The organism is Peribacillus simplex, assembly GCF_001542915.1.
Classification (GTDB): Bacteria; Bacillota; Bacilli; order Bacillales; family DSM-1321; genus Peribacillus; species Peribacillus simplex_B.
In genome coordinates this window covers 1-57,671 of sequence record NZ_LNNH01000019.1, presented here as the reverse complement: position 1 = coordinate 57,671, position 57,671 = coordinate 1, and the positions used below count along the sequence as shown (strand labels likewise).

Here is a 57,671-nt window from a genome sequence, read left to right as displayed (position 1 = left end):
AGCAGCGAAAATCTATAATAAATCATTTTCCAAGGATCCGGAATTCTATAAACTATACCGGACTCTTGAATCCTACAAAAAGACGATTGGCGATCAAACGGTCATCGTTCTCCCGTCGGATTCCCCCTATGCAAGCTTGTTAATGGGAAATACAAAATAACCGCATAGCCGTCATTTTTCTTTCCGCTTCTACTCATGGTAGAATAGAGGGAGAAAATGAACGGCTTTTTTTGCGATATAAATAGAAGCTGAAAATACATAAACCTGTTGGTCTGGAGGTAGACGGATATGGATAAAAAATTAGTACTCATAGATGGAAACAGCATTGCTTACCGTGCATTTTTTGCGCTTCCGCTCCTGAATAATGATAAAGGGGTGCATACGAATTCCGTTTACGGATTCACGATGATGCTCAACCGCATACTCGCAGAGGAAAAACCAACGCACATACTGGTAGCCTTTGATGCGGGCAAGACGACATTCAGACATGCGACATTCAAGGAATATAAGGGCGGACGCCAAAAAACGCCCCCGGAATTGTCCGAGCAATTCCCCTTCATTCGCGAGCTGCTCGATTGTTTTCAAATAAAAAGGTATGAGCTGGAGAATTATGAGGCAGATGATATCATCGGTACACTGTCGTTACAAGCAGAAAAAGACGGCTTCGAGGTCAAGGTCATTTCCGGTGATAAGGATTTGACGCAACTATCCTCCCCTAGTACGACGGTTTCGATCACGAAAAAGGGAATTACTGAAATCGAGGAATATACACCAAAGCATATACACGAAAAATACGGACTATCCCCATTGCAGATCATAGATTTAAAGGGGCTGATGGGAGACGCTTCCGACAATATCCCCGGGATACCGGGCGTTGGCGAGAAAACCGCACTTAAGCTCTTGCATCAATTTGAAACGGTAGAAAACCTTCTTCAGTCGATTGAAGAGGTAAGCGGACAAAAATTGAAAGAGAAGATAGAAGAACATAAAGATCTGGCCCTTTTAAGCAAGGAGCTTGCCACGATAACGAGGGAAGCGCCGATTGAAGTTTCCCTGAACGAGACCGAGTACAGCGGGATCGATCAGGATCGGGTCATTTCATTTTATAAAGAGCTGGGCTTTTCGACCTTGCTCGATAAATTGGATGTTGCGGAAACTGTCCCGCTTGAGCAGGAAAAGATCGAGGTCAAGACGGCGGAAATGACGGAAGGCATGTATGCGGATGAAAGTGCTCTATATGTGGAAATTCTAGAGGATAATTATCATCGTGCCGACATCATCGGGATTGCCATCAGTAATGAGCTTGGTCATTTCTATTTCCATGGTGATAGTGCTTTGAACTCCGCGGCATTCAAATCCTGGGCCGAGGATGAAACGAAAAAGAAAACGGTTTTCGATGCGAAACGAACTGTCGTGGCACTCCGCCATCGGGGAGTCGAAATAAAGGGCATCGATTTTGATGTATTTTTGGCCTCTTACATCCTGGATCCTGCGGAGTCAGTGGATGAAGTGGCGGAAATCACGAAAACCCAAGGCGCGATCCGTCTTGAAACCGATGACGTGTTCTATGGAAAAGGCGCAAAACGCATGATTCCTGGTGAAGCTGAATTAAGCGAGCATATTGCCAGAAAATCGAAGGCGATCCTTTCTTTGAAAGGACCGATGATTGATAGGCTTCATGATTTTGAGCAATTTCATTTATTGACGGACCTTGAGCTGCCATTATCGATCATCCTGGCAAACATGGAATGGCAAGGCATAAAGGTGGATATTGGCCGTCTGAAAAATATGGGGCAGGAATTGGCTGGACGCTTAAGAACGATCGAAGCGAGGATTTTTGATTTGGCTGGCGAAGCTTTCAATATCAATTCACCTAAACAGCTTGGAGCCATCCTTTTTGAAAAATTGGAGCTCCCGGTCATGAAGAAAACGAAAACAGGCTACTCCACTTCCGCTGATGTGCTGGAAAAACTGGAGAGCAAGCATGATATCGTGAAGGAAATATTGCTGTACCGCCAGCTTGGGAAGCTTCAATCCACATATATCGAAGGCTTGCTTAAAGTGGTCAATGGCAAATCGGATAAGGTGCACACCCGTTTCAACCAAGCCTTGACCCAGACAGGCCGCTTAAGCTCGACAGATCCCAACCTGCAAAATATTCCGATCAGGCTGGAAGAAGGAAGGAAAATCAGGCAGGCTTTCATTCCTTCCGAGAAGGATTGGATCATTTTCGCGGCTGACTATTCGCAAATCGAATTACGCGTGCTGGCACACATCGCCAATGACAGCGGACTTGTGGAAGCATTCCAGGCTGGGATGGACATCCATACAAGAACGGCGATGGATGTCTTCCATGTATCGGCGGAGGAAGTCACATCGAACATGAGACGCCAAGCCAAAGCGGTCAACTTCGGAATTGTTTATGGAATAAGCGATTACGGGTTATCACAAAGCCTGGGCATTACGAGAAAAGAAGCTGGGGAGTTCATCGAGAAGTATTTAAGAAGCTTTCCGGGTGTACAGGAATATATGGAAGAAAGCATCCATGAAGCCCGCCAAAAAGGATATAGCACCACCCTCATGCAAAGAAGGCGCTATATACCTGAGATTACGAGCAGGAACTTCAACATCAGGAGCTTTGCGGAACGTACGGCGATGAACACGCCGATCCAGGGAAGTGCCGCGGATATCATCAAGCTTGCGATGATCAACATGAACAAGCGCCTGATCAAGGAGGGGCTCAAGACGAGGATGCTCCTACAGGTGCATGATGAATTGATTTTTGAAGCTCCGCCGGAGGAGCTCGAAATCCTGAAGGTGATCGTTCCAGAGGAAATGGAAAATGCCATCGGATTGAACGTGCCTCTTAAAGTGGATTATGCCTTCGGGCCAACATGGTTTGATGCCAAATAAGAAAAGATAGGTGATAGTAATGCCAGAACTTCCAGAAGTGGAAACAGTCAGAAGAACGTTAGAGCAGCTTGTCCTTGGAAAAGAAATCAAGGAAGTGTCCGTCTTCTGGCCAAAAATCATTAAAGCACCCGAGCCGATCGAACAGTTTCAGCATGCCTTAAAGGGACAGACGATTCATCAAATCGGCAGGCGGGGCAAATTCCTGATTTTCACCTTGGATGAATATTCGATGGTTTCGCATTTAAGGATGGAAGGCAAATACGGGGTGCATCAAAAGGAAGAACCTTATGATAAGCATACACATGTGATTTTCACGTTCACCGACGACAGTGAGCTTCGCTACCGCGATGTTCGTAAATTCGGCACGATGCACCTGTTTGCCAAAGGCGAGGAATTGGAGCGGTTGCCTTTGCTGCATTTGGGGCCTGAACCGTTATCCGAGGATTTCACCGTCGAGGGACTTCGGGCTAAATTGGCCAGGACGAACAGGAAAATCAAGCCTGTGCTCCTTGACCAAACGGTTGTCGTGGGAATCGGGAATATATATGTGGACGAGTCGTTATTCCGTTCCGGCATCCATCCGGAGAGGATAGCCTCCTCACTCTCCTTGGAAGAAATCGAAAAACTGCATGCTGAAATCATTGCCACACTTGGTGAAGCTGTCGAAAAGGGAGGAAGCACGATTCGTTCATATGTCAATTCCCAAGGGCAAATCGGCATGTTTCAGTTGGAATTGAATGTCTACGGGCGAAAGGGCGAGGACTGCAAAACATGCGGCACACCGCTTGAAAAGCTGGTTGTAGCAGGGCGCGGCACACATATTTGCCCACGATGCCAGCCGTTAATTTAGCTCATGCATTTCACACACATCGGATGGGCTCCTTCCATATACTAGGGTAGCAACGAGTAAGGAAGGAGTAATATTCCGATGTGGCTACAAATTATCTTTCTTGCATTTGCAGTTAGTATCGACGGTTTTGGTGTAGGCATGACATTTGGTATGCGGAAAATGAAAATCCCGCTTAAGTCAATAGCGGTCATCTCATTTTGTTCTGCTTTAAGTTTAGGCATAGCGATGGTCATCGGGCAATTCATCAGTCAGCTCATATCCATAGATGCGGCTGAAAAAACGGGGGGCATCATTCTCATTTTCCTTGGTGCCTGGATGGTATACCAATATTTCAAGCCTGATAAAGATCAGAAGGATGATAGATATCACGAAAAGATCATCTTCAATTTTGAAATTAAATCACTTGGGGTCGTCATCAATATTTTACAAAAACCCTTGAATGCCGATTTTGATAAATCAGGTACGATCACCGGTGTCGAAGCGCTCGTATTGGGGTTTGCGTTATCATTGGATGCATTCGGGGCTGGTGTCGGCGCGGCCATGATCGGGATTTCCCCCATCATCCTCGCCGCCTGCATCGCCGTCATGAGTTCAATCTTCATATGGAGCGGGATTCAAAGCGGAAAATTACTTTCAAATAATAAAGTGGTTCAGCATTTGACCTTTCTTCCGGGTGTGCTCTTGATATTAATCGGATTATTCAAGTTATGAAATAGGATGTGAGAGGGGGAGCTTATGGGACAAATCATCGGAATCACCGGGGGCATCGCCAGCGGGAAAAGCAGTGTCAGCCTCTACTTACAGGAGCTCGGTTTCACGATCATAGATGCAGATCTGGCTTCCCGTGCTGTCGTTGAGCCTGGTGAAGAAGCCTTTCATCAAGTGGTTCGTGCATTTGGTGAAGATATTTTATTGGCGGATGGGACCATCGATCGTGCCAAGTTAGGATCGATAATCTTTCATGATCAGGAAAAAAGACTGCTGTTGAATAGCATCGTGCATCCAGCGGTAAGGAAGTGGATGCGCCTCAAAACGGAAGAGGCGCTTGCTGCAGGCAAAGAAACGGTATTCATGGACATTCCGCTTTTATTCGAAAGTAAGCTGACCTACATGGTCGAAAAAACGCTTTTGATCTATGCGGATGAACGGGTTCAATTGGAGCGCTTGATGAACAGGAACGGTCTATCGGAGGCGGAGGCCCTGGCCCGAATCCATTCACAGATGCCTTTAGCTGATAAGAAAGCTCTAGCGGATGCGATCATTGATAATAATGGAGAACTGAGGGAAACGAAGAAGCAAGTCAGGGCCATACTCAACGAGTGGCATGTCATATAGTTGTCATTAAAGGAAGGAACCAGTAGGTTTCTTCCTTTTGTGTTGAAAAAACAGGATTAATCCGCATTTTTATTAGCACAATTAATCTTAATTATGTTATACTAATTACATAAGAGGGGTAATAAGTATAACATTAATATTTTTCAGGAGGGTCCGAACAATGAATTCAAGAATAGCGATTAACGGATTTGGGAGAATCGGGAGAATGGTTTTCCGAAAGGCCATATTAGATGAGAGTTTGGACATTATTGCAATCAATGCAAGCTATCCTGCTGAAACGTTAGCCCATTTACTAAAGTATGATACGATACATGGTAAATTCGACGGAATCATTGTAGCGGAGGATGATTCACTTGTTGTGAATGGCCGCCGGGTACAACTTATCAATAACCGCGATCCAAAGCAATTGCCTTGGAAAGAGATGAACATAGATATCGTAATCGAAGCTACAGGCAAATTCAATGAACGTTCCAAAGCGGCTCTTCATTTGGAGGCAGGGGCAAAACGGGTGATCTTATCTGCACCGGGGAAAAATGAAGACGTTACCATTGTCATGGGCGTCAATGAGGAAGTGCTCGAAATCGACAAGCATTTTATCATATCCAATGCATCCTGTACGACTAATTGTCTTGGGCCTGTTGCAAAAGTGCTTGATGAGAAATTCGGCATAAATAACGGTTTGATGACGACGATCCATTCTTATACAAATGATCAAAATAATATCGATAACCCGCATAAAGACTTAAGACGCGCCCGTGCCGCTGCGGAAAGCATCATTCCTACGACGACAGGAGCTGCAAAAGCCATCTCCCTCGTGCTGCCTCAATTAAAAGGCAAGCTTCACGGAATGGCCATCCGCGTACCTACACCTAACGTGTCCTTGGTCGACCTTGTTGTGGACTTAAACCAAGATGTCACCATCGATGACGTGAACCAAGCATTCATCGATGCCTCGGAAAATGAACTGAAAGGGATTTTGGAGTTCACGACGGAACCACTGGTTTCCTGTGACTTCAAAACCAATCCGCATTCCGCCATCATCGATGGGCTGACAACGATGATGATTGGCGATAGGAAAGTGAAGGTCCTAGCTTGGTATGACAATGAATGGGGTTACTCCAACCGCGTAGTCGACCTGGTGAAATTGGTGGCATCCGAATTGAAAAAAACAGCGGAAGTTGAATTATCCGTAAAATGATCCTGCTCGGATATTATCGTGTACCTTTTGTGAAGGACCTATAAAATGGGCTAAGCAACTTGAAGGAGGTGCTGTCTGCAATTTGCAGGCGGCATCTTTTTTTAGGTTCCGCTGTCTTTCGATCATGGATGGAACGATCGAGGTACAGTTACTCCCGAGTTTATTCCTTGCATTGAATTTGAACCGGAGTTTTCATTCAGAGTGGGGAGGGGGGGCGATACTCCTGCGGCTACATAGTCAAGGGGAGATGCCGAAAGCGTAAACGCCGAAGATAGGGAGCGCCTGCGGTGTAATGGGACGTTCTTAAGCGATAGGTAATAGAGGTTTTACTTAACGTTACGGTCCCCATTAGTACTCTCCATGATCGACTTTTTTTGCCCTTTTTTTTCAACAGTTTCATGGATTTCCTAGCAGCTATGAGCAACAGCAATAAACGGGAGTGAAGGCAATCTGGCTTTCTTGAACTTCGATTTGGCCATTCGGAAAAGCAGTTTATCTTTCCAAAACTTCAAATTTGCAGTTGCAAAAAAAATTCAAACCATATATACTATGAATCGTGAACTTCTTCAAATGCGGTTTGCATGATGGCTACTTAAAGGGTTAGGACCTCTTTGGACTAACTTTCCCCCGTGGTAGTTATCAGAACTAATTTTAACTATTGTAAGGGGGAAGCTTAATATGGAAACAGCTTACACTATGGAAACAATGGGTAGACATGTCATTTCTGAACTTTGGGGTTGTGACTTTGAAAAACTGAACAATATCGATTTGATTGAAAAGATTTTTGTTGATGCTGCTTTGAAATCAGGTGCAGAGGTACGTGAAGTTGCCTTTCACAAGTTTGCTCCACAAGGAGTCAGCGGGGTTGTCATCATTTCTGAATCACATTTGACGATTCACAGTTTTCCAGAACACGGCTATGCGAGCATCGATGTCTATACATGCGGTAACTTGGATCCGAATATTGCAGCAGATTATATTGCAGAAGCTTTAAATGCGCAAACACGTGAAAATATCGAATTACCACGTGGATTAGGTCCGGTACAAATGAAAAAAACCAATATAAGTGCCCTATAAAAAACACGTATACACAGAGATGCCATGGGTGCATCTCTTTTTTAATTGCCATGATCCAGCCGTTTCTGACGGTGTGAAAAATAAAGGCAAGAAGTGGCTGCAGCCTTCAAGTTACACTTTTTACTTGTACTGGCCGTTCCTTTTAATATAAGATTGAGCTAGAAGATAATTTTACTTGGGGAACATTTAGATAGGGGAGTCCTACATAAAATACGGAGCTGATAATGATGAAATGCCCATCATGTCAATATAACGGAACAAGAGTGCTCGATTCCAGGCCTGTCGATGAAAGCAAATCGATTCGACGTCGCCGTGAATGCGAGGCATGCGGTTTTCGATTCACGACATTTGAAAAGGTGGAGGAAACACCGCTTATTGTAGTCAAAAAGGGCGGGACACGGGAAGAGTTCAGTCGTGATAAAATCCTGCGTGGCTTGATCAGGGCTTGCGAAAAACGGCCGGTTCCCTTGAAAGAGCTAGAGCAAATTACCAGTTATGTAGAGAAGGAACTACGCAACCAGGGCATATCGGAAGTGAAGAGCGACAATGTCGGCGAAATGGTGATGGACAAGCTGGCTGAAGTCGATGAGGTTGCCTATGTAAGGTTCGCATCCGTCTATCGGCAATTTAAAGATATCAATGTCTTTATCGATGAACTGAAGGATTTGATTAATAAAGAAAGAAAGCAGAGCTGAAGATTCACTTTGGCTCTTTTTTCACTACATCTTTTGAAAGGTTTGAATGGAGATGTCAATGCATTGGCAAGAATTGCTCCCAGCGGATTCATACTTGGTCTCATCTGCGGGGCTGCTTCATGATTATGATCGGAAAATACTGACCCGACTATATCAACCTCTTATTGGACCTATTTGCATTAGCCTATACATGACGCTGTGGAGTGAGCTGGAGGAAAACAGGCTATGGGCGGAAACCTCCTCTCATTATCAATTGATGAATACCATCGGACTGAAGTTAGGTGACATTTACGAAGCGCGTTTATTACTTGAGGGAATCGGTTTGCTGAATGTATATAAGCAAACGAAAAACGATTCGAAGGAATTCATCTATGAATTGAACCCGCCGCTGTCCCCGCAGCAGTTTTTCACGGACGGGATGCTGAATATCTACCTATACAAAAAAATCGGCAAAGCGCAATTCAATCGGTTAAAGCGATTCTTTTGTGATGATCAGATCCTGACAGATCAATATGACAGGGTGACAAAGTCTTTTGCGGAGGTCTTCTCATCGGATCATTTGGACTCTTTATATGTAACGGATGAAGCGAAAAATGAATGGAAACCGATGCCCGAACAGCGTTTCATCGACCGGGCGGAGGGGGTCGAGCCTTCGGGGTTCGATAGCCTATTTGATTTTGAGCTGTTATTTGCCGGGATGAAATCCTCGATCGTGCCCAAAAAGGCCTTTACGCCGAAAATTAAAAGCACGATTGCCAAACTTGCTTTTTTATATGGCATCGATCCGCTCGAAATGCAAAAACTAGTGATGGATGCCGTTTCATTGGATGATGAGATCGATGAGGAGAGTCTCCGAAAAGCGGCAAGGGATTGGTATCAAATCGAACGGCAGGCTGATATGCCATCCCTTGTCAATCGGGTGCAGCCGGTTCGTGAACGGACGCAAAAAGCGGAACCGAAAACGCAGGAACAAGAGCTGATCCGCCATTTGGAAACCATTTCACCACGCGAGCGCCTTATGCAATTGTCCGGCGGTGCGGAACCATCAAGCGGGGATTTGAAGGTGGTGGAAGGCGTGATGATCAATCAAAAGCTCAATCCGGGTGTCGTCAATGTCCTGATTGAATATGTCATGCTCAAAACGGATATGAAATTCACGAAGGGCTATGTGGAAAAGCTGGCTGGCCATTGGGCGCGGCTGAAGGTTTCCACCGTCATCGAGGCGATGGAGTTAGCCAAAAATGAACATCGGAAATATCAGGACTGGGCGCAAGGCAGCAGGAATGCGGCCAAAGGCGGACGGAAAAAGACGATTCGGGAAGAAGTGGTTCCGGAATGGCTGGAGAAAAAGGAAGAAGCTGTGCAGGAGCAGAAAGCCGATCAGCCTGAATTGGATGCCCAAAAACGTGATCTTCAGGAGAAATGGAAACAGTGGAAAGCAGGAGGTGAAATGAACGATGGAAAAGATTAATAGATCCCTTAACAAATTGGCGAATACGAACCAATTTCAACAGCGGTACGAAAAGCTGAAACAGGAGATTTTTGAAGACGAGCAGGTGCGATTATTCTTGAATGCCCACAGTTCGACTGTCACGGAGGAAATGATTGATAAAAACCTGGGAAAGCTTTATGAATTCACTTCACAAAGCAATAAGTGCGACAAATGTCCAAGCTTGGATGGATGCATCAATATGATGCATGGGTATTATCCGAAATTGGTCGTTCAAGGGAAGGCATTGAATCTGCATTATGAAGTCTGCCCGCGGAAGCTCGCGGAGGATGAAAAGCGGAAAAGGGAGAAGTTGATTCGCAGCCTATACGTGCCGAAGGATATTTTAAGGGCATCGATCGAGGATTTTACCCAAACGGATGATGACAACAAACGCTTGGATGTTTTAAGTAAAGCGATGTCGTTCATTATGGAGTATGAACCGGGAAAAAGGCAAAAGGGCTTATATATATATGGGAAGTTCGGCGTTGGCAAAACGTACTTGTTAGGTGCGATTGCCAATGAGCTTGCGGAAAGGCAAATTGCCTCCCTTATTGTTTATGTACCCGATTATTTAAGGGAACTTAAGGGGTCGATCGGTGATAATACGGTCAATGAGAAAATTGAGATGGTTAAAACGGCACCGGTCCTCATGCTGGATGATATTGGGGCCGAGTCGATGACGAGCTGGGGGCGCGATGAAGTCTTCGGCCCGATCTTGCAATTCAGGATGCTGGAAAACCTGCCCACGTTTTTCACTTCGAATTTTGATATGAATGGCCTGGAGAATCACCTGACCTTTTCACAGCGCGGTGAGAAGGAGGAAGTGAAGGCGGCCCGGGTCTTGGAAAGAATTCAATATTTAGCGGAGCCTGTAAGACTTGATGGAGTGAACCGCAGAAGATAAAGGAAAGTGATCTCTGATTAGAGGTCACTTTTTTCTTTAATACAGCCCCCATCCACTTCTAAACCTGTCCCCGCCTCCATATACTTGAAAAAAGGAGCAAGGGGGAAGGGGGGATGTCGTAGTGCAAATTTCGTTTCAAAATGATTTAGAGGCATTGAAATTGCTGGATTTCGTTTCTGTCCATCCATTAGGGGCAGAATTTCGACCATACATTCGATTTCTTCCGCAGCAAGGCATGCATGTGGACATGACAGAGTCTTCAGGTGAAAAGTGGCTGATCCTGCTTCGTGACTCATTCCATTCATTTTTATTGGAAGAAAAGACGCTATCCGTACTTGAGCAAATCATCGTCGGGAAGTTTTTCTATAGGGAGCGGGAAGAAATCGAAGCAATCATTGAAATTGCCTCATCCATCATTGAAGGGGAAAGGTCCGCGAAGGGGGATGCGGCATTCAGAACGGAGAAACGCTCGATCGAGCAGGGACTGCAAAGCATTTTGGAGGGGAGGGTATCTTTTTCATTCGATTCCTTCACGACCTTCCGATTGAAGTCATTCCAGCACACGTTGGAGAAGTATGTAGTCAAGGCGATTGATGAATATAAATTGGAACAGGACTATCAAAATTTCATCGCTACGCTCCGTGATTGCCTTTTTGGCCAAGAGCCGAAATTAACAAAGCTTCACCTCGTCAACCGTGATGGTTTTCATTTCTATGATCAAGGATTCACCAAGCTCGACCGCCCGAGAATCAATAGTTTAATCGATAGGAGACTGCTTGCCAAAAGTTCACTTTTTCTCGACACGGTGATACTGGCCCCGCTGTTATCGATCGCACCCGTTAACTTATACATCTATACGGATGACAAGGAAGAGGGGCTGATTCAAACGATCTCAAGGATTTTTGAAGAGCGGGCGACCGTTCTGCCACTTTCGTCATTTTCCCGTGCAAATGAATAACTTTCTTCGGAAAGAGAAAATTAACCTTGATTTTCCCCGTATAACAACTTATAATTTCCTACATACTATTAAAAAACAAAAGTTATGATGAGGACAAGGGTATTCTGATATTCGATTTGCAGAGAGGGAAGCCAACAGGCTGAAAGCTTCCTATTCGCATGGAACACTTACCACCTTTAAACTTCGGCTCGGAAAGCAGGCATTCTTGCGAATATGAGCTGACGGGAAGCTGCCGTTACCAAGTTACAAGTGCCGTTTTGCCTTGAAAAGCAAAATGGAACGAGGGTGGAACCGCGGGTTAATGATTACTATTACTAAGCTCGTCCCTGTATTTATACAGGGGCGGGCTTTTTGTGTTGGATTGGAATCAGCCGCCTGCAAGGAATTTGTCTGAACAATTAGAGGGAGTGAAACTGAATGTCTGAATTATTGAAAATATCTTTTCCTGACGGAGCGGTTAAGGAGTTTGCCAAAGGCACAACAACTGAAGAAATCGCGCAATCGATCAGTCCTGGCTTAAGGAAAAAATCCATTGCCGGAAAATTCAATGGGGAATTATATGACTTGAAACGTCCGCTTTTAGAGGACGGGACGATTGAAATCGTCACACAGGACGCACAGGATGCACTTGAAGTACTGCGTCACAGTACAGCTCATTTAATGGCCCAAGCCATCAAGCGCTTGTACAAACATGCTAAATTCGGTGTGGGACCAGTCATCGAGGGCGGTTTTTACTATGATATCGATTTAGAGGAATCATTGACTCCCGAAGATCTTCCATTGATTGAAAAAGAAATGAAGAAAATCGTTAATGAGAACTTGGAAATCTCCCGTATCGAGGTCAGTCGTGATGAAGCCATTTCCCGTTTTAAAGAAATTGGCGATGAGTATAAATTGGAGCTGATCGATGCGATTCCTGCCGATCAGCAAGTAACGCTCTATGAGCAAGGGGAATTCTTTGACCTTTGCCGCGGAATTCACGTTCCATCAACTGGGAAGATCAAGGAATTCAAGCTTTTGAGCATCGCTGGTGCTTATTGGAGAGGCGATAGCAAAAACAAAATGCTTCAGCGTATATACGGAACGGCGTTCTATAAGAAAGAAGAACTGGCCGAGCATCTGCGCTTCCTCGAAGAAGCCAAGGAACGGGATCACCGGAAAATCGGCAAGGAACTGGACTTGTTCATGAGCTCACAAAAAGTCGGGCAAGGGCTGCCGATGTGGCTGCCGAAAGGCGCGACCATTCGCCGGACGATCGAAAGGTATATCGTCGATAAGGAAGAACGTCTGGGTTATGACCATGTCTACACACCTGTAATGGGAAGCGTGGACCTATATAAAACATCCGGACACTGGGATCATTACCAGGACGGCATGTTCCCGGTCATGGAGATGGAAAACGAACAGCTCGTTTTACGTCCGATGAACTGCCCGCATCACATGATGGTATATAAAAACAGTATCCACAGTTACCGCGAACTGCCGATCCGGATCGCCGAGCTTGGCTTGATGCACCGCTATGAAATGTCAGGTGCGCTTTCCGGCCTTCAGCGTGTACGCGGGATGACATTGAATGATGCGCACATATTCGTCCGTCCCGATCAAATCAAAGAAGAGTTCAAGCGTGTTGTCAACCTTGTCCTCGAAGTATATAAAGATTTCGATATCAAGGATTATTCATTCCGTTTGTCTTATCGCGATCCGCAAGATACAGAAAAGTATTTTGATGATGATGCGATGTGGGAAAAAGCGCAGGGCATGTTAAAAGATGCCATGGACGAACTTGGATTGGATTATTTCGAAGCGGAAGGTGAAGCGGCATTCTACGGTCCTAAGCTTGATGTTCAAGTGCGTACTGCCTTAGGAAAGGACGAAACGCTTTCCACTGTTCAGCTCGATTTCTTGCTTCCTGAGCGTTTTGATCTTAACTATGTCGGGGAAGATGGCAAGCAGCACCGTCCGGTCGTCATCCACCGCGGTGTCGTTTCGACAATGGAACGCTTCGTCGCATACTTGATCGAAGAATATAAGGGAGCATTCCCGACTTGGCTGGCACCTATCCAGGCACAAGTGATTCCGGTCTCTCCTGAAGTGCATTTGGATTATGCGAAAGAAGTGCAGGAAAAACTTAAGGCGCAAGGCATTCGCGTCGATCTGGATACACGTGACGAGAAAATCGGTTACAAGATCCGTGAAGCGCAAATGCAAAAAATCCCTTACATGCTGGTTGTTGGCGACAATGAGGCCAAAGAAGGCAGTGTGAATGTGCGTAAATACGGTGAACAAAAATCGGAAACGATCGCTTTTGAAGATTTCGTTGCATCCATTAAAGCGGAAGCAAGCCGCTAATGGCAAAAGAGGGGCACATAAGTTGTGTCCCTCTTTTCATTCAGTCATGATAAAATGAGACCACCACAACATTGAAAAGGAGGGTCAGAATGAAGAAGAAATTCTCATATCTATTCGGGCCAACATTTCTTGCCATCATCATTTTATTGGTGTTGGACGATTACCGCCAGTATGCGATTGTCCCGGTCCTGCTTTTTTGGATCATCCTCTTTTCCTGGGACTCGATCGAGAAAAAGAAGAAAGCAAAAGAAAACTCGTAACATTTGACTAACTCGTTATCAAGCAAAGGGGGAGCGGCGGCAAATGGAAATCAGAAAGGCTTCGGGGAAAGATGCGGAGGAGTTGGCAGCTTTGTTCAATCATGTTGAAGATTCAGGGTTTATGCTGTTCAACCCCGGTGAAAGAAAAGCGACGAACATCCAAATGGAAAAACAAATCGAGCAAATCGAAAAAAATCCCCATTCCGTATTCCTTGTTGCTGCAAGCGGCCATGATTTGCATGGTTATTTACTGTTAGTCGGGAACGGGCTCGAAAGAACGAGGCATTCAGCCAAGATCGTCATCGGCATTAAGGAAGGTGAGCGGGGGAAAGGCATCGGGTCGAGGCTATTCCAGGAAATGGAGGAGTTTGCCCGCCTAAACGGAATCCGGCGCCTTGAATTGTCCGTCATCGCAAATAATGTTCATGCCCTCTCGCTGTATGCTAAGATGGAGTTCGAACAAGAAGGCGTAAAGCGTGAATCGCTGTTTTTTGATGGAATGTATCATGATGAATATGTTTTGTCCAAATTACTTTGAAAAAACGTATTGTCAAATAACAGAATGTCTGATAATATTAATTTTGTTGTGAAAAACGAATAAAATTAGCATTTGACAAGTCATCAGTGTTTATGATATATTTCTAAAGTGAATTGAATACGTGTTTGAGGAAAAGAAGAAGCACCCGCTTCTCACCTGGTTGACGCAAGCAATGCAGTTAACAGGTCATGATTTGATTATTTGGATCTTTCTGAATGAGTCTATCAGTGTGGGTGCAGCATGCATCCACACTTTTTTATTATGATTATATCCTGTAAGCGAGTTGTGAGCGTGACCGAATTGATTCAAATATTCGTATTCGCCAATATCTTTGGAGGTGGCTAACTATTAGTAAAGACGCGATGGTAAACGAGGGCATCCGAGCCCGTGAAGTTCGTCTTATTGACCAAAACGGAGAACAACTTGGAATTAAAACGAAATTCGAAGCATTGGAAATTGCCGCTCGTGTAAATCTTGATCTAGTTTTAGTTGCTGCAAATGCAAAGCCTCCGGTAGCCCGGATCATGGACTACGGAAAACACCGCTTCGAGCAGCAAAAGAAAGACAAGGAAGCACGTAAGAATCAAAAAGTCATCAGTCTGAAAGAGGTTCGCTTGAGCCCGACGATTGAAGAACATGATTTCAATACGAAGCTTCGCAACGGTATTAAATTCCTTGAAAAAGGCGATAAAGTAAAAGCTTCTATCCGATTCAAAGGACGTGCCATTACGCATAAGGAAATTGGTCAACGTGTACTCGTTCGTTTTTCTGAAGCATGTAAAGAAGTGGCTACAATCGAGCAACATCCAAAAATGGATGGACGCAGCATGTTCATCATCTTAGCACCAAAAGCTGAAAAGTAATTGTAAAGTAATTTGTAATGAGGAGGAATACCTTATGCCTAAAATGAAAACTCACCGCGGGTCTGCTAAACGTTTCAAAAAGACTGGATCCGGCAAACTTAAGCGTTCTAACGCTTACACAAGCCATTTATTTGCTAACAAATCTACTAAGCAAAAGCGTAAGCTTCGCAAAGCTAGCCTTGTAAGCAAAGGTGACTTCAAACGTATTCGTCATATGTTAGACAACATTAAATAAGTTCGATTTATCGAGTTAAATAGGAGGGAAATAACATGCCACGTGTAAAAGGCGGTACTGTTACTCGCAAACGTCGTAAAAAGGTAATAAAATTAGCTAAAGGTTACTATGGCGCGAAACATATTCTTTTCAAAGTAGCTAACCAACAAGTAATGAAGTCAGGAAACTATGCTTTCCGTGACCGTCGTCAAAAGAAACGTGATTTCCGCAAACTTTGGATCACTCGTATCAACGCAGCTGCACGCATCAACGGTCTTTCTTACAGCCGTTTAATGCATGGTCTAAAGCTTGCTGGTATCGAAGTGAACCGCAAAATGCTTGCTGATCTTGCTGTTGCTGACGAACAAGCTTTTGCTCAATTAGCAACTGCTGCTAAACAACAATTAGACAAATAAGTCTGACTGATATCAGCCACTCTCTTTTCTAGAGGGTGGCTTTTTACATAGAAAAGGAGGAAATCGGGATGCAGGGAGTATGGATCATCGTGGCGTATATGGTCATCACAAACATCATCGGATTTGCGATAATGGGAATCGACAAAAGGAAAGCGCGTGCCCGCGAATACCGGATCAGTGAAAAGACACTATGGTTTTGGGCGTTCATCGGCGGAGGGACAGGATCATTTTTGGGGATGAGGCATTTTCGCCATAAGACGAAGCATGCTGCATTCAAATGGGGCCTGCCCCTGTTGATGGTCATCCAGATAGGCTTAATCATCAAGATATTTATTCAATAGTCATATGAAGCCCATTTAATGTATATGCTTGAAGGAAGCAGCAAAGAGTAGCTGGAGGGAGAACATGAATGATAAACTGACACTTGTGATGAGCTACGTTCAATCCGGCAGTGTGTTCGCACCATTGATTTTTATCACGTTTCATTTGTTACGGCAATTTTTATTCATTCCCGTCATTGTCGTCTGCATATCAGGCGGGGTGTTATTCGGGGCAGCTTTCGGAACCATTTATTCGATAATCGGCTTGACGTTATCGAGCATGGTCTTTTATTTCGTGATAGGCAAATTTCCAAAAACCAAGGATAAGCTTCTGCGGCTTAAGAATAAGCTATTCGGAAACCGGAAGCTGAACAGCCGGCAGATTGCCGTGCTGCGGCTCATCCCGTTCATCCATTTCTATTTATTGTCGCTATGCTTATTGGAATCGAATAAAGGGTTGAAAAATTATTTTTACCTATCCTTCATGACTAATATCCCCGTTGCCTTCGTCTACACGGTATTTGGCCACTATATTGCAGATTTCAGCCCGACGCTGATCGTCATCATTTTATTATCCCTAACCGTCTTGCTCTATTTATTGAGGGAGAAGCAAACCGTCGTTCCCTGGAAGGAATTCTTCCGATCACATGAATAGATGAAGAGCCTTGAGTGCATTTCCCTCAAGGCTCTTCATGCGTGCCTGTCATTCTTTTTTCAAAAATTCCTTAACCGGACTTTTCCAATCGATAACCGCATCGGGATATTGTCTTTTTATCGCTGTCTCGATTTTCAAGAAGTCATTTCTCTTCAAGCCTTTCAATCCGGCGACCGTTTTAGGCCATATGAAGATCGATATGATCTCGAAGGAGCGTTCCGTCGTTCCTAAATACTTTTCCCCTTCAAACATGACCCCGTTATACGTCAACAAAAAATTCTTGCGGATATTGGCTGTATCGTCGAGAAGAAAATACTTTTTCTGTTCATGTGCCAGCTCTAATTTTCTTTTCGGGTTCGATAGGTATTTGATGACTGTGTATATGAAGAAGATGATAAGAGCCAAAAGAACGAACCGCATGATCAATACCATGGAGCTACCTCCCTAAACAGAGTGATTCCCTTCATTTACGTATGGGTTTTTAATAAGTTTCATTTATTTGTTATAATTTAATGGATGATGACAGAAAGTAGTGATGAAAATGAACATAGGAAGATTATTGGACATGCAGGCGGGTTTGGATGAACATATTCAAGCGAAGCATGATTTGGGTGCTGAAAACTTGATTGAACGGAAGGTTCTCGCCCTTCTGGTGGAGCTTGGGGAGCTGGCCAATGAAACGAGATGCTTTAAATTCTGGAGCCTTAAAGGTCCTGCCGAGAAAGAGACGATATTGGCTGAATACGTGGATGGCATTCATTTCATTCTGTCTCTCGGAATCGAACTTGGTTTCGTACCGGAAATCGGATTGGACACCAAAAAGCACGAGGCCGATCTGACGGCTCAATTCATTGCGATTTATGGCCATATCAGTGAATTCCGTACAAAATTGACCGAATCATCGTATCAAAAGGTATTTGCGGAGTATCTATCTTTAGGGGAAATGCTCGGATTTTCCGCAGCGGATGTGGAACAGGCATACGTGAGCAAGAATGAAGTGAACTATGAACGCCAAAAGCAAGGCTACTGATTGTTTATGCAATCGATTTTTTGTATAATTATCCTTGTGATGTAAGGAATAGGGAGGTAAAAGGATGGCTCAATTGGATGAAACGTTACGAATGCTGCGGGACTTAACGGATGCCAAAGGCATTGCAGGCAATGAAAGTGAAGTAAGAAACGTGATGGCTGAATACATAACACCTTATGCCGATGAAATTTCCAGTGATGGGTTGGGAAGCCTGATTGCCATGAAGACGGGTGACGCAAACGGTCCGAAGATCGTGGTCACTGGCCATATGGACGAAGTCGGCTTCATGATCACCCAAATCGATGAAAAAGGATTTTTGCGCTTTCAGCCTGTAGGAGGCTGGTGGTCGCAGGTGATGCTTGCCCAACGCGTGACGATCGTGACGGGTAAAGGCGATGTAACCGGCATCATCGGTTCCAAACCGCCGCATATCCTGTCAGCCGAAGCGAGGAAAAAGCCAATCGATATTAAGGATATGTTCATTGATATAGGGGCATCAAGCAAGGAAGAAGTTAAAGAATGGGGCGTCAAGCCAGGGGACATGGTCGTGCCATATTTCGAGTTCACGGTCATGAATAATGAGAAGATGCTGCTTGCCAAAGCTTGGGATAATCGCATTGGCTGTGCCATCGCCATAGATGTGCTGAAGCAGCTGAAGGATAGCGAACATCCCAATGTCGTCTACGGGATCGGTGCGGTGCAGGAAGAAGTGGGACTGCGCGGCTCGAAAACATCGACATTCAAGATCCAGCCGGATATCGGTTTTGCCGTCGATGTCGGTATTGCAGGTGATACACCGGGGATATCCGATAAAGAAGCGATGAGTAAAATGGGGGACGGCCCGCAAATCGTCATATATGATGCATCGATGGTGGCACATAAGGGGTTGCGCGATTTCGTCACCGACACGGCCGATGAAATGAATATTCCTTATCAATATGAATCGATTCCAGGCGGTGGGACAGATGCCGGCTCCATCCACTTGACGGCGAATGGAGTGCCTGCATTGGCGATCACGATTGCAACCCGCTACATTCATTCGCATGCAGCCATGCTGCACCGGGACGATTACGAGAATGCGGTCAAACTCATTGTCGAAGTGATCAAACGCTTGGACCGTGAAGCCGTAGATCGAATCATTTACGAATAAAATCGGGAAAAATAGTAAGGGAGTGGACGTGAAAAAAGTCCACTCCCTTTTCTATTACTAACATCTATTTATCTTCGATGACGATATAGACCGCCTTGATGGGCCCGTGGACGCCAACGACAAGATCCATTTCGATATCGGCCGAATTGCTCGGTCCCGTTATGAAATTAATGCAGGAAGGAACGACTTCACCACGGGCGACTTTTGAACGGATGGCCGCTGCAGCTTGGGTCATTCGCGCAATGATCGTGCTTTTCGGGATGATCGAAATATGGCAGGAGGGAAGGAAGCTGATGGATCGGCCATGATCCTTGCTGCTGAACAAGACAACGGTCGCTGATTCTGCCAGCGTCATTTCACTGAATGTGATTCCGATGTTTGCACGCTCGGCTTTTTCGATGTTTTTTCTGCCTGCGTGATGGTCCCATACAAACGTGTCTTTTTCCAATAATAATTCATCCAATTCATACTCTGAAAATCGATCGTCGTTCGGGATGATCAAGGGGCCGTTACCAAGCTGCTCGATCACCTGATTCAACCGATGCTTCACTTGCGTTGTATCAGTCAGGTGAAAATCGGTATGGACCCGTTTGCATTGTTCCTGCAATTCCTCGACAAGATCATTTGGTGTCGCATGTTTCAAAACCTCCCTTTGAGGGGCGTTCTTCCAAACGGGCGGTGAAATCCCTTCGGTTATAAGAGGCCTTCCTAGGTTTTTGGCAATATTGGCTAAGAACGTCCCTTCATTATGGATGGTCCCCTTCATGATGGGTTTCCCCCCTTCTCACGATGTTTGAACCAGTCCCGAAAGCTCTCTTTACCTGGCGCAGGAAACTCACGGCTTTCCGTCCAATTTTTCAGCGGCCCCGGCCCTTTTGAGATGCTGTCTCCCGTTTTGAAAGGAGACATGGCAGAAGGGACCATTTTGGAACCGAACTTATAAAGCATGGGGGAAGCTGCCCCGATCCCGAATGCCTTCATCGCCATCTTTTCTGAAAATGGAGCCATTTTTTCCTTTTCCACTATGACTTCACGATGCTTTCTTAGTAGATCGTGAAGCGGAATCTTGACCGGACAGGCATCTGTGCAGGCTGCACAGAGAGTCGACGCATATGGAAGCTCCTTGAAATCATCATATCCTCCGAGCAAGGGGGATAGCACGGCCCCGATTGGCCCCGGATAAATGGATCCGTATGAATGGCCGCCAACCTGGCGATAAACCGGGCATACATTAATGCAGGCAGCACAGCGGATGCATTGCAGGACGGATTGAAACTCGGTTCCTAATATGGAGGAACGTCCGTTATCGACGATCACCAGATGGAATTCCTCGGGGCCGTCGACATCGCCTTCATCCCGCGGGCCGGTGAGAGCAGTGATGTAGCTGGTCAATCGTTGACCGACGGCGCTTCTTGTCAATAGACTGACAAGGACCTCGAATTCATCGAAAGTGGGGACAAGCCGTTCCATTCCCATCACGGTAATTTGCGTTTTGGGAAGGGCAGTGACCAAATCGGCATTCCCTTCATTGGTCACCAAACCAATTGAACCGGTTTCCGCTATTGCAAAATTACAGCCCGTAATCCCCACATCGGCGCTTAGGAAATCCTTTCGGAGGATGCCTCGGACATGGGCGGTTAGTTCTTCCGGTTTTTCGGTTTGGGTATAGGCAAGCTTCTCTATGAAAACATCCCTAATTTGTTCTTTGTTTTTATGAAGGGCAGGTGCGACGATATGGGAAGGGGGATCATGATCATCCACCTGTAATATGTATTCGCCAAGATCCGTTTCCACGACATCGAGGCCAATCGCTTCAAGGGAAGCATTCAAATTGATCTCTTCGGTGACCATCGATTTGGATTTCACGATTTTCTTGGCCTTCTTATCCACAATCACATCCTTGATGTAACCGCTTGCTTCTTCAGCCGTCTCCGCGAAAAAAACGTGACCGCCCCGTTTCGAAACATTTGCTGCAAGCTGGTGCAAATAGAAGTCAAGGTTGGCGAGGACATGCTGCCGGATTTCTTGCCCAAGGGAACGCCAATCCTCCCAATTGCCCAATTCATCAACCGCCGTCAGCCTCCGTCCATGCAATCGTTCTTGGGCACTCGATACGGCCATGCGCATAAAATCATTATGTATTCCTTCATCCACCCGTTCTTTAAACGTGGCCGAGCTCGTTTTCATTGCCATCGTTTTTCCCTCCTTGCTTTCTTTATTTACTATTCAGCACTTCCGCAATATGAAGCACCCGAATCGGTTCCCCTTTCCTTTGGATGCGTCCGCCGATATTCATCAAGCATCCTGCATCGCCGCCTATTAAAAAATCGGCCCCGGTGTCTTGAATATTGCACACCTTCTCCTCCACCATTTGACCGGAAATATCGCCCATCTTAACCGAAAACGTGCCGCCGAATCCGCAGCAGTTTTGGGCATCCGGAAGAGGGGTCATCTCAAGGCCATTTACATGGCTTAATAAAATCGCAGGGGCCTCCTTCACGTTAAGCAGCCTTGTCATATGGCATGAAGTATGATAAGTCGCCCTTCCCTTGAAGGTTGCCCCGACATCGGTGACCTTCAAGACATCGACGATGAACTGGGTCAATTCATAGGTTTTCGCCGCTAAAGAGACAGCTTTCTTTTCCCATTCAACATCGCCTTGAAAAAGAACCGGATATTCCTTGAACATCGCCGCACAGGAGCCGGAAGGAGTGACGATGTATTCAGCGTCTGCGAAGGTTTTGATCATTTTTTTCATCGCTTCCTTCGAATCCTTTGTATACCCGCTATTATATGCCGGCTGTCCGCAGCATATCTGGGATTCCGGGAAGTCGATCTCACAGCCCAATCTCTCTAGCAGCTCCACCGTCGCTTTACCGACATTGGCATGAAACAGATCAACTAAGCATGTCGCAAAGAGAGTCACTTTCAATTTGTACTCCTCCTTTAACAAATAGGTTAACAGGTCATCTGATGACTGAAAAATAGAAAAAGGAAATGGTGAATACCAATTTCCAATGTTTTTACATGAAGCAATCATTTTCAAAATAATATATCAATTTTATCTCCGTTTGTATAGAGTATTTTTGAAAATTCAGGAAAAATCAGTGATTCCCTTGTTGATTTTTTTTGATGACCCCATCCAGTGATTCCTCGACACTTTGCAGATGAAACAGCATGGCATCACGGGCTCCGGCTTCATCTTGGTCAACGATGGCCTCATAAATCCGCGCATGTTGCTGATAGAGCTGATTAAGCGACATTTCCTCGGAATATAAGGCATACCTGCGGATATCCCGCATCTTTTCCGTCATTAATTCTGAAACGTGGTTCATCAAGGAAATCAGCAACTCATTTTGTGAAGCGTTTGCGACGGCAACATGAAAAGCGATATCGGCTTTATCACTCAATTCTTCATCGTCGGAGACATTTTTCATATGGGAAAGCCTTTTCTTCAGTTCGGTAAGGTTATCATTCGTTCGTTTCTTCGCAGCAACTTCTGCCGTACCGGATTCGAGGATTTTTCGAACCTCGAGCAAATGCTTGATATTATCTTGATCCATCAAAAGCGCAGCAGTCAAGGGATGATTCATGATGGCTGGGTCGAAGGTTTTCACGAATGTGCCTTCCCCTTGCTTGATTTCGATGAGGCCCATTGAGCTTAATGCACTTAGTGCCTCACGGATGGCCGGGCGCCCGACTTGGAAATTTTCCGCAAGCTGCTGGATGGAATCCAATTGTTCACCTGGCTTCAGGGTACCAGACCGAATCATTTCATAAAGTTCATCGCTGACGACTTCATAAATTTTTTTCGGCTTTATTTTTTTGTATACCAAGTTAGTAGCACCTCTATTTTCTATGAGTTTCTCTAGTTAATAGTATATAACACAAATGTTCTTTCACCCTCATTGAAGGTTGGAAAATCCAATGAAAAATAAAAAAATCTTGATTTTATATTTTTAATCATTTAATTTTAATGGATACTCATCAAGTCATCAGATGACTTTGGGTTTTTTGGTTTGTAAGGGTTTTCATCTAGAGGTTGATTTCAGAATTTTTTAAAAAAATTATCGTAAATGGAGTCGAAATGAATGACCTGGACACAAAACTTTACCCCGATCACTGATCATTTAATTTTATCTTCTCTTGTTGCACTCATCCCCATCCTTTACTTTTTCTGGGCTCTTGCCATCAGAAGGATGAAGGGCTACTTGGCTGGATTAACGACGTTACTTGTAGCTCTTGCGGTGGCTGTATGGGTCTATGGAATGCCTGCAGGAAAGGCGTTGATGTCCGCTTCACAAGGAGCGGTCTACGGACTGCTGCCAATCGGATGGATCATCATCACCTCCGTATTTTTGTACAAAATGACGGTGAAAAGCGGCCAATTCAATATTATTCGGTCTTCGGTCCTTTCACTTACCGAAGACCTGCGCCTGCAAGCATTATTGGTGGCCTTTTCCTTCGGGGCCTTTTTGGAAGGCGCCGCTGGATTTGGCGCGCCTGTGGCAATTTCGGCCGCCCTTTTAGTCGGACTCGGGTTTAACCCGCTATATGCCGCCGGTATTTGCTTGATCGCAAACACTGCGCCGGTTGCTTTCGGCGCCGTTGGCATACCGATCATCGCGATGGAAGGGCCAACTGGCATTGCGGCGATGGAGATATCGAAAATGGTCGGCCGTCAGCTGCCATTCCTTTCGGCTTTCATCCCGCTTTACCTGATTTTGATCATGGCTGGATGGAAAAGATCGCTGGAGGTCTTGCCGGCCATTTTGGTTTCCGGCTCTTCCTTTGCCATCACCCAGTATGTAAGCTCGAATTTCCTCGGTCCTGAGCTGCCGGATATCCTTTCTGCGTTAGTGTCACTCTTTGCCTTAGCGATCTTTCTTAAATTCTGGAAGCCTAAAACGATCTTTCGCTTTGCATCCGAGGAAACGGCTGCATCTGCCGAACCGCTGAATGAGTCGTCCGAGAAAGAACCAGTGTACACGAAAGGGCAGATCGTCCATGCGTGGTCGCCATTCTTGCTATTGACACTTTTCATAACCATTTGGGGGATAAGCCCGGTAAAACTGGCGCTGACTGGCCATTATGAAGGCGATAACTTTCTGCTGGGGGGAATCAATGAACTTGGAAAACTAGTAACCTTCCAAGTGGAAGTGCCGGGGCTGCATAATGCAATTATCGGAGGCAACGGCCAGCCGATAGCCGCTTTCTTTAAATTGGAGCTGATTGGTGCGGCGGGAACGGCGATTTTACTGGCTGCCCTCGTTACGAAGTTCCTGGTCCATATGCCGGTAAAAGATTTTTTCACCACCTTTGCCGAAGCGATGGGCGAGTTGGCGAAACCGATCTTGATGATTTCTTCCGTTGTCGCCTTTGCCTACGTTACGAATGCCTCGGGCATGTCGACAACTTTAGGGATGACCCTTGCGAAATCGGGGGATTTGTTTCCGTTCTTCGCACCGGTTCTTGGCTGGCTAGGTGTGTTCATAACCGGCTCGGATACATCAGCCAATCTCTTGTTTGGCAGTCTTCAGAAGGTGACGGCGCTTAAGGTGGGAATGGAACCGGTCCTGGCGCTTGCAGCGAACTCTTCCGGAGGGGTGACGGGGAAGATGATTTCACCTCAATCGATCGCGATTGCTTGTGCCGCCGTTGGACTGGCCGGCAGGGAATCGGAGTTATTGAGATTCACGATCAAACATAGTTTATTCTTATTGCTGCTCGTTTGCATGATTACCTTCTTGCAAAATGGCGTCCTTTCCTGGATGATACCATAAGGAGAATGGCCTTATGCAGGAGAGACTCAAAAATACGCCAAGACCAATGGGGAAGGGGGAAGGACCATGCAATTGTCAGCCGTTGCTGAGAAATTGGTGCATGAGGTCCGGAAATTGATCGATGAGGAAATCATCATCATCGATCATGCAGGCACGATCATTGCAAGCACCGATGACAGCCGGATCGGCTCCTATCATGAAGGGGCGATACATGCTTTTAAAAACCGCGAGAAACTGATCATAAATAAACAGGATGAACGAAATTGGAAAGGGGTGAAGGCGGGAATCAACCTGCCGATTTTCTTTAATCAGGAAGCCGTTTGCGTGATTGGGATCACTGGGGAACCCAATCTTGTTTCCCCATATGCAGAACTATTAAAAAAGATGACGGAATTGTTCATTCAGGAAAGCTATCACCTCGAACAGGAGGAATCCCGATCACGCCTGATGGAATTCTTCGTCTTTGAATGGCATCAGCTGGAAACATTCAATGAGCCATTCCTTCAGAAGGCAAAGATGCTTGGCATCGATGTTCATGTGGACAGGGTCATCATCCTTGGTGAATTCAAGACTGAAAAAGTCATCGAACCTCATGTATGGAGGGGGCTTCAGATTTACGTAAGGCAGCAGCATCCATCGGACATCGTCGTCCGATGGGGCCGGAATCAGTTCGTCCTTCTCTCAGCAGCCGATTTTTTTGGATCAAAAGATCAACAATTAATGAAATTACGTAAACTGCAAAGAAAGCTCGAAGATAGCACCGGTTATAAAATGTGTGCAGGGGTTAGCCCGAGTATGTCTGGCTCCGCCTTCAGAAAGGCTTTTTATAAAGCGGAACGCTCGTTGAAGATTGCGTTTCCAGCAGCGGGAATCGTCTTTGATGAGGATTTGAAACTTGAAGTCCTGCTTGATGAGGTCACCCGGGAAACAAGACAGGAATATGTAACCCGGACGATAGAGGATTTGCTTCCCAATGAGGAGTTGCTTAAAACCCTTTCCATGTATTTTGCCTGTGATCTGTCCATGAAGGACACATCTGCAGCCCTTCATATACATATCAATACACTCCATTATAGACTCAAGCGGATCGAAGACATGACCGAATTGAATCCAAGGAACCTAGCAGATTTGGTCACACTCTATCTAGCGTTGAAGGTATTGGATAAACATACAAATTATTTGTAAATGAAACGTGAAATTCTGTGTTTTCATACATAGAAGTTGGCGTTGTTTTTTCCTTATACTTAAATCATATCGAAGCTATCAAATAGGATTGTAAATATGAGGGGGAAATACATACATGATAACGGAGCAGATCAAGCAGTTACTCCTTGGCATCGTTGGAGCGGAAAACTACGATGATTCAAAGGTGGAGTGCCTGGTTCATTCATATGATGCGACACCAGGGTATCAAGCGATGCCTGATGCGGTCATTAAACCTGGCTGTACAGCTGAAGTGTCAGACATCGTCAAGGTATGCAACGCGTACAAGATTCCCATCATTCCACGCGGATCCGGAACGAATTTGAGCGGCGGCACCTGTCCGATGGAGGGCGGGCTTGTTCTATTATTCAATCGAATGAATGCTTTGCTGGAAATAGATGAGGAAAACTTAACCGCGACGGTGCAGCCCGGTCTCATCACATTGGACTTGATTTCAGCGGTTGAGGCGAAGGGGTTATTTTATCCGCCCGATCCAAGTTCGATGAAAATCTCCACGATCGGAGGCAACATTAATGAAAACTCCGGTGGCTTGCGGGGGTTGAAATATGGAGTCACGCGCGATTATGTCATCGGGCTTGAGGTGGTCCTTCCGAATGGGGATATCATTCACACAGGAGGCAAGCTTGCGAAGGATGTAGCGGGGTACGATTTAACGAAGCTGATGGTCGGTTCCGAGGGGACGCTAGGAATCGTTACGGAAGCGATCTTAAAACTGATTCCCACCCCGGAAACGACAAAGACGATGCTGGCCTTGTATCAAGACTTGGATGCCGCAGCCCAGTCCGTGGCAAAAATCATTTCGAATAAAATCATTCCGGTCACCCTTGAATTTCTTGACCGGCCGACATTGGCCGTCGTTGAGGATTTTGCAAAGATCGGGTTGCCGACCGATGTGGAAGCGGTTCTTTTGATTGAACAGGATGGTCCTTTAGAAGTGGTGGAACGTGATATGAAAAGGATGGCTGATATCTGTCTCGAGGAAAAGGCGGTTTCCGTGGAAATTGCCGAGACGGAGGCTGATGCAGCTGCGCTGAAAACGGCAAGACGTACAGCGCTCTCTGCACTGGCACGTCTGAAGCCGACGACCATTTTGGAAGACGCCACCGTTCCCCGTTCGGAAATTGCCAAGATGGTTCGAGCGATCAATGAAATCGCAAAGCAGCATGACGTGAACATTTGTACTTTCGGTCATGCCGGGGATGGGAACCTTCACCCTACCTGCATTACGGACGCTCGTGATCATGATGAAATGGAGCGTGTGGAGCTCGCATTTGCTGACATTTTTGCTGCGGCCATCGATCTTGGCGGGACGATCACCGGTGAACATGGAGTGGGTGCGATGAAGGCGCCTTACCTTGAATGGAAGCTAAAGAAGGAAGGGGTTGCCGCCATGAGGGCGATAAAGCAAGCATTCGATCCCCATGACATCATGAATCCCGGAAAAGTCTTTGCCAAGGAAAGCAGGAAAAGAGTGGTGGTTTCGTCATGACGACCGTTCAGGAAAGAGAAGCGATTGCCAATCAATTCGCGGAAAGAATGAATGAAGATGAATTGCTGAATTGCATGCGATGTGGTTTTTGCCTGCCCCATTGTCCAACATACATCGAATCCGGATCAAAGGAATCCCATTCGCCGAGGGGGAGAATTGCCCTGATGAAAGCGGTGACGGATGGGTTGATAGAGCCCGATGAAGATGTGGAACGCTCTTTAAGTCTATGCCTGGGCTGCAGGGCTTGTGAGCCCGTTTGCCCTTCCGGTGTGAAATATGGACATCTTCTGGAAGAAGCAAGAGATATCATCCATCAAAATAAGCAGCATAGCTTTCCTGTGAAAACGATCCGCAAGGCCGTTTTCAGCGGATTATTCCCACATCAGGAGCGAATGCAGAACATGACGAGCTTACTTGGCTTTTATCAGAGATCCGGCCTGCAATATATCGCCCGTAAAACAGGGGTACTCAGCATGCTGCCCGATAATTTGGCGACCATGGAAAAGGTGCTGCCAAAGGTCCCGACAAAATCGGAAATGAAAAAAAGGCCAACCGGTCTGCCTTCGATTGGCCCAGTCCTTAAAAAGGTGGCCTTCTTTTCCGGCTGCTTGATGGATACGATGTTTCTGGAAACGAACAAGGCAACACTAAAGCTCCTTCAGGTCGCCGGATGTGAAATCGTGATTCCAAAATCCCAAGCTTGCTGTGGGGCGCTCCATGGGCACAGTGGCGAAAAAGAAGGAGCTAAGCAGCTGGCCAAGCGTAATATTGAAGCGTTTGAGGCGGACGGGGTGGATTATATCATTACGAATGCCGGTGGTTGTGGAGCTTTTCTCATTGATTATGACCATTTGCTCCAAGAAGACCCAGTTTGGCATGAACGGGCAATGGCCTTCAAAGGTAAGTTGAAGGACATTAGCGAAATTCTGGTCGATTTACGCTTTCATGAAAAAACTCGCCTGAAATTGCCAGCTCAAACCATCACATTCCAGGATTCCTGTCACTTACGAAATGTGATGAATACATCCATTGCTCCACGTATTCTACTTCAAGCGATAGAAGGAATCGATTTCAGGGAAATGAAGGATGCTGATCGCTGCTGCGGCTCTGCCGGAATCTATAATATTGTGGAATCAGAGATGTCCATGAAAATCCTTGACTCGAAAATGGAGCACACCAAATCGACGCAGGCGGATATTGTTGTGACGGCGAACCCTGGCTGTTTGTTGCAAATGCAGCTCGGAATCGAACGCGAAAAGATGGGGGATTGCACGAAAGCGGTACATATTGCCGACCTACTCTTGGAAGCTGCGGCATTATAATAGAAGAAAACGGCAGGAAAATTGAACGCCGACGCTAGGCTGCAACTGTTCGGATGGTATTATATGTCTAAACATTACGTTTTAAATAATGAGCAAACCATTGAAAAACCTGGTTTTCCGTGAAATGATCGTTCTATTCTGAGAACAAATCGTCATGTTTTAACATAAATGAAATGTGGATTCCTCGTTTACTTAGGTGACAAGCGGGTACAAATTATATATGAGCTACCATATAGCACAACAAACCCTAAGGAGGAATGTACAATGAATAAAACAGTTTATGGAGTATATGAATCGAATGCAGAAGTGATCCAAGCGATTAATGCACTCAAGGCCAAGGGCTTTGAAGGGGACGATATCACGGTTGTAGCTGATAAGGAAGAAACATTGGATTTTACCCATCACCAACGTGAAACGGATGTTCATACAATGACGAATGTTTCTAACGACGAATCTTTCATGGACAAGGTGGCCCGCTTCTTCATGCCGGACGATACAGCTGACCTATCAACAAGATTGGCGAATGCAGGCCTTTCCAATAGTGACGCAGCTGAGCATGTCTTTGATGTGGAAAACGGAAAGGTTCTCGTCCTAGTTGAAGAAGGGGAAGGACATCTTGGAACGGCAAAAGATCAATTCACGACCGCAAGAACGGACACGGCTGGAACAAGGCTGGATGCGAACACCACGCCCCCTCTTTATAACAATGCCGAAAAAACCGATGCCTTAAATAAGGAAGATGTATATGGAATGAACGGACAAGGTCGTGAATTGCCGGAAGATGAACAGACGCTCAAGCTTCGTGAAGAGCAGCTGAATATCGATAAAGAAAGAGTTCAGACCGGTGAAGTTGTCATCAATAAAGAAGTGAAAGAACAACATAAAACGATCAATGTCCCTGTTGAGCATGAAGAGGTGACTGTCGAGCATCGATCCGTTTCAGGACGTGAAGCGAATCTCGAACCTGGCAGCAGCATTCAAGATGGGGAAACGATACGTATTCCTGTCGTCGAGGAAAAATTGGAAGTATCAAAAAAACCAATCGTAACAGACGAAATCGTCATCAAGAAACATGCTGTTCAAGAAACCGAACAGGTTAAAGATACCCTGAAAAAGGAAGAAATTCAGCTTGATAGTACAGATGACTCGATCGTAAATGAAAAAAACGCAGCTGAACGAAGAGGCGACCGCTTCTAAGTGTAAAAAAATAAGCTGCAGCATGAAAAAAGGGCTTCGGAATGTTCCCCATTCCGAAGCCCTTTTTCATTTAACTTGATCACAGCATTACTTGATGAATCGCAAGAGTATGCGAAACCAGCCATTGTTTAAAAAGCAGCCCTTGGGGTATACCTACAAATAAGAAACGTTTCAGAAAATAAGGAGGAAGAGATGCATGGTTAAAGCATTATATGGTGTGTACGATACTAAAACAGAAGTATATCAGGCTATACAATCCTTAAAGGAAACAAGAAGACAAGGGGAAATAACCGTAATCGCCAATAAAAAGGAAGATTTCGATTTTGGCAATGAAGGAAGAAATCCGGATGTGGACGTCGTAACGAATGCCAATGAAGATTCCTTCTTGGATAAGATGAAGCATTTTTTCCTGAACGAAGGCTCTCGGGACATTAGGAACAGGCTGGGTGAATTGGGGCTTGCCGATAGCGAAGCGACCGCTTATATAAACGAGGTGGAGTCAGGGAAATTCTTGATCCTTACAGATGACCAGGCAGCCGCTTCCAAAGACATGCATGATGACGAATCCCTTATAGAAGATCCGCTAAAAACAGGAGTGGTGAACAACCCGGACCCGAATCTTTTTCCTGAGACGACTGCCAATGCCTATCAAACAAGGGAAGTTGAGGCACAGCCAGGGAGAAGCACAGAACTGCACGGAAATTCTTCCGATATTTTTGAAAATCAACAAGAGCTGGACACGAAGCGGTCTCAAGAAAGGGAAATCAGGGCTAATTCCACTGAAAAATTTAAACAACAGGAGAAAATGGACCATGAAGGCACATTGACTAGCGACCCCCATGCCGACGCATTTTCAGCCGATGCCCAAAAAGAACGGAATGCAGAAAGATCTGTAAACCGTGATGTTAAAGAGGAAGAAGATCCGTTGGAGGACGATTACATCAAAAATAGAATCAATACCGATCATCTGTAAAGGCGCAAACTAACAGCCGGCCAAAGGCTGTTAGTTTTTGAATTTGAATGGAAACTCCTTTAGGAAAGGAGTTTTTCGGCCAGGTACTAGCATTTCCCATTGCATTATTTGCTTGTTTATTGATAAAGCGACAAGGTATAATTACAGAGGAATTCTATTTCAAGTGAAGTAACAAGGAGGAAGAAAACATGGACAAAAACGTTTATGGTGTTTTTGACTCTAATCCGGAATTACTTGCTGCAATTCATGATTTACAAGCAAAAGGCGTGACCGGCATACAAATGACAGTCGCAGCTGATATAAAAAATGATGTGCAGCTCGGAAACGACCATACGGATATATTGATCATCGCCAATCAGGATAAGGATACTTTTTTAGAGAAAATCATCCATTTCTTCACAGAAGAAGGTTCAGGGGATTTGCGTACCTTTTTCACGAAATACGGGTACTCCGTAACCGAGACGAATGAGATCCTCGAAGAAGTGAAAGCAAAAAAATACATTCTGCTTCTTGATGAAGAAGTATCTGTTGCAGAAATGATGGCTGACCCAGATAAAGTGGTGCCGATGACGAAGTAAGCGAATCAAAAAAATAACAGCCTCCGAGGGCTGTTATTTTTTTAATCCTGATTCAAGGGCATTAATCATTTCCTGTTTTTCTTGATCAGATGAATTTTGCCAGATGACCTCGAATAAGACTCCCAAGCCAGGCAGCATTTTTTCCTCGCCGTTTTGTATCGCATCGACAATCGTGTCTTCCAGCTGCTCCTGCGAATTTCCAGATACATTTTGGATGATCGCATTACGTAGGTTTAAATTCACAATTATTCCTCCTCTAACACATAATGACTGACATTAATAGCATTTCACAAACGGGCATGCAATATGTATGCGATTTGCGTTATAATAGGAAAATCAGTGTGAAGTCAAAGGAGCGTTTACCCTTGAAATATATCGAATCCGTAAAAAACCCGCAAGTCAAGCAATGGAAGAAGCTATTGACGAAAAAAGAGCGCGATAAGACAGGCAAATATTTAGTCGAGGGCTTCCACCTTGTTGAAGAAGCCTTAAAAGAAGAAATCGTCATGGAAGTCATCGTAAATGAAGAAACGGAAATGCCCGCCCATTTTAAATTGGAAGGCACGGAAGTCATTTATGTGAAACATGATATTATGAAAGCAATATGCGACACCGAGGCCCCGCAAGGAATTGCTGCGGTGTGTGAACAAAAAGTAATGAGCATGGAGTCCATCAATCCGGATAAACTATTATTGATTGATGCTGTTCAGGATCCGGGGAATATAGGTACGATGATCAGGACAGCGGATGCAGCTGGTATGGATGCAGTCATCGTTGGCGAAGGATGCGCAGATTTATATAACCCGAAGGTGGTCCGTTCGACACAGGGAAGTCTATTCCGTATGCCTGTCATCAAAGCAAACCTATCCGAGGTCATCGAAGAGCTGAAACAGAAGGGGACGCCGGTTTATGGCACAGCTTTGGAAGGCGCTTCACCATATGAAGAAGTCGAAAAAACATCCCGATTCGCCCTGCTTGTCGGAAATGAAGGCCAAGGTGTTTCGAAGGAATTATTGGCAAAAACGACTCAAAATCTCTATATTCCCATTTATGGAAAAAGCGAATCGCTTAATGTAGGGATCGCAGCCGGGATTTTAATGTATCATTTGCGAAAATGAATTTGAAACGGCCGCCGAATTATAATATAATGAAACAGAATTTTATAATGCAAATAACGATGACAAAGAGTAGTACCTTAAGATATCCATATACAGGGAAAAAATGCCTTGACTGAAAGCATTTTTATGGCGCTGCTTAAGCGAATTCACCTTTCGAGTTGGCATTGGGAAGACACATCGTCCGAAAAATGTTCCGGTGAAAAGCCGTTATTTTGATGAAGTGAGTGCAGGAGTTTATTTGTCCTTGCACTAATAAGGGTGGTACCGCGATACATAAACCTCGTCCCTTTAGGGATAGGGGTTTTTTTGTGTTCATTTTTACAAAAGGAAAATAAAGGAGGAAAACATGATGCAGGAACGATTACTAGAACTGCAGGAAGAAGCGTTGCAAAAAGTAACCGCCGCTTCCGAACTTAAGGAACTGAATGAAGTCCGGGTTGCTTATTTAGGGAAAAAAGGCCCGATCACTGAGGTATTGCGTGGCATGGGGAAGCTGTCAGCAGAGGAACGCCCGAAAATCGGGGCGCTTGCCAATGACGTCCGTGAGGCAATCGCTTCAAAAATCGAGGAAAAACAAAAGGCTCTTGAAACGGCAGCTGTCAATGCTAAGCTAGCAACGGAAACGATTGACGTGACATTGCCAGGACGTCCCGTAAACAAGGGGAACCATCATCCGTTAACACGTGTTGTGGAAGAAATTGAAGATTTATTCATCGGAATGGGATACACCGTTGCGGAAGGTCCGGAAGTCGAAAGCGATTACTACAACTTCGAGGCACTTAACCTGCCAAAAAGCCATCCGGCACGTGATATGCAGGACTCCTTCTACATCACGGAGGAAATCCTGATGCGGACGCACACTTCACCTGTTCAAGCAAGGACGATGAAAAAACATAAAGGTCAAGGCCCTGTTAAAATCATTTGCCCGGGGAAAGTATATCGCCGCGATAACGATGATGCGACACACTCCCATCAATTCCAGCAAATCGAGGGCTTGGTCATCGATGAGAACATCAGCATGAGCGATCTAAAAGGAACGCTTGACGTATTTGCCAAAAAAGTATTCGGGCAGGACCGTGAAATCCGTCTTCGTCCAAGTTTCTTCCCATTCACGGAGCCATCCGTCGAAGTGGATATTTCCTGTAAAATCTGCGGTGGTAAAGGGTGCAGCGTATGTAAAAAAACAGGCTGGATCGAAGTGCTTGGTGCCGGGATCGTTCATCCGAACGTCCTTGAAATGGCTGGGTTCGATTCCAAAAAATACTCTGGGTTCGCATTTGGAATGGGCGTGGAACGGATCGCGATGCTGAAGTACGGTGTGGACGATATTCGCCATTTCTATACGAATGATGTTCGATTCTTAAAGCAATTCAACCATCACGAAGCATAAATTTTATTTTTATAAAGGAGGACCTACCATGTTTGTCTCATATAAATGGTTACAAGATTATGTTGACCTTTCAGGCATCAATGCGACGGAGCTTGCTGACAAAATCACGAAAAGCGGCATTGAGGTTGAAGGGGTGGAAAAGAAAAGTGAAGGGCTAAAAGGTGTCGTCATCGGCCACGTCATTGAACGTGAACAGCATCCAAATGCCGATAAATTGAATAAGTGCCAAGTTGATATCGGGGCAGAACATCCCGTTCAGATCATCTGTGGGGCACCGAATGTCGATAAAGGCCAAAAAGTCGCAGTCGCCACTGTTGGCGCAGTCCTTCCAGGTAATTTCAAAATCAAGAAAGCGAAGCTGCGCGGAGAAGAATCCCACGGGATGATTTGCTCCCTACAAGAATTGGGGTTTGAATCCAAGCTCGTTTCCAAGGATTATGCTACAGGCATCTTCGTCTTCCCCAATGATGTGGAAGTAGGGAAAGATGCATTGGAGGAGCTTGGTTTAAGTGATGAAGTGCTGGAACTCGGGCTGACTCCAAACCGTTCGGATGCTTTAAGCATGCTCGGTGTAGCCTACGAAGTGGGGGCTATCCTCGGCCGGGAAGTGAAATGGCCGGTCATCGAGAAAGAAGAAGCAGCTGAAAAAGCGACGGATTACATCAGTGTCAAAGTGGAAGCGAAAGAAGATAACCCGGTATACATCGCTAAAATCATCAAAGATGTAAAAATTGGTCCTTCACCGCTTTGGATGCAAACACGACTAATGTCGGCAGGTATCCGGCCGCATAATAATGTCGTCGATATCACGAATTACATCTTACTTGAATACGGCCAGCCGCTGCATGCCTTTGATTATGACCGTTTCGGTTCAAAAGAAATCGTCATCCGCAGGGCGAAGGATGCTGAAAAAATCGTAACGCTGGATGAAGCCGAACGCACATTGTCACCGAATCATTTAGTGATCACAAACGGCAGCGAGCCTGTTGCGATAGCTGGTGTGATGGGCGGAGCCGATTCTGAGGTGAAAAACGATACGACGAACATCATCCTTGAAAGTGCCTATTTCGCAGGTACGGTCGTTCGTAAAGCTTCAAAAGATCACGGCTTGCGCAGTGAAGCGAGTGCACGTTTTGAAAAAGGCGTCGATCCGGCCCGTGTACGTGAAGCTGGGGAACGTGCGGCACAATTGATTGCCCAATATGCTGGCGGAACAGTCCTGCAAGGAACGGCAGAAGTGGATGAATTGACAATGGAACCTGCAGTCATCAGCATCACCCTTGAAAAAATCAACAAGCTTCTTGGAACAGACATGACCGTAACCGAAGTGGAATCCATCTTCAACCGCCTGCAATTCGGCGTGGAACTTGACAATGAAACGTTCACGATCACTGTACCGACACGCCGTGGGGACATTACGATTGAAGCTGACTTGGTCGAAGAAGCGGCACGTTTATATGGATATGATAACATTCCGACTACACTGCCGATCGGTTCTGCTACCCCTGGCCATTTGACGGACTATCAAATGAAACGGCGGAAGGCACGCCGTACACTTGAAGGAGCAGGCCTTTATCAAGCGGTGACCTATTCACTGACAAGCGAGGAAAAAGCAGCGCAATTCGCATTGGAAGCAAGAGAATCGATTCGATTAGCCATGCCGATAAGCGAAGAAAGAAGCCAGCTGCGTTTAAGCATCGTGCCTCAATTGCTTGAAGTCGTAAAATATAACAATGCCCGCCAACTTGATTCACTGGCTCTATATGAAATCGGATCAGTATTCTTTAAACGGGATGACCACGAGCTACCAGATGAAAAAGAACATATCGCCGGAGCCATCACAGGCCTATGGGAAGCACATCCATGGCAAGGCGAAAAGAAACCGGTCGACTTCTTTGTAGCCAAAGGCGTGATCGAAGCATTATTCGATACACTTGGGTTAACGGATCAAATCAGTTACCGCCAAGCACAAATCAATGACATGCATCCAGGGCGGACAGCGGAAGTCCTGTTGAATGGTGATGTGATCGGCTTTATCGGCCAAGTGCACCCTACTGTCCAAAAAGACTTGGATATAAAAGAAACATATATTTTCGAACTTTCCTTAAAGGCGTTGGCAGAAGCCGAAGTGGCGCCAATTGCCTACGAAACCATTCCGCGCTTCCCATCGACAACACGCGATATTGCGCTCGTTGTCGATCAAGCAACAAAAGCCGGAGACATTCAAAACATTATTGAAGAAGCCGGAGGCAAGCTACTCAAGGAAGTAACCATCTTCGACTTATACGAGGGTGAAAGAATGGAGCAAGGCAAGAAATCCATTGCCTACTCACTGAAATACTTCGATCCGGAACGTACACTAACCGACGAAGACATTACAAAAGCACATGAAAAAGTACTAGAAGCCGTAAAAGAAAAAGCCGGCGCAGAACTAAGAGGATAAAACAAAAAGACAGCTCCCTGAAACGCGGGAAGCTGTCTTTTTATGAACTCCCGAGTAAAGTGCCCAAACTCCCGAGTAAAGCACCCAAACTGGCGGGTAAACTGCAAAAAAAAGCGGCTGTTCCCGGAAGAACGGCCGCTTCACCTTTATTTATGGTATTTTTGTTGGTATAACCGCTTTGCTTTTTCGGTATTGGCGAAGTGGGTTTTCGTGAATTCGTGCAAGGAGTCCATTCCTTTTTCATGGATCAATCGTGCGGCGGCTTCGTCCACGGCAAATCCGGCTCCTTTCGGGATTTTGAATCCGGCTTTTTCACTTAGCAAATCAAAGCGTTTGACGAAGGCGTATCGTGCCAGGATGGATGCGGCGGCTACGCCAAGGTGGATGCCTTCCGCTTTTGTGCATAAATAAGTGGCGTTTGCCTGAAACCGTTCTTGGCCCTTCAAATAATTAAAAAATACATCAGGTTGGGCGAATTGGTCGATAAGGACAGCTTCCGCTTGCTCCGGCTGAATTTTTTGCATCAGAAGCTTGATCGCTTGGTTATGGAGGAGGGCCTTCATTTTTCCTTGTGACATCCCTTGAGCCTGCAGCGTATTATATTTGGGGTTATCGCAAGTAAGCAGGCTGAATGGCACGACATTCTTGATCTGTTTGGCAATTTCGATGATCTGAGGATCTTTCAGATTTTTCGAATCCTGAACACCAAGCTCCCTCAATAGGGGAAGCTGCTCCTTTTTCGCATAAACGGCTACGACCGTAATCGGGCCGAAATAGTCTCCTGTCCCAACTTCATCGGAACCTATCACGGACATCGTTCCGATATGGGCAGGCGGTGAATACCGGTGGACATTGACCGAAGAGGTGGATGCCGTTTTTTTCTTTGGCGCGGCGGCTGTAGCGGCCTGCTGCCATTTACCGGCTTCCAGTTCGGCATTCTTACCTTGGAAAAGGACCTTTCCGGATTTATAGGCGGTCACCGTGCATAGCGGCGGCTTGGCGGAAAAGATGCTCCCTGGCGGCTGTTTGGTGGCTAAGGATGAAGAATAATGAACTTGCATCGCTTTTATTTGGGCGGGATTGATGAGTAAAACAACATGGGACATAATCGGTAAACTCCTAACTTCATATTATTATTTAGGCAAGCTGCTTCTTAGTTCGTTTTCATTTGACAAATTATTGCAGTTTTTATACAAGAAATGACGTGGTACTCTCTTTCATGACGAAAAACTTCATGATATGATAGAATTAGGATTGTTTAGATTGGGGGCATCATTTTGTCAGACGATAAACGAAATAAAACAACAGTTGATATATACGGACAACCATATACAATCGTCGGAACAGAAAGCGCAAGCCATATGCGCCTGGTCGCTTCGATGGTTGACGAAAAAATGAGAGAAATCAGTATGAAAAACCCATACTTGGATACAAGCAAGCTAGCGGTACTAACGGCCGTAAATACCATCCACGAATATATTAAGTTAAAAGATGAACTAGACCAGCTTCAACTGGAATTAAAGAGAGAGAAGGACTGAGTACATGCTTGATTTAGCAATTCTGGCCATTCTTTTAATCGGTTTATTAATCGGTTTAAAGCGTGGCTTCATTTTACAGACTGTTCATATGACAGGGTTCATAGTGGCCTTTATCGTCGCATATGTGTTTTATGGAGATCTTGCTCCCAATCTGAAATTGTGGATCCCGTTTCCGACGATGAGTGATTCCTCGGCGCTTACTATGTTTTTTGAAACAGTCGGGCTCGAAACGGCGTATTACAATGCGATTGCCTTTGCCATCATTTTCTTTGCGGCCAAGATCCTTTGGCAAATGCTTGGTTCGATGCTCAATTTCATTACCCACCTACCGATATTGAAACAGCTGAATCGCTGGGGTGGCGGGATATTGGGCTTTATCGAAATCTATCTTATCATGTTTATTATATTATATATAGCTGCCATGCTGCCAATGGATTCGATCCAGAAGCCATTAGCGGGATCTTTTCTGGCAGAATCGATCGTGAAACATACACCGTTCCTTTCCGAACAAGTGAAAGAACTTTGGTTCCAAAAACCAGATCAATCATAATGACAGTTACCGAGGGCCTGCCTCCCTTTCTCAAAGTCCTGGATTTTGAATGGGGGAGGCCCCTTTTCTGTAATAGCGTGATCTTGCCTTGAATCATGGCAAGGAGCGGCCTGCTTGTACTTTACCTTCAAGAAAGGTATCTTTAAGAAAGAAAACAACGGATACCCTATTAATTTTTCGGCGGTGAAATAAATGACGATCAACAAAAAAGATATCATTAAACTATTGGAAAAAATCGCAATATACATGGAATTGAAAGGTGAGAATCCCTTCAAGGTTTCGGCTTTCCGCAAGGCGGCAGGAGCGTTGGAAACGGATGACCGGAGTCTTGCGGCCATCGAGGACTTCACGGCTTTAAATGGAATCGGGAAAGGTACGGCATCGGTCATCGAGGAGTATATCAATGAGGGGAAATCGACCGTGCTTGAAGAGCTTCAGGAGCAGGTGCCAAAAGGATTGATACCTCTGCTTCAACTTCAAGGGTTGGGCGGGAAGAAAATTGCCAAACTTCATAAAGAGCTGCATGTCAATGATGTGAATGATCTAAAAACCGCCTGTGAAGAAGGCAGGGTTGCGGCCTTGGCCGGTTTTGGAAAAAAAACGGAGGAAAAGATCCTGGCAGCGATTGCCGAGGCAGGTTCAAGGCCTGATCGGCTTCCGCTTGCCTTCATGAGGCCAATTGCAGCTGATATTGAAACGGCTCTAGCCAACATGGAGCATATCGTTCGGTCATCGAGGGCTGGCAGCATCCGCCGCATGAGGGAAACGATCAAGGACCTCGATTTCATCATCTCGACAGATCATCCCGAAGAAGTGAAGAATCAGCTTCTTGCTATATCAGGGATCAAGCATGTGATAGCGGCAGGTGATACAAAAGTATCGGTCGTGCTTGATTATGAATATGATATTTCTGTCGATTTCAGGATCGTGAAGGATAAGGAATTCATCACGACACTGCATCATTTTACAGGTTCGAAGGATCATAATGTGCGGATGCGCCAGCTTGCTAAAGAACGAGGCGAAAAAATCAGCGAATATGGTGTGGAAGTGGCGGAAACTGGAGAGATCTTGACGTTCGAAACAGAAGAACAATTTTATCATCACTTTGATTTGCCATACATCCCACCGGAATTGCGTGAAGACGGAACCGAAGTGGAGCAATATGATGCAAGTGAACCGCTCATTTCTTTAGAGGCCATACAAGGTGACCTCCATATGCATACCACTTGGAGTGATGGGGCTTATACGATAGAAGAAATGATTGAAGCGTGCCGTGCAAAAGGCTATCGATATATGGCCATAACCGATCATTCGCAATATTTGAAAGTGGCGAACGGACTGACCGTAGAACGGGTCCGCGAACAAAAAAAGATCATTCAAGAGTTAAATGAAAAATACGATGATTTTACCGTGCTTTCAGGGATTGAAATGGATATTCTCCCTGATGGGACGCTTGATTATGACGATGACCTGCTTGCGGAGCTGGATTTGGTAATCGCATCGATCCATTCCAGTTTTTCACAGCCGCGAGAAACGATCATGGAGCGCTTGAAAACGGCCCTTAACAATCCACATGTCGATATCATCGCCCATCCAACGGGAAGGATCATCGGGAAACGGACCGGATATGATGTCGATATGGATATGCTGATCGAGCTGGCACGTGATACGAATACGGCCTTGGAGCTGAATGCGAATCCGAACCGCCTGGATTTGGCGCCTCCCCACCTGCGCAAGGCACAGGAAGCGGGCGTTACGATCGTAATCAATACCGATGCACACAGCATCGATATGCTGGAGCATATGCCAGTAGGAGTTTCATCGGCCAAAAAAGGCTGGGTCAAAGAATCTACGGTCCTGAATGCAAAGGATCCGGATGGATTATTAGCGTTTTTGAAGAGAAATGATTAACTATTTTGCCCATAAATAAGGAGGAGCTTTAACTCCATGCATAATAAAGCTTTAAAGACATTGGAATTTCATAAAATCAAAGAACAATTAATCTCTCATGCTTCTTCTTCAATAGGAAAAGAGAAGGCTGAGCAACTGATGCCTTCAACCGACTTTGAAGAGGTGACGAGGTGGCAGGACGAAACGGATGAGTCTGCCAAAATCATCCGGTTGAAAGGCAACTTGCCATTGGGCGGGATTTTTGATATCCGGCCACATGCCAAAAGGGCCCAGATTGGCGGCATGCTTTCACCGATGGAACTGATGGAGCTCGCCAGTACGATTCGTGCCGGCAGGATCCTGACTCGTTTCTTCGAAGAATTGGCCGAGCAGGAAATAGATGTCCCGCTTTTAGCCGAATATATCGATTCGATTCACCCGTTGATTGATCTGCAGCAGGAAATTACGTTTGCAATCAGTGAACATGGCGAAGTGATGGATTCTGCGAGCGATAAGCTCCGCGCCTTAAGAAACCAGATCCGCACGAACGAAAGTCGTGTCCGTGAGAAGCTGGAAAGCATGATTCGTTCCTCGAACGCAACAAAAATGTTATCGGATGCCATCATCACGATCCGGAATGACCGTTTTGTCATCCCGGTTAAACAGGAATACCGCAGTGTGTATGGCGGGATCATCCATGATCAATCATCATCTGGGCAGACTTTGTTCATTGAGCCGCAAGCAATCGTGCAATTGAATAATGTCCTTCAAGAAACAAGAGTGAATGAAACGCAGGAAATCGAGCGGATATTGGTGGAATTATCGGAGAAAGTCGGTGGGTACACGCCTGAATTGCTTCATAATGTCAAGGTGCTGGCACATATCGACTTCCTTGTTGCCAAGGCGAAATATGCCAAAGCGATAAAGGGATCGAAGCCGAATCTTAATAATGAAGGACGCGTGAAATTATTCAAGGCGAAGCATCCGCTCATTCCAAGTGATGCCGTCGTCGCCAATGACATTTTCCTTGGTGATGATTTCACGACGATCGTCATTACCGGCCCGAATACAGGGGGAAAAACGGTAACCTTGAAAACGATTGGCCTTTGTACGTTAATGGCCCAATCCGGGCTGCAAATCCCTGCGCTCGATGGCTCTGAAACGGCTGTGTTTTCCTCCGTTTATGCCGATATTGGCGATGAACAGTCGATTGAACAAAGCCTGAGTACGTTCTCGTCCCATATGGTCAATATCGTCGACATCCTAAAAAAAGTCGATTACGACAGCCTTGTCTTATTCGATGAGCTTGGTGCGGGAACCGACCCTCAGGAGGGAGCCGCTTTAGCGATATCGATTTTGGATGAGGTATATAAGCGCGGAGCACGTGTGATGGCAACGACACATTATCCGGAATTAAAAGCATACGGATATGATCGGGAAGGCGTCATCAATGCAAGCGTTGAATTCGATGTGGAAACGTTAAGCCCCACTTATAAACTCTTGATCGGTGTACCGGGACGAAGTAATGCTTTTGAAATTTCCAAGCGTCTAGGCTTGGATGAAAGCGTGATAAGCAATGCCCGCAGTCATATCGGCGAGGATACGAATAAAGTTGAAAATATGATAGCTTCCCTTGAAGATAGCCGCAAGAAGGCGGAAGAGGAGGAGCTGGAAGCCAAGAACCACCTGGAACAGGCGGAAATCCTTCATAAAGATTTGCAAAAGCAAATGGGTGAATATGAAGAAGAACGCGATGCGCTTGCTGAAAAGGCAGCAAAAGAGGCGGCCGCAATCGTTGAACAGGCAAAAAAAGAAGCCGAAGCGATCATCGCGGATTTACGTAAATTGCGGCTTGAAAAAAATGCCGATGTGAAAGAGCATGAACTGATCGATGCGAAAAAACGACTTGAAGAAGCAACGCCAAAACTGAAGAAAACTTCGAAAGTGGCAAGGCCTTTGGAGAAAAGCCTGAAACCGGGAGATGAAGTAAAGGTTGTAAGCTTCGGCCAAAAGGGTCATCTGATCGAAAAGGTTTCCGGTAATGAGTGGCAAGTTCAGATCGGCATCATGAAAATGAAGGTGAAGGAGTCCGACCTGGAATTCATCAAGGCTACAAAAGTGAAGGAAACCAAGCCCCTCACCACGATAAAAGGGCGGGATTACCACGTTAGCGTGGAACTTGATTTACGTGGGGAACGCTTTGAAAATGCCATCTCGAGAGTTGAAAAGTATGTGGATGATGCGCTATTGGCCGGATATTCTAGTGTCTCGATCATTCATGGTAAAGGGACGGGGGCTCTCCGGTCCGGAGTCCAGGAATACTTGAAAAATCACCGCGCTGTCAAAAGGATCCGGTTCGGCGAAGCTGGAGAAGGCGGAACGGGCATTACGGTGGTGGAATTTAAATAAAGGGTGGTCAGGCCGGCTCTCTGCCTAGCCGGTTGGCCAGTTACCATTTTGGGAGTTGGACCATGGAGAATATGTGGGAAAATGAATATGTATATATAGCTGCTCGTTACAGTGTCGTAATTTTGTGCATGATTGTTTTTTTAGCCATTTTTGAACTTGTCACAAAGTACAAGAACTGGGAGGAAATCAAACAGGGAAACCTATCCGTGGCGTTGGCAACAGGCGGCAAAATATTTGGGATCGCCTATGTATTCCAGCAGTCCATCCTCCATCAGAACTCGCTCCTTACCATGATTGGCTGGGGTGTGTACGGATTTGTCCTTTTGCTGATCGGTTATTTCATTTTTGAATTTATGACACCTGGATTTAAAATAGATGAAGAAATACAAAAAGATAACCGGGCAGTTGGATTCCTATCGATGATCATTTCCATCGCTTTATCTTTAGTCATCGGTGCCGGAATTTCTTGATGTCCATCATGAGAGGGAGAAAACTGTGGAGAAACTTGCAAAAGTCCTGATTGTTTGTTGCGGAATCTTTTTTCTGCTTGGAATCGTTTATATGTTATTCTTCACTTGAAAGAAGCGGCCATATGCGTCGCTTTTTATTTTGCAGTCCAATAGAATGAGGAATTTCAAGTTTAGCACTTAAATGGCCACAGTTTTGGAGGATTTGTAATTAGACCGTTCCATTTCACTGCAGGCGCTCTCATATCCAGAGGCGGTCCTTGAGCCACCTTGGCTTTCAGCCTGCGGGTCTCAAGTGGACGCGCAATTCCCGCAGGAGTGTCGCCGCTTTCCGTTTCATGCCACTTTGATTGAAAACGGATGTGGAATCTTGATTGCCCTCAGTTTGGGGTGGTTTCTAAGTTCTGTGGCTTATTGAATGCGCTTTAGATTCTGCCATCGGCCTTTATGCTTATATTTCCTGATTTCAGCAATTGTAAGAAAATCCCGGTTGTATTATAATGAGAATGAGTATTGTGAATATTCAGAAGGAGGGGTGTGCATGAGCCATAAGCCATGGCAAACCATTTATCCGGAACAGATACCAGCCGTACTATCGTACGAAGATAAGCCTCTTTATTCATTTTTGAAAGAGTCAGCCGAAGAATTCCCCGGGAAAGCATCCATTCATTTCCAGGGAAAGGAATTATCGTACCGCGAAGTTTATGAGTCGGCTTTAAAGTTCGCTGCCTATTTAAAAAGCATCGGCCTTCAAAAAGGAGAACGGGTCGCCGTCATGCTTCCTAACTGCCCTCAAGGTGTCATCAGCTTTTTTGGGATATTGATGGCCGGCGGAGTCGTCGTTCAAACGAATCCAACGTATACGGAACGTGAACTCGAGTATCAAATGAAAGATTCGGGGGCGAAAATGATTTTAGTGATGGATATTTTATTTCCCCGTGTCACGGCAATCGCTTCTAGAACGAATATCGAACATATCATTGTAACCGCTATCAAGGAATATTTACCTTTTCCGAAAAATCTCATTTATCCATTCATCCAAAAAAAGCAATATGGAATCGTCGTCAAAGTGGAGCATGCAGGCAATCATCATTTGTTCACCGAAATCATGAAACGGAAAATCCCCGAGGAAGTGCTCGAGCCGATCGATGTGAATGAAGACCTTGCCCTTTTGCAATATACGGGAGGGACAACGGGCTTTCCGAAAGGGGTCATGCTTACTCATAAGAACTTATTGGCGAATACGAAGATGTGCAATGCTTGGCTTTATAAAAATAGGCGCGGGGAAGAAAGGGTCTTGGCCATTTTACCATTCTTCCACGTGTATGGGATGACGACGGTATTGGTTCTTTCCGTCATGGAAGGGAATACGATGATCATCATGCCGAAGTTCGATATCGAAGTGACGCTGAAAACTATCCAAAAACAGAAACCGACGATGTTTCCCGGTGCGCCAACGATGTATATCGGTCTACTGAACCATCCGGATATCGGCAAGTATGACCTGTCTTCCATCAATGCCTGTATAAGCGGTTCTGCAGCATTGCCCTTGGAGGTTCAGGAGCAATTCGAAAAAATAACGGGTGGAAAGCTCGTTGAGGGCTATGGACTTTCGGAAACTTCTCCGGTGACCCATGCTAATTTCATTTGGGATCAGCCCAGGGTAAAAGGCAGCATTGGATTGCCATGGCCAGATACGGACTCGGTGATCTTGTCCCTGGACACGGGTGAAGAGCTTCCGCCGAATGAAATTGGGGAAATAGCCATAAAAGGGCCTCAAGTGATGCAGGGATACTGGAATCGACCGGAAGAAACGGAAAGCACTTTTAAAAATGGCTGGCTGCTTACAGGCGATTTGGGCTACATGGATGAACAGGGGTTCTTTTATGTGGTCGAGCGGAAAAAAGATACCATCATTGCCGGGGGATTCAATATATACCCGCGTGAGGTGGAAGAGGTCCTATATGAGCATGAGGCGATTCAAGAGGTTGTAGTGGCAGGAATACCTGATCCATATCGCGGTGAAACCGTCAAAGCTTATGTTGTCCTGAAAAAAAATGCCAATGCGACTGAAGCAGAATTGAATGAGTTTGCCAGAAAGAGCCTTGCTTCCTATAAGGTGCCGCGCAGCTATGAATTCAGGGAAGAACTGCCTAAAACGACAATAGGAAAGATCTTGAGAAGAGTCCTGATCGAGGAAGAAAAGAAGAAGCTATCCGACGAAAGAAAAGAAGCGTAAAGCAGCATCGTCTATACGGAGCAGTGGCATGGCTCCGACTTTTGGAGAGAAGCTGGACATCCTCCAGATTGAGGCTGTACAATGGAGATAATGAAGTGGCAGTACTCTTTGAAGTTTTTGCTTGACAGGCAAGGGTCGTCATTTTATGATAGAAATATGAATGATGATTCATTCATTTTCTGAAAGGGGACAGCCAGTGAAACGCAACAGACCAAAGTATAATCAAATTATTGACGCAGCCGTCATCGTCATTGCCCAAAACGGCTATTATCAAGCTCAAGTATCCAAAATCGCCAAGCAGGCAGGCGTAGCGGATGGCACCATATATCTTTATTTCAAAAATAAAGAAGATATTTTAATATCATTATTTCATGAAAAGATGGGCTATTTTGTGGAACAAATCGAAGAAGAGCTCAAAGGAAAATCCACAGCGTCGGAAAAGATGCATGTGCTTATCCAGAAACATTTTCAAATCCTTTCAGAAGACGTGAATTTAGCAATTGTCACCCAGTTGGAATTAAGGCAGTCGAATAAAGAATTGCGCCTAAGAATCAATGATGTGTTGAGAGGGTATTTAAATTTAATCGATCAGATCATCATTGAAGGAAAAGAGAAAGGCGAATTCCTGCCCGATTTAAATAATTTACTTGCAAGGCAGATGATATTCGGAACGATTGACGAAACGGTGACGACATGGGTCATGAATGAGCAAAAGTATTCGCTTTCGGACCTTGCACCAGACGTTCATCGCCTCCTGCTCGGAGGATGCGGCCTTAGAAGTTAACGGTTTGAATGGAGGATGGCTAACCATCCTCTAAAAGAATCGGTTAATGGCTTTCCGTTTCATTAAGGGAAGAGATACATATTGAATGTTCAAAAAAGTTCGACTAACATGACAGGAGGGATGGATATGGAATACCTTAAGCTTTCTATCGAAAATCATGTGGCATCCATAACGATTGAACATGCACCTGCAAACGCACTTTCCTCGGCCATCATCGGGGAGCTGTCAGAGGCCTTCGATCAAATCGGGCAAAACGAAGAGGTGCGAGTTGTCCTACTTCATGGCGAAGGAAGATTTTTCTCGGCGGGAGCTGACATTAAAGAGTTTACTGAAGTGAAAAATGGTGAAGCTTTCATATCCTTGACCAAGAAAGGTCAAGCTGTATTCGAAAAAATCGAATCCTTCCCGAAACCGGTCATTGCCGCCATCCATGGTGCAGCACTTGGCGGAGGGTTGGAACTGGCAATGTCCTGCCACATCCGTTTGGTAACCGAAAGGGCAAAGCTAGGTTTGCCTGAGCTGCAGTTGGGTTTAATCCCTGGTTTTGCCGGCACACAGCGCCTTCCTCGTTATGTCGGCACGGCAAAAGCAGCTGAAATGCTCTTTACAAGCGAACCGATTACAGGCACTCAAGCCGTGGAATGGGGTCTGGCGAATCAAGCCTTCAGTGACGAAGAACTGCTTCCAAAGGCAAATGAGCTGGCTCATAAAATCGCCAAGAAAAGCCCGGTTGCTTTAAAGGCGGCCATCGAGTTATTGAATTATTCCAAGCATGATTCCTACTATAAAGGTGTGGATAGGGAAGCGGCCCTTTTTGGCAAAGCTTTTGAGACGGCTGATGCAAAAGAAGGAATTCAGGCCTTCATCGAAAAAAGGGAAGCTGTATTCAAAGGGAAATAATAGATTTGAAGGTACCAAAAAACTATTTTTAAATATTATGCAGGATTTTGGCGGAACCTGAAGAATACTTTAATATATCAAAAAAATTCATAATCTTCAAAACTCAAATCATTCGGGAGGTATTACCGTGAATATTTATGTGCTGCTGAAAAGAACATTCGATACAGAAGAAAAAATTACATTATCCAATGGGAAAATTAATGAGGATGGAGCAGAATTCATCATTAATCCGTATGATGAGTATGCTGTTGAAGAAGCCATCCAAGTGCGTGATGCACAAGGCGGCGAAGTAACGGTCATTTCCGTCGGAAGCGAAGAGGCTGAGAAGCAATTGCGTACAGCTCTTGCAATGGGTGCAGATAAAGCGGTATTGATCAATATCGAAGATGATATAGAAAATGGCGACCAGTTCACGACTGCCAAAATCATAGGCGAATATTTAAAAGACAAAGAGGCGGATTTAATCATTGCAGGGAATGTGGCCATCGATGGCGGTTCAGGTCAAGTCGGTCCACGCGTTGCCGAAATCTTAGAAATCCCTTATATCACAACGATCACTAAATTGGATATTGCAAATGGAAATGTAAGCGTTATCCGTGATGTTGAAGGGGATTCCGAAACGATCGAAGCATCTCTTCCGTTGTTGGTTACGGCTCAGCAAGGGTTAAATGAGCCGCGTTATCCTTCTTTGCCAGGGATCATGAAAGCGAAGAAAAAACCGCTTGAAGAATTGGAATTGGATGATTTGGACCTGGAAGAGGATGATGTTGAAGCGAAAACAAAAACGATCGAAATCTACCTTCCGGCCAAAAAAGAAGCAGGAAAAGTCTTGAGCGGCGAGATCGGTGACCAAGTTAGCGAACTTGTACAATTATTACGCAGCGAAGCTAAAGTAATTTAATAGAAACGATTCCTTTTTAAAACAAACTACACACAACAAATAGATAAAATAGAGCACAGGAGGTTTTTATAAATGGCTAGAAAGTTTCTTGTATTGGGCGAAGTTCGCGACGGTTCACTAAGAAATGTATCATTTGAAGCGATCGGTGCGGCTAAACTTGCTGCAGATGGCGGAGAAATTGTAGGTGTTTTAGTTGGTGACAGTGTTCAAGATTTGGGGAATGAATTGATCCAATTCGGTGCAGACCGGGTTGTCGCCGTCGAAAACGATCAATTGAAGCAATACACTTCAGATGGCTATGCGCAAGCCTTGCTCGCCGTCATCGAGCAGGAAAAGCCCGAAGGCATCTTCTTCGGCCATACGGCACTTGGAAAAGACCTTGCCCCTAAATTGGCTGGAAAGCTTGAATCAGGTTTGATTTCTGACGTAACATCCATTGAAGAAGAAGGCGGAAATATCGTTTTCACCCGTCCGATTTATTCTGGTAAAGCTTTTGAAAAGAAAATTGTTACAGATGGAGTGATATTCGCAACGATCCGTCCGAACAATATTGAGCCATTGGCGAAAGATGAGTCCCGCTCCGGTGATGTAGCTGCATTGAGCGTGGATATCAAGGATTTACGCACCATCATAAAAGATGTTGTCAGAAAGGCAAGTGAAGGCGTCGATCTTTCAGAAGCCAAGGTAATCATCGCTGGCGGCCGCGGAGTGAAAAGCGAAGACGGCTTTGAACCTTTAAAGGAACTGGCACAAGTTCTTGGCGGAGCGGTAGGGGCTTCCCGTGGTGCATGTGACGCGGATTATTGTGACTATTCTTTGCAAATCGGCCAAACGGGTAAGGTCGTTACACCTGACCTCTATATTGCCTGCGGAATCTCTGGAGCGATTCAGCATTTAGCTGGTATGTCCAACTCCAAAGTGATCGTAGCCATCAATAAAGACCCTGAAGCGAACATCTTCAATGTAGCTGACTATGGAATTGTCGGCGATCTTTTCGAAGTCATTCCATTACTGACGGAAGAATTCAAAAAACTTAAAGTGAATGCTTAAAGGGTAAACGGCTTCGAATAAGGGATGGGACATAATATGTCTCGTCCCTTATTTTATTGATATAGGCTGCGAATTCTGGGTGCATATTCCCTCTTCATTTGGACATCCTACCACTGAAGCAAAATATTAGCATCGATTCTAGCAACAATGGTATACTGTCTTTAGTTATTTGAGTAAATTTGAGGAGGAAATATATATGGCTATTGTAAATGCAACTGACCAAACGTTCACAACGGATACTAGCGAAGGTGTCGTTCTTGTAGATTTCTGGGCTCCATGGTGCGGACCTTGTAAAATGATCGCTCCTGTTCTTCAAGAGCTTGATACGGAAATTGGCGATTCAGCGAAAATCGTAAAAGTGGATGTAGATGAAAACCAAGAAACAGCTGGGAAATTCGGTGTAATGAGCATTCCGACACTGATCGTCCTTAAAGACGGTGAAGTGGTGGATAAAGTGGTTGGCTTCCAACCTAAAGAAGCTCTTGCTGAGCTTATTGCAAAACACGCTTAATAAACGGGTCAGCTAAAAAAAGCTTCAGGTCTCCGGACTTGAAGCTTTTTTCGCTATCTTGATATATAATAATTGTAAAATGGGAGAACAGGAGGCTGAAAGCATGAACCAGCAAATAAAGAATAAACTTGCGCTTCTTCCCGATCAGCCTGGTTGTTATTTGATGAAAGATCGTCAGGGAACGATCATTTATGTAGGCAAGGCGAAAGTGTTGAAGAACCGTGTCCGTTCCTATTTCACGGGATCCCATGATGGAAAGACATTTCGGCTCGTAAATGAGATTGAGGATTTTGAATACATCGTCACATCTTCCAATATCGAGGCTCTCATTTTAGAGCTGAATCTAATCAAAAAACATGATCCAAAATATAATGTCATGCTTAAGGATGATAAAACATATCCCTTCATCAAGCTGACCGCTGAGCGGCATCCCCGCCTGATCATTACGCGAAAGGTCAAAAAAGACAAAGGGAAATACTTCGGTCCGTACCCTAATGCTTTTGCGGCTAACGAAACGAAAAAACTGCTCGACCGCATCTATCCTCTTCGAAAGTGCAATACGCTGCCGGATCGGGTTTGCCTTTATTATCACCTTGGTCAATGTCTGGCTCCATGCGTATATGATGTGGAGGAACAGGAATATAAAAAAATGGTCGATGATATCAACCGTTTCTTGAATGGCGGGCATACAGAGATTAAGAAAGAACTGACCGAAAAAATGCTGGAGGCATCCGAAGAGCTGGATTTTGAGAGGGCGAAGGAGTTTCGTGACAAAATCGCCCATATCGATATCACGATGGAAAAGCAGAAAATGATGTCGACCGATTTCATCGACAGGGATGTATTCGGATTTGCCCATGATAAAGGCTGGATGTGCGTTCAAGTATTCTTTGTAAGACAAGGTAAATTGATCGAAAGGGACGTATCCCTATTTCCCGTCTATGATGAACCGGAACAGGAACTGCTCACATTCCTGGGTCAGTTTTACGAGATTACGAACCATTTTAAACCGAAGGAAATCCTGCTGCCCGAGTCGGTGGATGCTGAACTGGCTGAAGGCCTGCTTGGCGTGAAGACGATTCATCCAAAGCGGGGTTCGAAAAAGGATATGTTGAAATTGGCCAATAAAAATGCCTCCATTGCGCTTCAGGAAAAGTTTTCATTGATTGAGCGTGATGAAGAAAGAACGATCAATGCGGTGGAAAACCTTGGCGTGCAATTGGGGATCTATACCCCGCATCGAATTGAGGCCTTCGATAACTCCAACATCCAAGGAAGCGATCCCGTTTCCGCTTTGGTCGTGTTCATTGATGGCAAACCCGAGAAAAGGGAATACCGCAAATATAAGATCAAAACCGTCCAGGGGCCTGATGATTATGAATCCATGCGCGAAGTCGTCCGAAGAAGGTATTCACGGGTATTGAAAGAGGGTCTTCCGCTTCCGGATTTAATCATCATCGATGGCGGTAAGGGACATGTGGAGGCCGTCCGCGATATTTTGGAAAATGAACTGGGCCTGGATATCCCGCTTTCTGGCCTGATTAAAGATGAGAAGCATAGAACATCTCAATTAATGATCGGCAATCCTCTTGAGCTTGTACCGCTTGATTCCCGGAGTCAGGAATTCTACTTATTGCAAAGAATACAGGATGAAGTGCATCGGTTTGCGATTACGTTTCACCGCCAGCTGCGAGGCAAAAATGCCGTGCACTCCCAGCTTGATGATATTCCGGGAGTCGGCGAAAAACGAAGAAAGCAATTATTGAGACATTTCGGTTCATTGAAGAAAATTAAAGAGGCCTCGGTCGAGGAAATTATCGGAGCGGGCATGCCAAAAGGGGTAGCTGAGGGAATCGTGAGAAAATTGCAAGAATAATCTTGCCCCCCACAAATCTCTATGCTATGATTAAAAGGAATTTTTAACTAGACAACTTAAAAGTGCTGATAGAGGTGCGGAATTCAAGAGTAAAAACCTGGAGAAGTATGAGTTTCCATGATGGGTTTTGAAAGGGGAGGACGCCGAAGGAAGACAAGTCTCATAGCTTGTTTTTCTGGTCTGACATTTAATAAATGGCGGATTGTCAGGGTGTATGCCCTGGAGAGCTATCTCACTGTGCTTACAAGATTGGATATGTGATCACAGCAATGAGATATTTCTCATTGCTTTTTTTATTGCCTAAAAAGAGAGGGTGCATGAGGATGGCATTAATCGTACAAAAATTCGGCGGGACATCCGTCGGCAGCGTTGAAAAACTTAAAAATGTTGCCAATCGGGTAATAGAGGAAGCGGAGAAGGGCAATGAGGTAGTCGTCGTTGTTTCCGCAATGGGTAAAACGACCGATCAATTGGTTTCCATGGCCCATGATATATCCAGCACCCCAAGCAAAAGGGAAATGGATATGCTATTGACGACGGGGGAACAGGTTACGATTTCCCTGCTGACGATGGCCTTGCTTGAGAAGGGGCATGAAGCGATCTCGTATACTGGCTGGCAGGCAGGGATGCAGACGGAATCCGTACATGGGAATGCCCGGATATTGGATATTGATGCTTCGAGAATCCAAGCTAGACTGCAAGAAAGGCAGATCGTCGTCGTGGCCGGTTTTCAGGGAAACGATGTTAATGGGGAAATCACTACATTGGGGCGTGGCGGTTCCGATACGACCGCAGTTGCCATCGCTGCAGCGCTCAATGCGGATAGATGTGATATTTACACGGATGTTACGGGTGTTTTCACAACGGATCCCCGCTACATTAAAGAAGCGCGCAAACTGCAATCCATCTCTTATGATGAGATGCTCGAGCTTGCCAATTTAGGGGCGGGCGTGCTCCATCCAAGGGCTGTCGAATACGCGAAAAATTATCAAATCCCGCTTGAAGTCCGTTCAAGCATGGAGAGGGAATCAGGAACGATCATTGAGGAGGAAGCAACTATGGAAGAAAACTTAATCGTGCGCGGCATCGCATTCGAAGATAGCATCACTAGGGTGACGGTTTATGGCTTGCCCCAATCACTTGGTGCATTATCAACCATTTTCATGACGCTTGCGAAAAACCAGATCAATGTTGACATCATCATTCAAAGCATGACTGCAGAGGATACGACCAACTTATCATTCTCCATTAAAAGTGAAGATAAAAAAGCGGCTTTGATCGTGTTGGAAAATAATAAAGAGCAGTTGGCCTTTGACAGGGTTGAAACGGAGGGCGGATTGGCCAAGGTGTCAATCGTTGGATCGGGTATGGTATCCAATCCGGGAGTGGCTGCCGAGATGTTTGAAGTGATGGCCAATACAGGCATCCAAGTGAAAATGGTCAGCACATCGGAAATTAAAGTTTCGACTGTCGTCAATGAGCTGGAGATGGTGAAGGCGGTCGAATCCCTGCATGAAGCATTTAAACTTGGTCAGCATGCAAATGTGCTAGCCTGATTGTATGGAGTCCAGTAAAAAACAGACTTCCGGTAAAAAGGGTAAGTCTGTTTTATGGGCTCGTTAGATTGGATCTCTGGGATCCCATTGAATGGTGAATGTCACTTTTTTTGCGCGGCGTTTAACTTCTTCCGTTGATTCGCTGAGGAATTTTTTTTGCAGTGTGAACTGCTCGGCAAGGAAGCCGGCTTCAAGCTGGAAGTGACAGTCAGGATGTAAATCCAGGCGGCGGCTGATTATTTCACCCGACAAGGATAACTCCATCTCGTTTTTCGTATACTTGATGATTTCCAAATCTCCCCAACCGGCGCTTTGGAAAAATTCAATAACCTCCTGATCGCCATTCAGTGGGAATTTTCTTGCTAACTGTTTACCTGCCCAATAGAGGATCTGATTCGAGTCTTTTCCGAGTATATCATTCAGTAGTACTTCCCTGATTAATTCATATCCGAAAGCCGGAACTTGGAACTCTTCAGTTTGAATTTCTTCCTCTATCGCTGCAGCAATATTTTTTTTCATAGTTTATCGCCTCTTTCTGTAAATCTATTATAAACGTTTTTCTTTTGCAAATTATATTGTTTTTTTATTTATTTGAAACGCAAATGGAAAAAAATGATAAATTATACCGAAATATTAATAGATTCATACATTATTTCTCATAATATAGCCTTGACAAATAAAAAAACATGCATTTTTAGCCAATAATATCTATTTTAAAAAAGAGATTTGTTGTATCCGTTTTCTTGACGCACATAGAAGTCAGGAGTAAAATGGACATGTCACATAATTGTAAGAAAGTATAGGAGAGCTTTTTGCACTCTATACTTTATTTTCACGCGGAGATAAAAGGTAGCCACCAGATTATCTTTGCATGATTTTTCACAAATTAAGGGGGGGCACTTAGTGGCAAAAAATCGCGAGTTTGGGAATCGTAGACTTCATTCACTTCTTGGAGTTATTCCGATTGGTCTATTCCTAATTTTTCATTTATCGGTAAACTTTATGGCAACAAAAGGGGAAGAGACGTTTAATGGGGCCGTTCATTTAATTGAATATACGCCCGTAAAGCTTTTGGTAGAGTGGGTCGTCATCTATCTACCGATCATTTTCCATGCTGTGTACGGTATTTATATTGCCTTTACAGCAAAAAACAATTTGGGGAGATTTAGTTTCTTCCGTAACTGGATGTTCATGCTGCAACGCCTGACTGGAATCATCACGCTGATTTTCCTTGTTTGGCATATTTGGGAGACTAGAGTTCAAGCAGCCATGGGTGCTGAGGTTGATTTTGACATGATGGCAGAGATTTTCTCTAACCCATTCATGATCGTGTTCTATATTGTAGGTATTATTTCTGCAATTTTCCACTTTGCGAATGGATTATGGTCATTTGCAGTGAGCTGGGGTCTGACAGTTTCACCTAAATCGCAAAAAATCATGACGTACGTAACTTTGATCATTTTCGTTCTGCTTTCTTATATCGGCGTTAGCGCAGTTTTCGCTTTCGTTTAAGAAGTTAGAGTTCATTTATAGTATCCGGATAAAAAACATAGCTTTGCTAATGGAAATAAGGGAGTGACAGAATTGGGTAAAGGTAAAATCATTATCGTAGGTGGAGGTCTAGCCGGCTTAATGGCGACGATCAAAGCAGCAGAGCTTGGACAACAGGTTGATTTATTTTCTTTAGTGCCTGTTAAACGCTCTCACTCAGTTTGTGCCCAAGGCGGAATCAATGGGGCAGTAAATACAAAAGGTGAAGGGGATTCTCCATTCATTCACTTTGATGATACAGTTTATGGCGGGGACTTCTTGGCTAACCAACCCCCGGTTAAAGCGATGTGCGAAGCGGCACCATCGATCATCCATATGTTTGACCGTATGGGCGTTATGTTCAACCGTACTCCGGAAGGTCTTCTTGATTTCCGTCGTTTCGGCGGTACACAACATAGCCGTACAGCATTCGCGGGTGCAACGACTGGTCAACAATTGCTTTACGCATTGGACGAGCAGGTTCGCCGGTATGAAGTGGAAGGACTTGTTACGAAATATGAGGGCTGGGAATTCCTTGGAGCTGTTATCGATGATGAAGAAACAGCACGCGGTATCGTAGCTCAGAACTTGACTACAATGGAAATCAAATCATTCCCTGGCGATGCAGTCATCATGGCAAGCGGAGGCCCTGGAATCATATTCGGTAAATCCACTAACTCGATGATCAATACAGGTTCAGCAGCATCGATCGTCTATCAACAAGGTGTTAATTATGCCAACGGTGAGTTCATTCAAATTCACCCGACAGCAATCCCTGGAGATGACAAACTTCGTCTAATGAGTGAATCCGCTCGTGGTGAAGGTGGACGTATCTGGACATATAAAGACGGAAAACCTTGGTATTTCCTTGAAGAAAAATACCCTGCTTACGGTAACCTGGTACCTCGTGATATCGCGACTCGTGAAATTTTCGACGTATGTATGAACATGAAGCTTGGTATTAATGGAGAAAACATGGTGTATCTGGATCTATCACATAAAGATCCTAAATTACTTGATATTAAACTTGGCGGAATCATTGAAATCTACGAGAAATTCATGGGTGAAGATCCTCGTAAAGTACCAATGAAGATTTTCCCTGCCGTTCACTATTCTATGGGCGGACTTTGGGTTGATTATGACCAAATGACTAACATTAAAGGTTTATTCGCTGCAGGTGAGTGTGATTACTCCCAGCATGGCGGTAACCGTCTTGGTGCGAACTCACTTCTATCTGCCATCTATGGCGGTTCAGTCGCTGGTCCGAATGCCGTTAAATATATCGAAGGTCTTGACAAAACTTCCGAATCCATCCCATCTTCATTGTATGATGGATACGAAAAACAAGAGCAAGAAAAATGGAACAATGTCATGTCTCTTGATGGAAATGAAAATGCGTACGTACTTCACAAAGAGCTTGGTGAGTGGATGACTCAGCATGTTACTGTAGTCCGTTACAATGATAAGCTGAAAGAAACGGATAACAAGATTCTTGAGTTGATGGAGCGTTACAAGAAAATCAACATCAATGATACGGCTAAATGGAGCAACCAAGGAGCTGCTTTCACTAGACAGCTGCAAAATATGATGCAATTGGCACGTGTAATCACAATCGGTGCGTTAAACCGTGATGAAAGCCGTGGAGCGCATTACAAACCTGATTTCCCGGAACGTAATGATGAAGAATTCATGAAAACGACAATGGCAACGTTCAAGGGCTTGGATCAAGCACCTGAATTCCATTATGAAGATATTGATGTATCACTCATCGCACCGCGTAAACGTGACTACACTACGAAACATTAAAGAGGGGGAGCAAAAAAATGGTTGAAACTAAATCTGAGACTAAAACAGTCCGTTTTATCATCACTCGTCAAGATACACCGGATTCAGCTCCTTATGATGAGGAATTTGAATTAGCGTACCGCCCGAATATGAATGTCATTTCCGCCCTAATGGAAATCCGTCGTAACCCGGTAACAGTACAAGGCAAGCATACGACAGCAATCGCATGGGACATGAACTGCCTTGAGGAAGTATGTGGTGCTTGTTCCATGGTCATCAATGGTAAACCAAGACAATCATGTACGGCCCTTATCGACCAATTGGAACAGCCTGTCCGCCTTGCTCCAATGCGTACTTTCCCTGTGGTTCGTGACCTTCAGGTAGATCGCAGCCGCATGTTCGACTCGTTGAAGAAGGTAAAAGCTTGGATCCCGATCGATGGAACGTACAACCTTGGACCAGGACCGCGTATGCCAGAAAAGAAACGTCAATGGGCTTATGAATTATCAAAATGTATGACTTGCGGCGTTTGCTTGGAAGCTTGTCCAAACGTGAACAGCAACTCAAACTTCATGGGACCACAACCGTTATCACAAGTCCGTTTATTCAACGCACATCCAACTGGTGCAATGAACAAAGCGGAACGTTTAAACACAATCATGTCCGATGGAGGACTTGCAAACTGCGGTAACTCGCAAAACTGTGTGCAGTCTTGCCCTAAAGGAATTCCATTGACTACATCGATTGCAGCATTGAACCGTGATACGGCCATTCAGCAATTCCGTAACTTCTTCGGAAGCGACGAAGTTTAATCATTTAAAGGAAAGAGCCCCTATCTTAGGATAGGGGCTCTCAGTTTGTAGACAAAAGGGGTTCGGAATTAAAAAATTCCGAACCCCTTTTGAAATTCCTTTGAAATTTTGATCAAAGGTTACGAGATTTGGGCTCTTC

55 protein-coding genes, 1 riboswitch and 2 other annotated features (1 of these 58 running past the window's edge) are annotated in these 57,671 nt (G+C 45.1%); of the genes, 47 read left to right on the top strand and 8 right to left on the bottom strand.

The features are described 5' to 3' along the window. The 19 genes from hflC to AS888_RS10970 form a co-directional block, all read left to right on the top strand. Positions 1-160 carry the 3' end of a protease modulator HflC gene (gene hflC / locus AS888_RS11060; protein ID WP_061142212.1) on the top strand. Its footprint begins 773 nt before the window's first position, so only the last 160 of its 933 coding nucleotides appear in the window; its start codon lies off the left edge, out of view; it ends in the stop codon at positions 158-160. A gap of 128 nt (positions 161-288) precedes the next feature. After that, positions 289-2,913, top strand: a complete 2,625-nt coding sequence (gene polA, locus AS888_RS11055) for a DNA polymerase I (RefSeq protein WP_061142211.1) — start codon at positions 289-291, stop codon at positions 2,911-2,913. Positions 2,914-2,932: 19 nt separating this feature from the next. Beyond that, on the top strand, positions 2,933-3,763 hold the full coding sequence (gene mutM / locus AS888_RS11050) for a DNA-formamidopyrimidine glycosylase (protein ID WP_061142210.1): 831 nt from the start codon (positions 2,933-2,935) through the stop codon (positions 3,761-3,763). Positions 3,764-3,841: 78 nt separating this feature from the next. Beyond that, positions 3,842-4,474, top strand: a complete 633-nt coding sequence (ytaF, locus tag AS888_RS11045; RefSeq protein WP_061142209.1) for a sporulation membrane protein YtaF — start codon at positions 3,842-3,844, stop codon at positions 4,472-4,474. 24 nt (positions 4,475-4,498) lie between these two features. Then, a complete protein-coding gene (coaE, locus tag AS888_RS11040) occupies positions 4,499-5,098 on the top strand; it encodes a dephospho-CoA kinase (protein WP_061142208.1) in 600 nt (199 codons plus the stop codon). A 160-nt stretch (positions 5,099-5,258) separates the two neighbouring features. Beyond that, the gene (locus AS888_RS11035; protein WP_061142207.1) at positions 5,259-6,296 is read left to right on the top strand and encodes a glyceraldehyde-3-phosphate dehydrogenase; all 1,038 of its coding nucleotides are present in this window, start codon (positions 5,259-5,261) and stop codon (positions 6,294-6,296) included. A 696-nt stretch (positions 6,297-6,992) separates the two neighbouring features. After that, a complete protein-coding gene (gene speD, locus AS888_RS11025; RefSeq protein WP_061142319.1) occupies positions 6,993-7,373 on the top strand; it encodes an adenosylmethionine decarboxylase in 381 nt (126 codons plus the stop codon). A gap of 227 nt (positions 7,374-7,600) precedes the next feature. Continuing rightward, positions 7,601-8,068, top strand: coding sequence for a transcriptional regulator NrdR (nrdR, locus tag AS888_RS11020; RefSeq protein ID WP_061142318.1), 468 nt, complete (start codon positions 7,601-7,603; stop codon positions 8,066-8,068). 58 nt (positions 8,069-8,126) lie between these two features. Next, positions 8,127-9,539 carry a replication initiation and membrane attachment family protein gene (locus AS888_RS11015; protein WP_311316475.1) on the top strand — a complete coding sequence of 471 codons (1,413 nt, stop codon included), beginning with the start codon at positions 8,127-8,129 and terminating at the stop codon, positions 9,537-9,539. Further along, complete coding sequence (gene dnaI, locus AS888_RS11010) at positions 9,526-10,464, top strand: primosomal protein DnaI (RefSeq protein WP_061142204.1); 939 nt, start codon at positions 9,526-9,528, stop codon at positions 10,462-10,464. The genes AS888_RS11015 and dnaI overlap by 14 nt, the downstream gene beginning before the upstream one ends. A gap of 121 nt (positions 10,465-10,585) precedes the next feature. Continuing rightward, a complete protein-coding gene (gene ytxC / locus AS888_RS11005; protein WP_061142203.1) occupies positions 10,586-11,422 on the top strand; it encodes a sporulation protein YtxC in 837 nt (278 codons plus the stop codon). A gap of 417 nt (positions 11,423-11,839) precedes the next feature. Continuing rightward, complete coding sequence (gene thrS, locus AS888_RS11000; protein WP_061142202.1) at positions 11,840-13,771, top strand: threonine--tRNA ligase; 1,932 nt, start codon at positions 11,840-11,842, stop codon at positions 13,769-13,771. 89 nt (positions 13,772-13,860) lie between these two features. Beyond that, positions 13,861-14,031: a hypothetical protein gene (locus tag AS888_RS25725; protein ID WP_155645463.1), complete on the top strand. Its 171-nt coding sequence runs from the start codon at positions 13,861-13,863 to the stop codon at positions 14,029-14,031. Positions 14,032-14,074: 43 nt separating this feature from the next. Further along, positions 14,075-14,569 (top strand): GNAT family N-acetyltransferase, encoded by a 495-nt coding sequence (locus tag AS888_RS10995; RefSeq protein WP_061142201.1) that lies wholly within the window; start codon positions 14,075-14,077, stop codon positions 14,567-14,569. Positions 14,570-14,696: 127 nt separating this feature from the next. Then, positions 14,697-14,833, top strand: a sequence feature (ribosomal protein L20 leader region). 98 nt (positions 14,834-14,931) lie between these two features. After that, complete coding sequence (gene infC / locus AS888_RS10990; RefSeq protein WP_057911473.1) at positions 14,932-15,432, top strand: translation initiation factor IF-3; 501 nt, start codon at positions 14,932-14,934, stop codon at positions 15,430-15,432. A gap of 34 nt (positions 15,433-15,466) precedes the next feature. Then, complete coding sequence (gene rpmI, locus AS888_RS10985) at positions 15,467-15,667, top strand: 50S ribosomal protein L35 (protein ID WP_034309070.1); 201 nt, start codon at positions 15,467-15,469, stop codon at positions 15,665-15,667. A gap of 35 nt (positions 15,668-15,702) precedes the next feature. Beyond that, positions 15,703-16,062, top strand: a complete 360-nt coding sequence (gene rplT, locus AS888_RS10980; RefSeq protein WP_034309067.1) for a 50S ribosomal protein L20 — start codon at positions 15,703-15,705, stop codon at positions 16,060-16,062. A gap of 68 nt (positions 16,063-16,130) precedes the next feature. Continuing rightward, positions 16,131-16,403 (top strand): DUF1294 domain-containing protein, encoded by a 273-nt coding sequence (locus AS888_RS10975; protein WP_061142200.1) that lies wholly within the window; start codon positions 16,131-16,133, stop codon positions 16,401-16,403. 64 nt (positions 16,404-16,467) lie between these two features. Then, complete coding sequence (locus AS888_RS10970) at positions 16,468-17,037, top strand: TVP38/TMEM64 family protein (protein WP_061142199.1); 570 nt, start codon at positions 16,468-16,470, stop codon at positions 17,035-17,037. A gap of 48 nt (positions 17,038-17,085) precedes the next feature. On the opposite strand, the gene AS888_RS10965 is transcribed toward AS888_RS10970, so the two are convergent. Next, on the bottom strand, positions 17,086-17,469 hold the full coding sequence (locus tag AS888_RS10965; protein WP_061142198.1) for a hypothetical protein: 384 nt from the start codon (positions 17,467-17,469) through the stop codon (positions 17,086-17,088). A gap of 109 nt (positions 17,470-17,578) precedes the next feature. Here AS888_RS10965 and AS888_RS10960 point away from each other — a divergent pair, with 109 nt between their 5' ends. Then, a complete protein-coding gene (locus AS888_RS10960) occupies positions 17,579-18,067 on the top strand; it encodes a dUTP diphosphatase (RefSeq protein ID WP_061142317.1) in 489 nt (162 codons plus the stop codon). A gap of 64 nt (positions 18,068-18,131) precedes the next feature. Next, positions 18,132-19,217: a M42 family metallopeptidase gene (locus AS888_RS10955; RefSeq protein ID WP_061142197.1), complete on the top strand. Its 1,086-nt coding sequence runs from the start codon at positions 18,132-18,134 to the stop codon at positions 19,215-19,217. A gap of 64 nt (positions 19,218-19,281) precedes the next feature. Here the strand turns inward: AS888_RS10955 and AS888_RS10950 are convergent, their stop codons facing one another. From AS888_RS10950 to AS888_RS10935, 4 genes are all read right to left on the bottom strand, one after another. Then, entirely contained in the window at positions 19,282-19,986 is a 705-nt protein-coding gene (locus AS888_RS10950; RefSeq protein WP_221408598.1) for a LutC/YkgG family protein, read from the bottom strand. Continuing rightward, positions 19,980-21,410 carry a LutB/LldF family L-lactate oxidation iron-sulfur protein gene (locus AS888_RS10945; RefSeq protein ID WP_061142195.1) on the bottom strand — a complete coding sequence of 477 codons (1,431 nt, stop codon included), beginning with the start codon at positions 21,408-21,410 and terminating at the stop codon, positions 19,980-19,982. Before AS888_RS10945 ends, AS888_RS10950 begins: the two co-directional genes overlap by 7 nt. Before the next feature lie 22 nt (positions 21,411-21,432). Next, a complete protein-coding gene (locus AS888_RS10940; RefSeq protein WP_061142194.1) occupies positions 21,433-22,149 on the bottom strand; it encodes a (Fe-S)-binding protein in 717 nt (238 codons plus the stop codon). Between the two features lie 172 nt (positions 22,150-22,321). Beyond that, positions 22,322-23,053, bottom strand: a complete 732-nt coding sequence (locus AS888_RS10935) for a FadR/GntR family transcriptional regulator (RefSeq protein WP_061142193.1) — start codon at positions 23,051-23,053, stop codon at positions 22,322-22,324. 255 nt (positions 23,054-23,308) lie between these two features. On the opposite strand from AS888_RS10935, the gene AS888_RS10930 reads away from it, so the two are divergent. The 7 genes from AS888_RS10930 to AS888_RS10900 all read left to right on the top strand — a co-directional run bounded on the left by AS888_RS10930 (position 23,309) and on the right by AS888_RS10900 (position 31,783). Beyond that, the gene (locus AS888_RS10930; protein WP_061142192.1) at positions 23,309-25,000 is read left to right on the top strand and encodes an L-lactate permease; all 1,692 of its coding nucleotides are present in this window, start codon (positions 23,309-23,311) and stop codon (positions 24,998-25,000) included. 66 nt (positions 25,001-25,066) lie between these two features. Further along, complete coding sequence (locus AS888_RS10925) at positions 25,067-26,185, top strand: PucR family transcriptional regulator (RefSeq protein ID WP_061142191.1); 1,119 nt, start codon at positions 25,067-25,069, stop codon at positions 26,183-26,185. Between the two features lie 115 nt (positions 26,186-26,300). After that, on the top strand, positions 26,301-27,713 hold the full coding sequence (glcD, locus tag AS888_RS10920; RefSeq protein ID WP_061142190.1) for a glycolate oxidase subunit GlcD: 1,413 nt from the start codon (positions 26,301-26,303) through the stop codon (positions 27,711-27,713). Continuing rightward, on the top strand, positions 27,710-29,035 hold the full coding sequence (locus AS888_RS10915) for a (Fe-S)-binding protein (RefSeq protein ID WP_061142189.1): 1,326 nt from the start codon (positions 27,710-27,712) through the stop codon (positions 29,033-29,035). The genes glcD and AS888_RS10915 overlap by 4 nt, the downstream gene beginning before the upstream one ends. A 264-nt stretch (positions 29,036-29,299) precedes the next feature. Further along, positions 29,300-30,232 (top strand): YsnF/AvaK domain-containing protein, encoded by a 933-nt coding sequence (locus AS888_RS10910; protein WP_061142188.1) that lies wholly within the window; start codon positions 29,300-29,302, stop codon positions 30,230-30,232. 196 nt (positions 30,233-30,428) lie between these two features. Further along, the gene (locus tag AS888_RS10905) at positions 30,429-31,205 is read left to right on the top strand and encodes a general stress protein (protein ID WP_061142187.1); all 777 of its coding nucleotides are present in this window, start codon (positions 30,429-30,431) and stop codon (positions 31,203-31,205) included. Positions 31,206-31,393: 188 nt separating this feature from the next. Then, positions 31,394-31,783 carry a general stress protein gene (locus AS888_RS10900; protein WP_061142186.1) on the top strand — a complete coding sequence of 130 codons (390 nt, stop codon included), beginning with the start codon at positions 31,394-31,396 and terminating at the stop codon, positions 31,781-31,783. A gap of 33 nt (positions 31,784-31,816) precedes the next feature. Here AS888_RS10900 and sspI read toward each other — a convergent pair whose 3' ends face one another. Beyond that, the gene (gene sspI / locus AS888_RS10895; RefSeq protein WP_061142185.1) at positions 31,817-32,026 is read right to left on the bottom strand and encodes a small acid-soluble spore protein SspI; all 210 of its coding nucleotides are present in this window, start codon (positions 32,024-32,026) and stop codon (positions 31,817-31,819) included. Positions 32,027-32,148: 122 nt separating this feature from the next. On the opposite strand from sspI, the gene AS888_RS10890 reads away from it, so the two are divergent. The 3 genes from AS888_RS10890 to pheT all read left to right on the top strand — a co-directional run bounded on the left by AS888_RS10890 (position 32,149) and on the right by pheT (position 36,734). Then, complete coding sequence (locus AS888_RS10890) at positions 32,149-32,901, top strand: TrmH family RNA methyltransferase (RefSeq protein ID WP_061142184.1); 753 nt, start codon at positions 32,149-32,151, stop codon at positions 32,899-32,901. Between the two features lie 50 nt (positions 32,902-32,951). Then, positions 32,952-33,192: a binding site (T-box leader), on the top strand. Positions 33,193-33,250: 58 nt separating this feature from the next. Further along, positions 33,251-34,291 (top strand): phenylalanine--tRNA ligase subunit alpha, encoded by a 1,041-nt coding sequence (gene pheS / locus AS888_RS10885; protein ID WP_061142183.1) that lies wholly within the window; start codon positions 33,251-33,253, stop codon positions 34,289-34,291. 28 nt (positions 34,292-34,319) lie between these two features. Further along, positions 34,320-36,734 (top strand): phenylalanine--tRNA ligase subunit beta, encoded by a 2,415-nt coding sequence (pheT, locus tag AS888_RS10880; protein ID WP_061142182.1) that lies wholly within the window; start codon positions 34,320-34,322, stop codon positions 36,732-36,734. Positions 36,735-36,880: 146 nt separating this feature from the next. Here pheT and rnhC read toward each other — a convergent pair whose 3' ends face one another. After that, entirely contained in the window at positions 36,881-37,840 is a 960-nt protein-coding gene (gene rnhC / locus AS888_RS10875) for a ribonuclease HIII (protein ID WP_061142181.1), read from the bottom strand. A 171-nt stretch (positions 37,841-38,011) separates the two neighbouring features. Between rnhC and zapA the strand changes: the two genes are divergently transcribed. From zapA to AS888_RS10805, 13 genes are all read left to right on the top strand, one after another. Continuing rightward, positions 38,012-38,272, top strand: a complete 261-nt coding sequence (gene zapA, locus AS888_RS10870) for a cell division protein ZapA (protein WP_057911494.1) — start codon at positions 38,012-38,014, stop codon at positions 38,270-38,272. 4 nt (positions 38,273-38,276) lie between these two features. After that, on the top strand, positions 38,277-38,822 hold the full coding sequence (locus tag AS888_RS10865) for a CvpA family protein (protein ID WP_061142180.1): 546 nt from the start codon (positions 38,277-38,279) through the stop codon (positions 38,820-38,822). Positions 38,823-39,014: 192 nt separating this feature from the next. Next, entirely contained in the window at positions 39,015-40,733 is a 1,719-nt protein-coding gene (gene polX / locus AS888_RS10855) for a DNA polymerase/3'-5' exonuclease PolX (RefSeq protein WP_061142178.1), read from the top strand. A gap of 36 nt (positions 40,734-40,769) precedes the next feature. Next, complete coding sequence (locus AS888_RS10850) at positions 40,770-43,121, top strand: endonuclease MutS2 (RefSeq protein WP_061142177.1); 2,352 nt, start codon at positions 40,770-40,772, stop codon at positions 43,119-43,121. Between the two features lie 62 nt (positions 43,122-43,183). After that, positions 43,184-43,591 (top strand): DUF350 domain-containing protein, encoded by a 408-nt coding sequence (locus AS888_RS10845; RefSeq protein WP_061142176.1) that lies wholly within the window; start codon positions 43,184-43,186, stop codon positions 43,589-43,591. 538 nt (positions 43,592-44,129) lie between these two features. Continuing rightward, positions 44,130-45,827, top strand: coding sequence for a long-chain-fatty-acid--CoA ligase (locus tag AS888_RS10840; RefSeq protein ID WP_061142175.1), 1,698 nt, complete (start codon positions 44,130-44,132; stop codon positions 45,825-45,827). 196 nt (positions 45,828-46,023) lie between these two features. Continuing rightward, positions 46,024-46,611: a TetR/AcrR family transcriptional regulator gene (locus AS888_RS10835; RefSeq protein WP_061142174.1), complete on the top strand. Its 588-nt coding sequence runs from the start codon at positions 46,024-46,026 to the stop codon at positions 46,609-46,611. Between the two features lie 126 nt (positions 46,612-46,737). After that, positions 46,738-47,511, top strand: a complete 774-nt coding sequence (locus AS888_RS10830; protein ID WP_061142173.1) for an enoyl-CoA hydratase — start codon at positions 46,738-46,740, stop codon at positions 47,509-47,511. 127 nt (positions 47,512-47,638) lie between these two features. Next, a complete protein-coding gene (locus AS888_RS10825; RefSeq protein ID WP_061142172.1) occupies positions 47,639-48,412 on the top strand; it encodes an electron transfer flavoprotein subunit beta/FixA family protein in 774 nt (257 codons plus the stop codon). A gap of 72 nt (positions 48,413-48,484) precedes the next feature. Beyond that, positions 48,485-49,462, top strand: coding sequence for an electron transfer flavoprotein subunit alpha/FixB family protein (locus tag AS888_RS10820; RefSeq protein WP_061142171.1), 978 nt, complete (start codon positions 48,485-48,487; stop codon positions 49,460-49,462). A gap of 196 nt (positions 49,463-49,658) precedes the next feature. Beyond that, positions 49,659-49,973: a thioredoxin gene (gene trxA, locus AS888_RS10815; protein ID WP_057911504.1), complete on the top strand. Its 315-nt coding sequence runs from the start codon at positions 49,659-49,661 to the stop codon at positions 49,971-49,973. Between the two features lie 103 nt (positions 49,974-50,076). Then, a complete protein-coding gene (gene uvrC, locus AS888_RS10810) occupies positions 50,077-51,849 on the top strand; it encodes an excinuclease ABC subunit UvrC (protein ID WP_061142170.1) in 1,773 nt (590 codons plus the stop codon). Positions 51,850-51,910: 61 nt separating this feature from the next. Then, positions 51,911-52,087: riboswitch (Lysine riboswitch) on the top strand. An 85-nt stretch (positions 52,088-52,172) separates the two neighbouring features. Further along, positions 52,173-53,405, top strand: coding sequence for an aspartate kinase (locus tag AS888_RS10805; RefSeq protein ID WP_061142169.1), 1,233 nt, complete (start codon positions 52,173-52,175; stop codon positions 53,403-53,405). Positions 53,406-53,468: 63 nt separating this feature from the next. Here AS888_RS10805 and AS888_RS10800 read toward each other — a convergent pair whose 3' ends face one another. Then, complete coding sequence (locus tag AS888_RS10800; protein ID WP_061142168.1) at positions 53,469-53,924, bottom strand: YslB family protein; 456 nt, start codon at positions 53,922-53,924, stop codon at positions 53,469-53,471. Between the two features lie 384 nt (positions 53,925-54,308). Between AS888_RS10800 and AS888_RS10795 the strand changes: the two genes are divergently transcribed. The 3 genes from AS888_RS10795 to sdhB all read left to right on the top strand — a co-directional run bounded on the left by AS888_RS10795 (position 54,309) and on the right by sdhB (position 57,532). Next, the gene (locus tag AS888_RS10795; protein ID WP_061142167.1) at positions 54,309-54,917 is read left to right on the top strand and encodes a succinate dehydrogenase cytochrome b558 subunit; all 609 of its coding nucleotides are present in this window, start codon (positions 54,309-54,311) and stop codon (positions 54,915-54,917) included. Between the two features lie 72 nt (positions 54,918-54,989). After that, positions 54,990-56,741 carry a succinate dehydrogenase flavoprotein subunit gene (gene sdhA / locus AS888_RS10790; protein ID WP_061142166.1) on the top strand — a complete coding sequence of 584 codons (1,752 nt, stop codon included), beginning with the start codon at positions 54,990-54,992 and terminating at the stop codon, positions 56,739-56,741. 17 nt (positions 56,742-56,758) lie between these two features. Then, entirely contained in the window at positions 56,759-57,532 is a 774-nt protein-coding gene (gene sdhB / locus AS888_RS10785; protein WP_061142165.1) for a succinate dehydrogenase iron-sulfur subunit, read from the top strand. The last annotated feature ends 139 nt before the right edge of the window (positions 57,533-57,671 follow it).

Bases quoted from the DNA above. Each gene is read 5' to 3' on its own strand.
- polA (WP_061142211.1), top strand. From the start codon at position 289: ATGGATAAAAAATTAGTACTCATAGATGGAAACAGCATTGCTTACCGT.
- mutM (WP_061142210.1), top strand. From the start codon at position 2,933: ATGCCAGAACTTCCAGAAGTGGAAACAGTCAGAAGAACGTTAGAGCAG.
- ytaF (WP_061142209.1), top strand. From the start codon at position 3,842: ATGTGGCTACAAATTATCTTTCTTGCATTTGCAGTTAGTATCGACGGT.
- coaE (WP_061142208.1), top strand. From the start codon at position 4,499: ATGGGACAAATCATCGGAATCACCGGGGGCATCGCCAGCGGGAAAAGC.
- AS888_RS11035 (WP_061142207.1), top strand. From the start codon at position 5,259: ATGAATTCAAGAATAGCGATTAACGGATTTGGGAGAATCGGGAGAATG.
- speD (WP_061142319.1), top strand. From the start codon at position 6,993: ATGGAAACAATGGGTAGACATGTCATTTCTGAACTTTGGGGTTGTGAC.
- nrdR (WP_061142318.1), top strand. From the start codon at position 7,601: ATGAAATGCCCATCATGTCAATATAACGGAACAAGAGTGCTCGATTCC.
- AS888_RS11015 (WP_311316475.1), top strand. From the start codon at position 8,127: ATGCATTGGCAAGAATTGCTCCCAGCGGATTCATACTTGGTCTCATCT.
- dnaI (WP_061142204.1), top strand. From the start codon at position 9,526: ATGGAAAAGATTAATAGATCCCTTAACAAATTGGCGAATACGAACCAA.
- thrS (WP_061142202.1), top strand. From the start codon at position 11,840: ATGTCTGAATTATTGAAAATATCTTTTCCTGACGGAGCGGTTAAGGAG.
- AS888_RS25725 (WP_155645463.1), top strand. From the start codon at position 13,861: ATGAAGAAGAAATTCTCATATCTATTCGGGCCAACATTTCTTGCCATC.
- AS888_RS10995 (WP_061142201.1), top strand. From the start codon at position 14,075: ATGGAAATCAGAAAGGCTTCGGGGAAAGATGCGGAGGAGTTGGCAGCT.
- infC (WP_057911473.1), top strand. From the start codon at position 14,932: ATGGTAAACGAGGGCATCCGAGCCCGTGAAGTTCGTCTTATTGACCAA.
- rpmI (WP_034309070.1), top strand. From the start codon at position 15,467: ATGCCTAAAATGAAAACTCACCGCGGGTCTGCTAAACGTTTCAAAAAG.
- rplT (WP_034309067.1), top strand. From the start codon at position 15,703: ATGCCACGTGTAAAAGGCGGTACTGTTACTCGCAAACGTCGTAAAAAG.
- AS888_RS10975 (WP_061142200.1), top strand. From the start codon at position 16,131: ATGCAGGGAGTATGGATCATCGTGGCGTATATGGTCATCACAAACATC.
- AS888_RS10970 (WP_061142199.1), top strand. From the start codon at position 16,468: ATGAATGATAAACTGACACTTGTGATGAGCTACGTTCAATCCGGCAGT.
- AS888_RS10965 (WP_061142198.1), bottom strand. From the start codon at position 17,469: ATGGTATTGATCATGCGGTTCGTTCTTTTGGCTCTTATCATCTTCTTC.
- AS888_RS10960 (WP_061142317.1), top strand. From the start codon at position 17,579: ATGAACATAGGAAGATTATTGGACATGCAGGCGGGTTTGGATGAACAT.
- AS888_RS10955 (WP_061142197.1), top strand. From the start codon at position 18,132: ATGGCTCAATTGGATGAAACGTTACGAATGCTGCGGGACTTAACGGAT.
- AS888_RS10945 (WP_061142195.1), bottom strand. From the start codon at position 21,410: ATGGCAATGAAAACGAGCTCGGCCACGTTTAAAGAACGGGTGGATGAA.
- AS888_RS10930 (WP_061142192.1), top strand. From the start codon at position 23,309: ATGACCTGGACACAAAACTTTACCCCGATCACTGATCATTTAATTTTA.
- AS888_RS10925 (WP_061142191.1), top strand. From the start codon at position 25,067: ATGCAATTGTCAGCCGTTGCTGAGAAATTGGTGCATGAGGTCCGGAAA.
- glcD (WP_061142190.1), top strand. From the start codon at position 26,301: ATGATAACGGAGCAGATCAAGCAGTTACTCCTTGGCATCGTTGGAGCG.
- AS888_RS10915 (WP_061142189.1), top strand. From the start codon at position 27,710: ATGACGACCGTTCAGGAAAGAGAAGCGATTGCCAATCAATTCGCGGAA.
- AS888_RS10910 (WP_061142188.1), top strand. From the start codon at position 29,300: ATGAATAAAACAGTTTATGGAGTATATGAATCGAATGCAGAAGTGATC.
- AS888_RS10905 (WP_061142187.1), top strand. From the start codon at position 30,429: ATGGTTAAAGCATTATATGGTGTGTACGATACTAAAACAGAAGTATAT.
- AS888_RS10900 (WP_061142186.1), top strand. From the start codon at position 31,394: ATGGACAAAAACGTTTATGGTGTTTTTGACTCTAATCCGGAATTACTT.
- pheS (WP_061142183.1), top strand. From the start codon at position 33,251: ATGCAGGAACGATTACTAGAACTGCAGGAAGAAGCGTTGCAAAAAGTA.
- pheT (WP_061142182.1), top strand. From the start codon at position 34,320: ATGTTTGTCTCATATAAATGGTTACAAGATTATGTTGACCTTTCAGGC.
- rnhC (WP_061142181.1), bottom strand. From the start codon at position 37,840: ATGTCCCATGTTGTTTTACTCATCAATCCCGCCCAAATAAAAGCGATG.
- AS888_RS10865 (WP_061142180.1), top strand. From the start codon at position 38,277: ATGCTTGATTTAGCAATTCTGGCCATTCTTTTAATCGGTTTATTAATC.
- polX (WP_061142178.1), top strand. From the start codon at position 39,015: ATGACGATCAACAAAAAAGATATCATTAAACTATTGGAAAAAATCGCA.
- AS888_RS10850 (WP_061142177.1), top strand. From the start codon at position 40,770: ATGCATAATAAAGCTTTAAAGACATTGGAATTTCATAAAATCAAAGAA.
- AS888_RS10845 (WP_061142176.1), top strand. From the start codon at position 43,184: ATGGAGAATATGTGGGAAAATGAATATGTATATATAGCTGCTCGTTAC.
- AS888_RS10840 (WP_061142175.1), top strand. From the start codon at position 44,130: ATGAGCCATAAGCCATGGCAAACCATTTATCCGGAACAGATACCAGCC.
- AS888_RS10830 (WP_061142173.1), top strand. From the start codon at position 46,738: ATGGAATACCTTAAGCTTTCTATCGAAAATCATGTGGCATCCATAACG.
- AS888_RS10820 (WP_061142171.1), top strand. From the start codon at position 48,485: ATGGCTAGAAAGTTTCTTGTATTGGGCGAAGTTCGCGACGGTTCACTA.
- trxA (WP_057911504.1), top strand. From the start codon at position 49,659: ATGGCTATTGTAAATGCAACTGACCAAACGTTCACAACGGATACTAGC.
- uvrC (WP_061142170.1), top strand. From the start codon at position 50,077: ATGAACCAGCAAATAAAGAATAAACTTGCGCTTCTTCCCGATCAGCCT.
- AS888_RS10805 (WP_061142169.1), top strand. From the start codon at position 52,173: ATGGCATTAATCGTACAAAAATTCGGCGGGACATCCGTCGGCAGCGTT.
- AS888_RS10800 (WP_061142168.1), bottom strand. From the start codon at position 53,924: ATGAAAAAAAATATTGCTGCAGCGATAGAGGAAGAAATTCAAACTGAA.
- sdhB (WP_061142165.1), top strand. From the start codon at position 56,759: ATGGTTGAAACTAAATCTGAGACTAAAACAGTCCGTTTTATCATCACT.